The sequence below is a fragment of the Thermosynechococcus sp. HY213 genome, assembly GCF_031460975.1.
GTDB lineage: Bacteria > Cyanobacteriota > Cyanobacteriia > Thermosynechococcales > Thermosynechococcaceae > Thermosynechococcus.
This window is the reverse complement of sequence record NZ_JAVKVB010000011.1, coordinates 220,260-277,930: the sequence shown is the minus strand read 5'-3', so window position 1 is coordinate 277,930 and position 57,671 is coordinate 220,260. Positions and strand designations below refer to the sequence as shown.

Here is a 57,671-nt window from a genome sequence, read left to right as displayed (position 1 = left end):
AGTCGGTTACTGAAGGCTGAGGAGGCGGTGACGGTGTCGCGATCGCCTGCACCTGCGAGGTTGGCAGGGCTAAAGGTCAACTCACCATTGACCAAATCTACCAAAATCGTATCGCCGGGTGCAAAGACCTCTTCAAGGATCTTCACGGCGAGGGGGTTCTCCAATTCCCGTTGAATGGCGCGTTTCAGAGGACGTGCCCCATAGACTGGATCAAAGCCCACCGCCACCAAATGATCTAGCGCTGCCGGGGTGAGGCGCAGGCGAATTTTTTGATCCGCAAGGAGTTTCTCCACCCGTCGCAGTTGAATTTGAGCAATCTGTGCCAGTTCAGCCCGCCCTAGGCCATGGAAGAGGATCAAGTCATCAATGCGGTTGAGAAATTCGGGGCGAAAATACTTTTGCGCACTTTGGAGTACCCGTTGGCGCATTTCCTCATAGCGACTGTCATCCCCGGCCAAATCTAAAATATGCTCGCTGCCCAAGTTGCTGGTCATAATGATCACGGTATTGCGGAAGTCCACCGTTCGCCCTTGGGAATCAGTGACGCGGCCATCATCGAGCACCTGCAAGAGCACATTAAAGACTTCTGGATGGGCTTTTTCCACCTCGTCAAACAGAACCACGGCATAGGGACGACGGCGAATCGCTTCCGTCAGTTGACCGCCACTGTCAAAGCCGACATACCCCGGTGGTGCGCCAATCATGCGGGAGACAGCGTGTTTTTCCATGTACTCCGACATATCAATGCGCACAAGGGCATTTTCATCATCAAAGAGGGCTTCGGCAAGAGCACGGGCCAGTTCTGTTTTGCCCACCCCCGTGGGACCCATAAAGAGAAAGGAACCAATGGGACGGGCAGGGTCTTTCATGCCGGCTCGCGCTCGGCGAATCGCTGCGGCCACGGCGGCCACGGCATCGGTTTGACCAATCACCCGCTGATGGAGGACTTGTTCCAGTTGCAGGAGTTTTTGCCGTTCTGAGGCCATTAATTTTTGCAGCGGAATTCCCGTCCACTTGGCAACAATTTCAGCAATGTCGGCTTCGGTGACTTGATCGCGCAAAAAGGTGCCACCTTCGGCCTGAAGTTCCAAAAGTTGTGCTTCGGTGCTTTCCAATTCCCGTTGCAGCGTCTCGAGGCGACCATATTTAAGTTGAGCAGCTTTGTTGAGGTTGTAGTCCCGCTCCGCTTGCTCGATTTGCAGCTTTACCTGATCTTCCTCTTCTTTGAGGCTGTTGATGCGCTCTAGGAGGTCTTTTTCGGCTTGCCAGCGGGCTTGCATGGCCTGTTGTCGCGGTTGCAGTTGGGCAATTTCCTCTTCGATGCGCTGCAGGCGATCGCGGGTGGCTTGCAGTGGCACTTGGCTCAGGGGCAGACTTTCTTCCTGCTTGAGGGAGAGTTTTTCCATCTCCAGTTGCCGCAGGCGCCGCTCAAGGGCTTCGAGTTCAGCGGGCTTGGTGGTGATTTCCATTTTCAGTTTGGCCGCCGCTTCATCCACGAGATCAATGGCCTTGTCGGGCAAAAAGCGATCGCTAATATAGCGATCCGAAAGCATCGCCGCTGCCACCAATGCCGAGTCAGTAATTTTGACGTTGTGGTGAATTTCGTAGCGATCCTTGAGACCCCGCAAAATTGAGATCGTATCCTCAACACTGGGCTGGCCAATATACACCTGCTGGAAGCGACGCTCGAGGGCAGCATCCTTCTCAATATGCTTGCGGTACTCGTCTAGGGTGGTGGCACCAATACAGCGCAGTTCGCCCCGCGCCAACATCGGCTTCAGGAGGTTGCTGGCATCCATCGAGGCGTTTTGATTGGCACCCGCACCAACCACGGTGTGCAATTCATCAATAAAGAGAACAATTTGACCGTCGGAATGGGTCACTTCATGGAGAACCGCCTTGAGGCGATCTTCAAAGTCACCGCGAAACTTGGCACCCGCCACCAGACTCCCCAGATCAAGGGAAATCAACCGCCGATTTTTTAGCGATTCTGGTACATCCCCATTGATAATCCGCTGGGCAAGACCTTCGGCAATCGCCGTTTTCCCAACTCCAGGTTCGCCGATGAGCACGGGATTATTCTTAGTGCGGCGCGAGAGCACTTGAATGACGCGGCGGATTTCCTCATCGCGGCCAATGACCGGATCTAGTTTACCTTGGCGGGCTGCTTCGGTGAGATCGCGACCGTACTTTTCAAGGGCAGCGTATTTATTTTCGGGGTTTTGGTCTAAGACTTTTTGGGCGCCGCGAATGGCTTTGACGGTGGCCGCCAACTGCTCGCGATCGCAATTCAAAGCGCGGAACAGACGTTGACCAATACGGCGATCGCCCACAAATGCGAGGACAAGATGCTCAATCGAAATAAACTGATCCTCTTGCTCTTGGCGCAGACGATTGGCTTCATCAAGGAGAGCATCCAAGCTGCGGCCACAGTAGAGTTCGCTTCCCGTTGGCACGCGGGGTTGCTGTTTGGCAAAGTCCATCAGTCGCTTGAGAACCCATTCAGTGTCAATATCAGCCCGTTCAAAGATCAGTTGCCCCAGTCCTTCTTCGCGCAGGAGGGCAATCATCAAGTGCTCTGTTTCCAGATATTGGCTGCGATATTCCCGTGCCACATCTTGGGACTTAACAATGGCTTCCCATGCTTTATCAGTAAACTTTGTTGGATCCGTTGGTTGCATAGTGATAATTGAGGGCAAAACCCCACCGACCGTGAATGCATTATGCCATCATCTTCAGTGTAATCAACAGGCCAGCGCCACACCCGCAGGACGATTTATAGAGGTGGCAGATAGAGAAACCGCCGCAGGAGATTAGCGAGTTTTTTCTTGCTGTCATAGCCGCTACTGTAGTACTGCCGCAGGGGAACTGTCTCGCCAGAAGTGAGGTGCACCACGACGCGATAGAAGCGATCGCCATCAGAATCCACGGAGCTTTCAATCGCAATGTCCCTGATCGCGCGCAAGTGCAATTCCTTCTGAGTGCGGCGGAAAAAATTTGCATGGAGAATCGTCAAGGTGCCACTGCCCCGATCCAAATCCAGTGTTAAGACGGATGCGAAAGAAATGAAACTCATCCCTACCAGAAAGAACACCCCCGCAATGATCCCAATGAGCCAGCGATCGTCCACACGCGCTGAAAGTTCGGTTTGATTGGGATTGGCTAAGAACTGATTAATTTGCTGCACCATGGCGGCGCGATCGCCCGGCTCCGAGGAGGCAACGCCTAATATGGTTGAGTTGCCCGCTATTTCAAGAACAACGCGGTACATGCGATCGCCTTCGCTGTCAATGTAGTCCTCCAACTTTGCCTGTCGTAGTAGAGGAAGCGGAATTTTCACCCGCTCTTGGCTCACGAAGGAGGTTGTGGTGGCAATACATTCATAGGGTAGGGTTTGGCGTTGGCAGTGAATTTCTGCAACAGGAAAGAAGCTGAGCATCAACATAGGTACAAGAGCAAACACCCCACCCATAAACCAACTCAGCAAAGGGCGTTCCCGCAAGCGCAAGCGATAGTCCGTTTGCTCCAAGATTTTCATCGCTGATTGTTATCCTTGAGCACGCAAAAATCCTGCGACACTGGCTGCCAACTGCTGAAAATTGGGTTCGATGCGTTGGCCGAGATACTCCTCCACAGCGCGAGCAATCATGCCAGCTAGGAAGGAGGGTACCCCCGGAATGCGTTTTGGATCAATGCGTAGATGACCTCGGCTAGTGATAATTGTTGAGTCACCCACAGCAATGAATTGATTTTCCCCTTGGCAGTCAATGGCCTCGGTAAAGGCATGGGGTGCAATGCGCCAGCGGGTGAGATAGTGGCGATCGTCCCAATGGGTGTAGTCCGTCCACGAGAGCATTGCCTCACTCAGCAGTGCCCGAGCCGCTGCCGGAATTTCGCCACCCCCATGCCAGACCAGAACCATCTCTAAGATCTCAGGCTGTTCCCTGCGCTCTTGCACCTCAATTTTACGCACATTGGGCATCCAGTTGACTAACTCAGGCAGGCGATCGCGATAGGTACGATAGACGTGCTCGCGGGGAAAGGGCAGCTCTACTTGGGAGGCAATTTCCATCACCCTATCCCCACTGTGGATACTGCCGCGCAATCACAACCACATAGTCCCCCCCTTGCAGCTCATAGTCCATTGGTGGGTTAATCTCCGTCTGGCGACGCCCCTCAATGCGACGTTCCACAGCGACTAAGAGGGCATCGTACTGCTCCTTGAGGTGTCGTTGCGCATACCAAAAGGTTTTGCCTGCCAGCGTTGACGGCAAAGGCAGCCGATAAAATTGATTGCCCACCTGTACCGTTAGGAGTTCGGCAAAGACATCCATCGCCCCTTGATTGCGCACCGCATTGCCAATGAGATGACCCGCCATTTCATCAGCCACCACCACATCTTCCACCCCTGCCGCCTGAAGTTGCACATTATTATTGCGATCCAAAAGCTGGGCACAGGTGTAAATCGTTGGATTGAGTTTTTCCATGGTCAGTGCAGCGAGAACCGTTCGGGCATCGCGGTCTTGATCACTGCGGGGCTGGCTGGTATCCGCCAAGAGAATGGCACGGGAGGCGTGGTAAATCTGCACCTTCTCTAAAACGTCAATGCGGGTATAGTCTCCCGAATAAAAGTAGAGGCGATTTTGATCTACTCTCCGCAACTCACTCAAGGGCAACTGTTCCAGTTCAGCAACAATGACAATCGGTGCATGGCGGGTTTGGGGATCGGTTTGCAACTCCTGCAACACTAGGGGGGCACTGCGATTCCAGCCACAGAGAATAATGTGGTTGCGCAACTCATCCAAGTCAAAGTTCTTAATGCTCATGACTGATTGCAACCGCTGCACCATGAAGGCAGACACCACCCCTGTAAACACTGCAAACAAGGTCAGCCCCGACAAAACCACCACTAGGGTAATGATCCGCCCGGCATGGGTTTTGGGATAGGCACCAATGGGTTCGGCGGACACTAAGGAAAAGAAGCTGTACCACAGGGCATCCCCAAGGGTCTCGATGTCTGGGTTTGAGGTTCCTTCGATAATATAAAAAGCCAGTCCCCCAAAGAGCATGATCAACACAATGATTAACAGTGCTGAAATTTGGGCACCGTAGAGACCAGAAATCTGGGGAGAAATGTAGTGTAGGTTGCGATTGATCAAAATCGAGGCACGGGGTAGGCGCAAAAGGGGCAGCAGACGAAACAGGGGCCACTGGGGCGGCATCGGTAAAATCGCGACTAGATCAAGCCAGTAGTGGCGGAAAAATCGTTGCTTTTTGCGGGCGATCGCAAAGCGTAGGAATAACTCAACAACAAAGCACAGCCGTAGGGGCAAATCCGCCAGCATCAGAAAAAAATTAGGGTGGCCGGGCTGTACCCAGAAAAGATCGACCACCACTAAAAGTACCCATATGAGGATCAAAACCAACAGGCTGATTTCTACCTGTGGTGCGTGCAGAAATAGATCAAGCTGTTGTCTTAGCCGGCTTTGTCCCATGAGTGCCGCTAGAAGAGAACATCAAATTGCCGCAATTTGCCGCGATCGCCGGCTAACCATCAGATTTAGGTGGGAATCAATTCTCCCGGACGCAGTTTTGCCCACCGTCCCTGTTCTTCGACGAAACTGGCACAACCAACCACATCCCACTCCAATAGAATCTCTTCCCCTTGGGTACGGATGTTGATATTGATCGTCGGCTCAATTGGGTCAAAGTCTGGCGTGAGGGTCAGATGGGGCTGTTGGTGCTGCTCCTCAACGGCATAGTATGTGGTACAGCGATCCACAAGGGCGCAGTTAACACAGATACACATGGAACTCTCCCAATGCCACATGCTCCTACTCTAGCGCATCCCTTAGGGGCGCCAAGGGAACTGCTGAAAGTTGGGGGGACGTTTTTCCAAAAAGGCGTTTTTGCCCTCGGCACTCTCTTCAGTGAGGTAGTACAGCAAGGTTGCATTGCCGGCTAATTCCTGTAGGCCGGCTTGACCATCACAATCGGCATTAAAGGCCGCCTTCAAGCAGCGAATGGCCAAGGGACTTTTGGTGAGAATCTCTTGCGCCCAGCGGATCCCCTCAGCCTCCAGTTCCTCAACGGGGACAACAGCATTGACTAGACCCATCGCTAAGGCTTCCTGAGCTGTATATTGTCGACAGAGAAACCAAATTTCACGCGCTTTTTTCTGGCCGACAATGCGGGCAAGATAACTGGCACCAAACCCCGCATCAAAACTACCCACCCGTGGCCCCGTTTGACCAAAAATGGCATTCTCAGCAGCAATGGTGAGGTCACAGACCAAGTGCAGCACATGGCCACCGCCAATGGCATAGCCGGCCACAAGGGCAATCACCACCTTTGGCAGGGAGCGAATTTGCCGTTGCAGATCCAGCACATTCAGCCGTGCTACCCCCTGATCATCCAGATAGCCTGCCTCACCCCGAATACGTTGGTCACCACCCGCACAAAAGGCATACTTACCATCGGTGTGGGGGCCTGCCCCGGTGAGCAAGACAACGCCAATCGTGGGATCGTTGCGGGCATCCTCAAAGGCCTGACTCATTTCCACAATAGTTTGGGGACGAAAGGCATTGCGCTTGTGGGGACGGTTAATCGTAATTTTGGCAATGCCCGTCGTTTTGTGGTAGAGGATGTCAGTGTAGTGGTGAACCTGCTGCCAGTGGACGCTGTCCATAGAGTGTGATGGGTAAGATGGATTCTCATTGTAACCTGAGGGGTTCTCGGGTTTAGAGGGGAGCAAAATCGCAAAAAAAATTAACATCCACCACCTAGGGGAGGCTAGGAGAGCTATGTTAGGCTGTTGCTGACAATAGTTTGTGCTTCTTTGCTATGAGCGACCTCCTCAACACCTGCCCCAATTTGCAAGCGGATTGTGATCGCCTCCTTGACCTATTGAATGCGGAACCCAAGCTGCGCTCCTTTGATATTACGCCAGTTCAAACTTCCCTGCGCAAGGCGGTTTCGCCGACATTTGAGATTGTTTTTGCAGGGCCTTTTAGTGCTGGCAAATCAATGCTGATCAATGCACTATTGGAGCGCGAACTCCTCTACAGTGCCCAAGGTCACGCAACGGGAACCATTTGCCGTGTCGCCTATGCTGAACCCGATCGCGAGCGAGCTGTTTTGACGTTTTACACCGAGGGGGAAATTCAAAAACAAGTCACGGATATTGGCGATCGCCTGTGGTTAGGAGGCAACATTGATATTAATAATCCCAGCTCGATTCAAGAGGCAATTCAGTTTGCCAACCAAATTATTGAACAGGAGGGGGGTGAGGGGCGCTCCCAACGGGCACGGGAAGCCAATGGTCTAAAATTGCTGCTCCAAGGTCGCCAACAAAATGCTGCCCACATTCATCCCACGGTCAATAATTCCTTTTCCATGGATGGCTTGGGCTTTGGCACGATCGCTGAAGCATCGGCATATGCCCGTCAAGGCTCCAATAGTGCCGTTCTCAAAAAAATTGAGTACTACTGCCACCATCCCCTGCTTGCGGGGGGGGAATGTTCTGATTGATACCCCCGGTATTGATGCACCGATCAAGGAGCATGCCGAGCTAGCCTATCGCTGTATCAATGATCCAGAAGCCTCAGCCGTGATTGTTGTTTATCAAATTGCTGCCTCTGGCGAAATTATTCAGGAGGAAATTGAGCTACTGGAAAATATCAAGAATAATCCGGGGCTGCGCGATCGCGTGTTTCATGTCATTAACCGCATTGATCAAACGTGGTTTGATGCCGATTTGCGCGAGAAGGTCAACAATACGATCGCCAAGTCCTTTTACTCACCCCCGGATCGCGTTTATCGCACCAGTGGCCTCTTGGGCTTCTATGGTAGTCAGTTGCTCAAATGTAGCGATCGCGATCGCTATGGGCTAGACTCTCTCTTTGCCAATGAAATCAGCAAGCTCAAACAACGCACCGATGCCCCGAAATTTATCTCCGAGTTTCTGCGCTACTGTATTTTCTCCTACAAACTGCCCAGCAAGTTTCGCATTCAACTGGACACAGACAAAACACCCCTTGAGAGCTATGAACTCATTTTGCAACGCTATGGCCACGAACTAATCCAACACATGATTAAAGATAGCGAAGTGGAAATTTTCCGCAGTGACATCAGCCGCTATCTACGGGAGGAAAAATACCCGCAACTGTTGGAGCAATTGGTTAGCGATCTGCAAAATGTCTGCATTAACCTCAGCAATTTATATCAGCCAGAACTCCATGAATTAAAACAGCAACCCAATGACATTGAAGCCCTCAAGCAGACGAAGCTTTTGGATCTTAGCCAAGAACTGAAAATCGCCGGGGATGAGTTTTATCGGCATATTGATCAGTTTCTCAATCGTATCAAGGGCGGCCAGTCTCCAGAGGCAGAGCAGGACTATAAACGGCTGAAAAACAACCTTGTCACTTCCCTCGAGCAACTCCTGCGCCAGTTCTCCGTGGCTACTATTTATCAACAGGCCCTTGATAGTCATCCCACCAACTCCGTTGTTCCCGTCATGGGGATTTTGGCGGAGGCCTTCTATTACTTGGCCAATGGCCTCAAGAAAACCCTCGTCGAGTCTTCCCAAGAGGTGATCAAAAATCTCTTTAAGCAGTTGAGGCGGGAGATTTACCAGCAGCCCTACTATCGCGAACTCTTTCGCCTACTGGGGAATGACAGCGGCATTGATCAAATGTTGGCCAAGCTGGAGGAGGAGGTACTGACTAGTATTACGACGGTGGCACGCATTGAGTGCGATCGCTATGTGCGGGAGCGCGAGGATTTCTATCATGATACCCAAGGGGTGATGAAACTGCGGGAGGTGCTGCGCAAAGCCTGCAATACCTTTGATGCTTCGAGTATGTTTGAGGCGGAAACCGAACTGCGGGAACTCCTGAAAATGGACTTTGTTCACAAGATCAAGAAAACCATTGAAGTGACCTATCGAGCCGCGATCGCCACCGCGATTACAGAGCCTCTCCTCACTGCCGCCAAGCAACATAGCCAAGAGATTCTCCAGCAACAGCAACAGGCACGGGAGCACCTCGGCAAAACCCTAGAGAAAGAAGCGGCTGAAAGCATTGAGCACAATGCCGCCAAACTGAAGGAACTAGAGGGCAAGATTGCCATGTACAACGAGGCGGTGACGGGCATTAACCGCTGCCTCGAACAACAGGGGCGCGATCGCCAGAAACTTCCCCTGATTCTTTGAGTATTGATGCAGGATTCGTCTTAACCTGCGTTGCCTACCCCCGCAGTGATTGTGTTATCTTGACTCATCAAGAAGAAGAGCTGGCGGGCCGTGCCCAGAGTAATTTTTCCCTACTGGAGTAGTAGAATGGCAATTTCGAGTTTGAGATCAGCTTCAGTGATGTGCGCTGTTTGTAAAAACTCATCGGGAATTACTCAACTCATAATCCAAAATCCCCTTTAATATCAATTTGTGTCAACCCATCGCCGTCTGATGCCGTGATGCCCGCAGTACTGGCGGATGGGGGTGCCAACCCGTTGGCTGGTCATAGCAGGTATCATAAAACTTTAGGCGAATGGGCGTAGCAGCAAATGAGTAGGGATTTTCTCGCAGGACTGAATCCATCACAACGGCAGGCGGTGGAGCACTATTGTGGCCCGATGTTGGTGGTGGCAGGCGCCGGTTCCGGGAAAACTCGCACGCTCACCTATCGCATTGCCCATTTGATTCGCCAGCATCAGGTGGCACCAGAAAATATCTTGGCGGTGACGTTTACAAATAAGGCCGCCCGCGAAATGAAGGAGCGGATTGAAGCTCTCTTTGGTCAAGAGGTGGCTCAGCAACTCTACGGGCGGGACTGGCTGGATCTCTCTCCCCTCGAACAACAGCGGGTGCGATCGCGAGTCTATCAAACGTACACGAAGCCCCTTTGGATTGGCACGTTCCACAGCCTGTGTGCCCGACTCCTGCGCTTGGAAATAGAGGCCTATCAACATCCCCAAGGGTATCGCTGGACGCGGCATTTCACCATTTTTGATGAGTCAGATGTGCAAAGCCTGATTAAGGAAATTGCCACTGCGGAACTCAATCTCGATGAGCGCCAGCATGATCCGCGTGGTATCCGCTACAAAATTAGCCATGCCAAAAACCGAGGGCTAAGCCCCGATCAATTGGAGCAGGAACAGCGATCGCCCGCTGGCCGGGTGGCCGCAGAGGTTTATCGTCGCTATGAGGCAACCCTTGCCCAGAATAACGCCCTTGACTTTGATGATTTGATTTTGCGAACGGTGCAGCTGCTACAACAGCACCCTGAGCGCCTTGAGTATTGGCATCAGCAATTCCAACATATTCTGGTGGATGAGTACCAAGACACCAACCGCACCCAATACGATCTCATTCGGCTACTGGCCACCAATGGTACGCCACCGCAACAGTTTCAGAATTGGGGCGATCGCTCGATTTTTGTCGTCGGCGATGTCGATCAGTCCATTTATTCCTTTCGCTGCGCTGATTTCACTATCCTGATGAATTTCCAGCAGGATTTTGGCGATCGCCTGCCCGATGACGATAGCCGCACAATGATCAAGCTAGAGGAAAACTATCGCTCTGTTGCCAACATTTTGCAGGCCGCCAATCATCTCATTGAGCACAACAACGAACGCATTGCTAAAGTGCTGCGTCCCACCAAAGGAGAAGGCGCTCCCATTTACTGCGAGTGTTGCCACACTGAAACCGATGAAGCCTCTTTTGTTGTCCAAACCATCAAAGCCTTGGGCAGTCAATCCCTCGAACCCCAATGGGGACGGTTTGCCATTCTCTACCGCACCAACGCCCAATCGCGCCCCTTTGAGGAGGCCTTAGTTCGCGCCAACATTCCCTACACCGTGGTTGGTGGTCTCAAATTCTATGAGCGCAAGGAAGTCAAGGATGTTCTCGCTTATTTGCGGCTGCTGCAAAACCCCCAAGACACCGTGAGTCTGCGGCGAATTATTAACGTGCCACGACGCGGCATTGGCAAAACCAGTTTGGATCGCCTCAGTGACGCCGCGCAAACCCTTGGCATTTCCCTATGGGATTTAATTGCCGATACCGAATCCATGACGCCCTTGGCCGGGCGAGCCAGTCGTGCCGTGCAGCAGTTTGTGACCCTCATGACCCGCCTGCGATCGCTAGTGGACGACATTGAATTGCCTGAACTGGTGAAAACCGTGATTGAAGAGACAGGCTACCGCCGCGAACTCGAAAACGAAGGCACTGACGAAAGCCTAGAGCGACTGCAAAACCTAATGGAATTGGTTAACGCTGCCCAGCAATTTAGCGAAGAAAACGAGGGGGCAAGCCTCAGCGATTTTCTCAACAGTTCTGCCCTTGCCTCGGATTTGGATACCTTGCAGGAGGGAGAGGGCGTCGTTTCCCTGATGACCTTGCATGCCGCTAAGGGGCTAGAATTTCCCGTTGTCTTTTTGGTGGGCATGGAGCAGGGACTCTTTCCCAACTTCCGCAGTCTCAACGACCCCATGGCTCTCGAAGAAGAACGCCGCCTTTGCTATGTCGGCATCACCCGTGCCCAAGAACAACTCTTTCTCACCTTTGCCCAAAGCCGTCGCCGCTACGGTGGCAGTGAAGATACGATTCCTTCGCAATTTTTGACAGAGCTACCCCCAGAACTGCTGACAGGGAATGTTCAACGACGACCCAAAATGGCTGCTGTCACGAAGCTATCCCCCGCACGGTTGAGCAAGGCTGCTGCCTCTGGTTGGCGGGTGGGCGATCGCATTCTCCATCCTGTCTATGGCGAAGGGGAAATTACCCATGTCTTTGATACTGGCCCGAAGCTCTCCTTGGCGATTCGTTTCCCACGTCGCGGGCAAAAGGTGGTGGATCCCCGCCTGACACCCCTTGAGCGGCTATAAATCGAGCGAACCGATCCGAGCTGAACAATATGAAGTCTTATTGCAGGATGCGGCTGTTTGGGTGCCACTCACGCTTTTTGAGCGTCATGATAAGCATGAACCTATAGGAACTTCCCGTGAGCAAGAGCATTATTGCAGCAACGCTGCTTGCCCTCAGCGCTGGGGCGCACACCTACGCGATCGCCCCCCAAATGCCCACAATGGTCGCTCAGCCAGCCCAACCCGCAGGCACCACCTTCTATGCTGATATGGGCGAGGGTCTATTTCGCATCAGTGGTCGCCCGAATCAAAAAGTAACGTTTATGAGCATTGCCATTGATCCACAAAAGGTGGCGGATATCAATATGCAACTGGCGGATGGCAACTATATTGGCTTTTCTGGCAACGTCATTCAGCAGGATGCCTACAATCTGCGGATTCGCTTGACTAGTTCTGGTATGGCCGATGCCAATGGCACCCTCAATCTCCGTTATGGCGGTCAGCAGTCCATTCTCAACTTGGCAGGCAATGGTCAATTGGATGGTCAGCCCTTTGTGCTCACCTTCCGAGGCAAGATGAAATAATGAGTTGACAGAACTCCACCAAACCCAAGATAATAGAAGATCGCTGACCAAATCTATCACGAGCGGAACTGGCGGAATTGGTAGACGCGCTAGATTCAGGTTCTAGTGTCCGCAAGGACTTCGGGGTTCAAGTCCCCGGTTCCGCATCCTAGGAAGCCTGCAAAGTAGGGTACGATAGAAGCATTGGCTTCTGTGCGCTGTCATTATGGCTTTTTCGTCCATTGCCGTTCGCGAACTCCCCATTTTTCCCTTGCCGGATGTTGTGCTCTTTCCGGGGCGACCACTGCCACTCCACATTTTTGAATTTCGCTACCGCATCATGATGAATACGATTCTTGAGAGCGATCGCCGCTTTGGCATCGTGATGTGGGATCCACAAACGGGACGGCCAGCCACGGTGGGCTGTTGTGCGGAAGTGCGTCGCTACGAACGGCTTCCCGATGACCGCATGCTCATTGATTCCTTGGGTCAGCAGCGGTTTCGCATCTTGGACTACGTGCGCGAAAAACCCTACCGCGTTGGACTGGTGGAGTGGATTGAGGATGAACCCACCAGCATTGATCTGCGCCCCTTGGCCAAGGAAGTGCGGCAACTTCTTGAGGATGTGGTGCGCCTCTCAGCAAAACTGACGGAACAACCCATGGAGCTGCCCCCCGATGTGCCCACGGCTGCCCTTGAACTGTCCTATTGGATTGCCAGTAATTTTCGCGGTGTGGCTCAGGAGCAGCAACGTCTTCTAGAGCTACAATCCACCTACGATCGCCTACTGCGGGAAGCAGAAATTTTAACCACCACCCGCAATCACTTAGCCGCACGGACTGTTCTTAAGGAGACCTTCAAATAGGCAGTGCCCTGCACCATTGAATATGCTAGGCTAGAAATCCTGATTATTTTGCACCATCTGCCTTGCTAGGGAGGAAACCAATGAGCCGTGTTTGTCAACTAACTGGAAAAAAAGCCAATAACGCCTATGCCATTTCCCACTCCCACCGGCGGACGAAAAAACTGCAAGAAGTGAATTTGCAATGGAAACGGGTATGGTGGCCAGAAGGCAGCCGTTGGGTGCGGCTGCGCCTCTCTACCAAAGCCATTAAAACCCTTGAGCGCAAAGGCCTGAGTGCATTTGCCAAAGAAGCGGGGTTGAATCTCAACAAGCTCTAAGGCATTGCCCAGACTCAAAGATCCACGCGGCCATAGCGAGCGAGGATGTCCCGCTGGCCAGTCTGTTGCTGCGTTTGCCAAGCCCACAACTGATCCCCAAGGGAAAAGTGCCACCACTCGTTAGGATGGCGCTGAAAACCGGCATAGCGCATTGCTTGGTAGAGAATTTTGCGGCGTTGGCTAAAGCAGGCGGCATTAGCCTGCTCAGGATGGCGATCGTAAAAATCGGGAAAGGAACGTTCAGAAACTTCATCAATGACACCCCCCATCTCCAAAGGATGGCCTGCGGGGTCAGCGAGGGTGAGATCAACAGCAGCACCGGTACTGTGGGGGGGTGGTTGCTGAGGGTCTGAACTGGGCACCGCCCAAAATTGATCAACCTGTTGCCAAATCTCGCGGGCGATCGCTGGCTCAAGTTGCTGCGCGTCATACCCCCGTTCTTGACAGAGGGTAGCAAAGGTATGCGCCACCATGAACTGCTGTACCGCAATTGGCCGGTAGGCATCAAAAATTGCGAGTTGCCAGCCGTAAGGTTCTAGGAACGCTTGGGCGCGCTCAAGGGCAGCAATGACCCCCACCCGCAACCAAAAGGGAGAGGCTTTGCCATAGGGGGCACCTCGGCTTTGATAGGGATGGGGTTGCAGCCGCAGAAAGGTAGGTGGAATAGGCGCTAGGGGTTCCCCACACTCTGCAATAGGAATCTTGGTATAGGGCTTATCCCCCATTGGGACTAGGACTTGGCTTCGCGATCAAGGGCGAGTTCAACTTGCTTAAACTCTTGTTCGAGGCGGGCTTTCAGCTTCTCCGGGAGGGGACGATTGGGATAGGAACTGTAGTGACCCGCGAGGGAGTTAAGGGCAGTTTGCATCGTCATAAAGGAAGAGAGCGATCGCAGGGAGTCATCGCGACGATAGAGGGCAAAGAAGTCATTGAGTTTTTTGCGAGCCTCTGCTTGGGCGGCCTTTTTGTTGGGGTCATTATCTGGTAGGGCGATCGCTTCGCGCAGGCTACTGATCAGCGCAAGGGTATCTTCACGGAAATTTCCCGTTAGCCCCGTGGGCACATTAGCACAACTGGTCAGGAGCAGTGACACACTCAGGAAAAGTGCGCAAACCATCGCCCAAAAACGTTTCATAGCAAACCCCAAAACAAAATCGGTCTTAACGTACCCATGAGGCTCATCTTAGCAAGGATCTGCCCCTAGAGTCTCAAGTTTGGCGATCGCCCTTTTCGAAGATAGGGGGTTCGTCATCTTTCAGATTGAACTGTTTTGAACAGGTTGTATCCCTAGTGAAAAGAGTTGCATTTGGGGGATGATGATCTCAGCCATGATGAATGCTAGCTGATCACAGGGGTGTAGGAACGCGGTTGGCAATGACCATCTACTTTTATCGCGTCAAGGATGCCTACGGCAGTTTTTCCAATTTCTCTCCCCACGGGTTTACCCTCGAGGGCTATTACTGGCCAACAGCGGAGCACTACTACCAAGCCCATAAATTCTTTGGCACTGCCCATGAAGCCTTTGGTCATACTATTCGCACTGCCCCAACTCCTGAAGCCGCTGCCCAACTCGGTCGCAGTGGTCGTTACCCCGTTCATCCTCAGTGGGATCAACTGAAACAGGCAGTGATGTGGCGTGCCCTTGTTGCCAAATTTACCACCCATCCCGACCTACAGGAACTGCTCTTAGCAACTGGGGATGAAGAATTGGTCGAAGATTCCCCCGTAGATCGCTATTGGGGCTGTGGTAGCGATCGCCAAGGCTGTAACTATTTGGGACGGCTGCTGATGCACCTGCGGCAGTGTCTGCGCCAAGGGGCAGATCTTCACACCTTCACTCCTCTGCAGGATTGCTCATTTGGCTAGATGCCATGACTTTTGCCCACCACCCAATGGCGACGGAAAAAACGGGCAAGGCTAGATTCTTGCAGTTGCAGACAGATGGGGCGACCATGGGGGCAGGTGTGGGGTTGACGGCAGCGGTACCACTGATCCACAAGGGTTTGCATTTCCGCAAGGGTGAGGGGCGTGCCGTTACGAATGGCGCTGCGACAGGCAACGGCCACCTTAGCAGCGGTTAAATCTGCCACTTGGCTGAGTTCAATCAAGGCAGCTACTACATCGGGGCGATCGCGCAAGAGAGCAGGCACACGGCGCACTGCCCAAACCTGTACCCCAAAGGGGGCGATCGCTAACCCCCAGTCTTGAAGGCGTTGCACTTGCGTTTCCGTGAGGGAGTCCACCAACACCGGCTGCTCTAGCTCCACCACCTGCCAATCTGTTTCAATTTGCTCGTACAGCACGCGTTCATGGGCAATGTGCTGCTCAATCAACCAGATGCCTTCGGCGTGCTCAACAATAATGTACATGTTGTGCAATTGGCCAACCACTTTCAGGCTTGGCAAGGAAACTTGAGCTGAATTGGGCGATAACAGCGTCCGATAGCGGTTTGGTGGTTCAGCCGCCTTGAGCACCTGATAGCTGCTGGCATCACTCAGGGGGATTGAGGGGCAGGCAAGGAGTTGGCCAATGCGTTCTACCAAGAGGGCTTGCCATTGCTCTGGTTCCCGTAGATAGATCGTGCGCTTTTGGGGTTCTGCTGACCAATCAATCGCCGCTGGGGGTAAATGGAGATGGGCAATACACAGGGGAAAGCGCTGCCGAGGTAGGCCGCAACCAAAGGCCTCAAGAATCACCTGCTGCCACGAGGGATCACTGTGCAGTTCCACCCAACGGCCATTGACAGCCACCCCTAAGCCATCAGGGCGGGGACGATGGTGGCGATCCGGCGGCGCCAAGACCAGTTCAATTTGGGCATCGCTCATTTGGCGCAGATCTTGGGGATGGAGTTGTGGGATGAGTTGCAGCAGGCGATCGCCCAAAGACGCCACTGCCGGCCAGTGGTGCCAGCGCTTGCCATCCTTAAGGAGATGCCAAGCCACTTGGGGAAAACACAGGGCGATTTCCTGAAGCCGCCGCTGTACCTGTTTCGGATTTGCTCCCTGCTGACGTTGCGGCCAGTCCTGAAAAAGTTGCTCGACAATCACGCGAGTCCCCACGGCCATTCCCAGAGGACGCTGGCTGCGCACTTGACCCTGGGCATCATAACTCACTTGCCAACCGGTCTCCGCCTCGCGATGGCGACTGCAAATCGTTAACTGTGCCATTTGCGCCAAACTGCGGAGGGCTTGACCGCGAAATCCCAAGGTTGTGATGTCCGCCAATTCCCCGCTGGGGGGCAACTTGCTGCTGGTGTAGGGGAGAGCCACTTGGGTGAGATCTGCCCAGCGAATCCCTTCGCCATTGTCTGTGACCTCAAGATGCCATGCTGAAGGGCGCCAGTGGAGGTGAATGCGACTCGCCCCGGCATCAAGCGCATTTTCCACAAGCTCCTGTACCACTGTGGCGAGGGAGTCGAGGGTTTCAGCGGCAGCGATCGCCCGCTGCATTTGGAGCGGCAAGGGGACAACCGTGAGGCCATCACTCATGGCAGCCATTCTTGAGCAACGTCAAAAATTTGGTGAGCCAGAATTAACTTTGGTACCTTGGCAAGATCGCGCGATCGCCCCTGCCGATCCAGAACCACCGCTGCGTTTTCGCTACTGCCAAAGCCACCATCGGCTTGATCCACCGCATTGGCAACTATCAAATCCAAGCCCTTGCGTTCTAGCTTTTCGCGGGCGGGCGTTACAATATCCCCCGTTTGGGCAGCAAAACCAATCAGACGTTGGTGGGGTTGGCGCATCTGAGCCACCGCTTGCAAAATATCGGGCACCGGACTCAGGGGTAAGGCGGTAGGCAACTCCGATTTCGGGAGCTTTCCCGACCACTGTTGGGCCGGGCGGACATCGCCAACGGCGGCAGCCATCACCAGCCAATCGGCCTCTGGCCACACCTCAAGGACAGCTTTGCACATTGCTTCGCTACTGATTGCTTGAATAGCGCGTACCTGGGCTGGGATCGGCTCGGCGATCGCCCCATGAATCAACGTCACCTTGGCGCCGCGATGCAGGGCTGCCCTTGCCAGAGCGATCCCCATTTTCCCCGTTGCCGGATTACCAATGAAGCGCACTGTATCCCAATACTCGCGGGTGCCACCGGCAGTAATCAGCAGATGTTTCCCCGCCAAGTCTCGTTTGCCGTGGGTATAGGCCAAGGAGTCCAAATAGGCAATGATTTCCTGCGTCTCCGCCATCCGCCCCACACCGACGCTGTCACAGGCCAAGCGGCCATAGGCCGGGGGTAAGCAATGATAACGGGGCTGTTGTTGCAGTTGTTGCCAATGGCTCTGTACCGTCGGTTGCTCCCACATGGTCGTGTTCATGGCCGGTGCCACCAAGATGGGTATTTGGGAGGCCAGCACCGTACTGGTCAGTAGGTTATCCGCCAAACCCAGCACCAGCTTTGCCAACGTATTGGCCGTGAGGGGAGCAATCAACATCAGCGTTGCCTTTTCTGCCAGTTCAATGTGTAGCGGTCGCGGCGCTTGGGGATGCCAAAAATCCGCATCTGTGAGTACCGATTGCCGGCACAGGGTCGAAAGGGTCAACGGCGTAATGAACTGCGAGGCGGTCTCTGAAAGGATGGCAGACACTTGCCACCCCGCCTTTACTTGCGTGGAGATCACATCACAGATTTTATAGGCAGCAATGCCACCCCCCACCCCCACTAATAAATGGGGAACTGCCCTAGGACTCGTCAAAGGCTTCTAAATCCAGAAGATACAAATAAGGCTCTACCAGCTCTGGCCGCTGAAAGGCAATGGAGCGCAGCAGATGCCAGTCTTCAAGGGCAGCAAAGGGTGTATCGTAATCATCCTCCTCAAGCCGTCGTGCCAAGGCAGCCACCTCCTGGGGGGTGAGGTGATTGATATACTCCTGAGTGTAGTGGTGAGTTGTTTGCATACCCCCTCCTGCAGGACGCCTAAAGAGTTGTCCTACAACACTAGTTTACATACCCCTTGGCCTCAACCCCAAGATTGAGGAGCTAGACTAAAAAAGCTACTGCCCTGCGGGGTACGATGTCCCTAGCCAGTTTTACCCCTGCCTATGACCAATCCCCAATTCTTACGAGTGGTTGCTCTGTTGAGTCTAGGGGTAGCAACAGCTGTTTTTATAGAGTGGGTTCTCGCTGCCATCACTTCCCACTCGCCTCTCTTGGTCGGTATTGATGTTTTTGCTGCCATCGCCCTTGGGTTAACCGCATTGGCCATCACCCTCATGGGATCCAGGAGCAGAGATCGAGAATTAGCATGCCTCCCCCAGCTCTGTGGCCTAGTGCTTGTTCTCATGGGGATGGCAATTGCCGTAGCAGTTTTCAATGCTCAGGAAATCACTGCTCCGTGGCAAGCTCTATCTTTGCCGGCCTACACCAGTTTGCTACGGCCTGTGGCCTTTATAGGGCTAGGGGTGGCCCTGTGGGGGGTCATGGGGGAGTCAAGTTGGCAAGTGATTTTCGGCCAAGGTGGGGCAATCACAAGTGCCTGTCTGCTGTTCCTTGAGGTATTGGCCGGTCTGTACCAATTGCCGCTGTCTCTTAGTACCTCTGCCCTTGGTCAAATCCTCGCCTGCGTTCTTCTTGGGCTGCTGAACCTCTGCCTTATCGAATGGCATCCCTCCCGAGGGGTGATGCGTTACTTCAGTTCACAAAAGATAGGTGGCCTACTTTTGCGGCGATTGTTGCCTTGGATCATCCTTGGTCCCCTCCTCATTGGTTGGGTAATTCAATGGGTGCACCACGATCGCCTATGGCTTTCGGAGCGCTTAGCCCAAGAGGTGCAGATCATCAGTATCATCGCTTTTTTGGTCACTCTTTTAGTTATTGAGGCTCAGCATCTGAACCAAGTAGAGCAGGAGCGGCAGTCATTTTGGCGCGCCTACACTGAAATGGACGAGGTGTTCCGCAACAGCCTGCTTTTGTCACCGCTGCCGATGGCGTTGGTGGCGGCGGATGGTCAACTGTGGTTGATGAATCGGGCATGGCAAGAGCAAACCGGCAGCAGCCCAGAGGAAACCCTCACATGGGAGGGGTGGTTGGCAATTGCCTTTCCTGAAGCAGCGCAACGCCAGTGGGCGGCCACAGAATTCCAACGCTGCCTTATAACGCAGGCACGGGTTGAGCATGGGGATGTGTGCATCCGCACTCGCGCCAAACAAGAGCGTATTTGGCAGATGGTTTCCCTGCCGCTGCAACTGCCCAACAGCAACCAACAGTTCATTTTACTGACGGCAGTGGATGTCACGCGACAACGGCAGCTAACCCAGCAACTTGCAGCCCAGCAAACGGAACTTGAGGCGCAGGTGATTGCCCGCACCCTCGATTTGCACAAAGTCAATGGGGAACTCCACGCCGCCCAAGAAAAGCTCAATCAACTGTTGGATCGCGCTGATGCCTTTGTCAGTGAAATACGGCTCTTTCCTGATGGCTCTTGGCGCTATGAGTATCTCTCCCAAGGGCACCTGCGCATTCTCGGCTACAGCCCCTTTGACTTTCAAGAAGACCCGAATCTTTGGCGATCGCGGGTTCCCTCCGAGGACTGGGAAGCCTATCATCGTCCGTTTCGCGAGAAATTACTCCAAGAAGGCTGTGCCCACACCGAATATCGCTTTCAACATCGCGACGGCCATGAGGTGTGGATTTCCCTCAATGCCACCGCTGAACCTCAAGGGGATGGCAGTTACCTGATCACCACGGTGGGGGTGGATGTCACCCAACGCAAAAAAGCCATGCTAGCCCTAGTGGAAAGTGAAACCCGTTTTCGCCAGATGGCCGATGCCTCACCTTTGATGATCTGGCTGGCAGATAGCAAAGGCACCATTGAGTTTGCCAACCAAACCATTTGCCGCGTCTTGGGCGCCTCCTTAGACCAAATCCTTGGCTGGAACTGGTTAGACCTTGTCCATCCTGAGGATCGGGAGCGCACCGAGCAGGCCATCCGTCTTGCCGTTGAGCAGCAGCAAAGCTATGAAATTGAGCACCGCCTGCGCAATGGCCAAGGTGTCTATCGCTGGGTACTCAAGCAAGCGGCACCCCGCTATGCCGAAGACGGCACTTGCATTGGCTACCTTGGTTCCTGCTTGGACATCACCAACATCAAGCTAGCGGAGGAGAAATTGCGGCAACTGGCTTGCCAGGATAGTTTAACGAATCTCCCCAATCGCACCTTCCTCACAGAAAAAATTGATCAACTGCTGGCTGCCTACCACCGCGGTGACATTCCGCCCTTTGCCGTTTTGTTTTTGGATTTGGATCGGTTTAAGGTCATCAATGATAGCTTGGGTCATGATGCCGGCGACGAGTTACTTCTAGAAATTGCCCATCGCCTTCGGTCGAGTATGCGCCAGCAGGACACCGTTGGCCGATTGGGAGGAGACGAGTTTATTGCCATCCTCGAACACATTGAGGGTCTCCAGCAGATTTATGAGTATGGCGATCGCCTGCGCCATTGCATTAGTGAACCCTATGTGCTCAAGGGCACTGAAGTAAGTGTCAGCGTCAGCATTGGCATCGCCATTGTTAATTCTCGTTACCGCACTGCCGGTGAACTGCTGCGGGATGCTGATATTGCCATGTATGCTGCCAAGGGGCAAGGGTGCAACGGTATGCAACTCTTTGAATCGGAGCACCACCAAGCGGTTTACACCCGCTTACAACGGGAACAGGAATTTCGCCGTGCCCTAGAGCAGGAGCAACTAGCGCTCTTCTACCAGCCCATTGTCAGCCTCAGTCAGGACAGCCTTGTTGGTTTTGAAGTATTAGTTCGTTGGCAGCATCCCGAAAACGGTTGGATCAGTCCGGCAGAATTTTTGCCCTTGGCTCTGGGGTTGGGTCTAGCCACAAAACTGGATCAATGGGTTCTGCAAAAGGCAATTTTCAACCTCTACCAATGGCAACAGACACTGGGTTCTCGGGCTGCCGACTTCACCCTCAGTGTCAATATTTCCAGTGCTTTCTTTAATTCTGGCCAAATGGTTCCTTTGCTCAAGCATCTGTTGCCGCTCTATGGGATTCGCGGCCAGCAAGTGATTCTGGAGATTACCGAGGAAGTGATCATGCCCGATTCAAGGTTTGCCCAAGAGCAATTGGAGGCGCTCCAAGCCCTTGATATTCGTTGTGGCATTGATGACTTTGGCACTGGCTATTCCTCCCTCAGCCGCCTTAGCCAACTGCCGTTGTATACCCTAAAGATTGACCAGTCCTTTGTCCGGGACATCGAAACCAATTTCCAAAATTTAGAAATTGTTCGTGCCATTATTAGCCTCGCCCGAGCCCTGCAACTAGAAGTGGTTGCCGAAGGCATTGAACATCTCTCCCAAAAGCAGTGCTTGCAGGCGTTGGGCTGTCAGCGGGGTCAGGGGTTTCTCTTTGGTAAACCCCTCTCTGAGGAGCAAGCGCACCAGTTACTACAAGCGAGGGTCACGCCTTGTCAAACGGAAAGCAAATAATTGTTGCATCAAGACCGCTATCTAGGGGTTAGCAAAGCCCCTTGGCTATCTTAGATAAAGACCGCTGAGTGGAGAAGCCTGATGACCCAGCCGTTGATTGCTAGCCTCATGCTGAGTCTTTCCCTTGGGGGAGCGATCGCCCCCTTTGCCATTGCCCAAGCAACTAATCCTGAGCCTGTCAACATTGTCGAGCTCGTTCGCGCCCGCAACTATGCCCGCCAAGCCGCAGAACGTGTCAATGGCGGATTAAGTCGCTATCGAGCCGATCAGTCCCTGCATGGGCCTGTCCGTGAAGCCCCCTATGTGCGCAATGCCGACGGCTCCTACACGTTTCGGATTTTGGGCCATCGAGTCAGCAATGGCGTGCCCGCATCCCTGCCCAGTATCGAAACTGTCGTTACTGTGGCTGCCGATGGTCGCACCACCATTGACTACAACGGCCCAATTCGCAACTAACTGACCAAGCCATCGCCTTTGGCTAAAAACTCCTTAAGGAACCAGCGATGTTTTTGGTGGGTTTGCACCAAACGGGTGTAGAGGTCAGCCGTACCAATGTCGCCCGCCTCAGTGGCCACTTCTGCATCTTGGTGCATCTCGGTAATGATCAGCTCATGGTTAGCGATCGCCTCCTCAATCATTTGCTTGACCGTGAGTTGGCCGCTTGAGGGGGTTACCGTTGCCACTTTGAGATAGTCTGCGGGGTCTGCCACTGGCTGGCCATCAAGCATCAAGCTACGCTCAGCCAGTTCATCAATCATGGCAAAGACTTCTGTTCCCTGTTCTTCAAACAGCAGGTGCAACTCCCGAAACAAGGGGCCATAGGTTAGCCAGTGGTACTTTTTATAGTTCAGATACAGGACAACCGCATTGGCCTGTTCCCGTTTCAGGGTGGCTAGCACTTGCTCTTTTAGCGTGATTGTTGCAGTCATAGTGGTCTCCTTTGACAGTTATCGAACTGTCCTGTCTATTTATCATACTCATAACGAGTACGTTTTAGCAACCTAGAGGGTGCTACTGCCATTCTATTGACATCTAAGATGGAGGTAGTCCCTTGCTGCTCATCAACGCTAGGATAGGCAGCATAAAAATAAGTTTGATGATTTTAGTGTTTTTTAGCTGCTGCTATGGACGCCTCAGCCAATCGCCCCGATACCTACGTTCCACACCTACAAGCACCCAGCCGTTCTGGTGAACAGCAGTGGGGGTTCATGCGTCCCAGTGAGCTGATTCTAGCGGCACCAACACCCCGACTATTATTGCACTCCGTTTACATGCAACGTTCAATTGTGTTGGATCAGTTACCCGTTTGGCAAATTGGTCGAAGTAAAGATTGTGATATTGTCCTACCCGATCGCTGGTGTTCGCGGCATCACATTCGCATTGAGCGGCAGGCGGATCATCGCTATCGGCTGACCGACCTCAGAAGCATGAACGGGACATTTGTCGGCAATAACCGTATCCACGCTCCCTATATCCTCAAACACGGCGATCGCATTTCCATTGGTGAGTCAGAACTAGAGTACATTGACCTGCGGGATGCGCCGAGTCCCCACCCCTACACCAATCATTCCCATGGGAGTAATGGCCAAGTCACGGTCTTGATGACCCACTCTTCGCGTACCCAAGGGGAAATGTGGCGGGAATTATTGAACTCCCAAGGGATTTCGACGATTTGGGCAACATCCCACTTTGAGTTAGAAAAAATTATTGCCCATGTGGAGTCCCTCAACTGCAAAGTCAGCCTCTTGCTCCTCGATTTGGGAATGCCAAAAACCAATCCCTACGATTTTTGTCGCCAGTATCGCCAGCGCTATCCAGAAATGAATGTCATTCTCCTCAGTGGCCTGCGCACCCGTGTCCATGAATCGGAGTGCAAGTGGGCGGTCAACCAAGGCGCGATGGCACTCTTTGCGGGCTTGCCGCGCGAAAATCTGTTTGGAGATCTCACGAGTATTACCGAGCGATTGCAAACGATCGCCCAAGCCATCGAATGGACCTACTTCAATCCTGAAGCCCTCACCAGTACCCTGCTGAAACTGCAGGATGCCGTGGATGCGGAGATGTCGTCGGGGATGGTCCTCTAGAACCGCTGCACGGATTGGTGAGCAGTGCTACAGTCAGTGAAAGTAGTGTTTTCAGCAGATAGCGAACATTGGTTGTTCTCACGTCACAAGTTAGTGCACTAGACAAATCCCTAGGGCGGCTGGAGTGGCCGCGTCTCTGTCAGCAGTTGGCAACGTTTGCTGCTACCAAACGGGGGATGCGCCAGCTGCAGGGGGGAGAGATTCTAGGGGGCACCCAAGCAGCCAGTCAAGTGCTGTTGGCTCAAACCACTGAGGTGATTACCCTGGAAACGGTGCACCAAGTGCACCTCGATTTTAGCCAAGTCACAGATATTGAACCGGCGCTGGCGCGGCTGGATCGCCAAGGCTGTTTGCAGGGAATGGAGCTACTGGCGATCGCCCACCTGTTGAGTGCGGCGCGGCAACAGCGGCGTCAAATTGAGGAACACACGCAACTCACGGCGCTTCAGCAACTGGTGGCCGGCATTCGCACCTATCCTGAGGTGGCTCAAGAAATCTACCGCTGTATTACTGATCAAGGGCAAGTGAGCGATCGCGCCAGTCCAGAATTGGCTGAGATTCGCCAGCAGCAACGGCAGTGCCGTGCCCAGATCCAGCAGCAACTGCAGCAGATTCTGCAGCAGCGAGCCAGTGCCATTCAAGAGGCGGTGGTCACCCAACGGCGCGATCGCTATGTGTTGGCAGTCAAAGCCACCCACAAAGACCAGATGCCGGGAATTGTCCACGATCTCTCCGCCAGTGGTGCCACGCTCTACATTGAGCCGCAAGAAACCATTGACCTGCAAAACCGCCTGCAACAACTTACCCATCAAGAGGCTGAGGCCGAACGCACCATTTGCCAAGCCCTCTCGGATCAGTTGGCCACGATTAGTGATGATTTGTGGTATCTGCTCGATGTGCTGACCACCCTCGATATGGCGGTCGCCCGTGCCCACTATAGTCTCTGGTTGCAGGGCAACCCACCCCAGTTTGTCAGTGACACGCGGCTGCACCTGAAGGCGTTGCGGCATCCCCTCTTGGTGTGGCAAGAGCACCATGAGCAAGGACAGACCGTGGTGCCCATTGACATTGAATTGCCCCCCCCCACCAAGGTAGTGACAATCACTGGCCCCAACACCGGCGGCAAAACAGCAACCTTGAAGGCCTTGGGCTTGGCAGCACTGATGGCAAAAGCAGGGTTGTATGTGCCAGCGGCAGCGCCCATAGAGTTGCCCTGGTTTACAGGGATTTGGGCAGACATTGGGGATGAGCAGTCCCTGACCCAAAACCTGTCCACCTTTTCCAGTCATATCTGCAATATCCGCGATATTCTCACCGAGCTCGAGATGACAGGGGGCAATACGTTGGTGCTCCTCGATGAAGTGGGGGCCGGCACGGATCCCAGTGAGGGTACAGCCCTAGCGATCGCCCTGTTGCGCTATCTGGCAGACCACGCCAGTCTCACCTTTGCCACCACCCACTATGGCGAACTCAAAGCCCTCAAGTATCAGGACAGCCGCTTTGAAAATGCCGCCGTTGAGTTTGATGAGACCACCCTTGCCCCGACCTATCGGCTGCTGTGGGGCATTCCGGGACAGTCTAATGCCCTAGCGATCGCCCAGCGGTTGGGGCTACATCCCAGTATTGTTGAAGGTGCCAAGGCCTTTTTAAGCGGTGACAGCAACAGTGTCAACGAGATGATTAGCGGGCTAGTGGCACAACGCCAAGTGCAGGAGTCGAAAACCACCGCTGCGGCAACCCTGCTTCGCGATACTGAAGCCCTCTACCAAGAAATTGCCACCAAAGCGCAGGAACTGCGACAACGCCAGCAGCAACTTCGTCAACAATTGGAAGAAGAGGTACGCACGGCTCTTCGTAGAGCACAGCAGGAAATTGCCAAAGTCATTGCTCAACTGCAACGCGCCAACAGTCCCGAACAGGTACAAGCTGCCCAAACGGCGCTGCATCAGATTGAGAAAACCTATCTACCACCACCTCCGCCCGTTGGCTTTATTCCTCAACCGGGCGATCGCGTTCGCTTGCCCCAATGGCAACAGGTGGGCGAAGTCCTCAGTGTCAGCCAGCAGGGGGATATTGTCGTCCAAGTGGGTTCCGTGAAATTTACCGTTCCTCCCCATGCGGTGGAATCCCTCAAGGGCGAACCAGTACGCACACCATCTAAACCCAAGTCCGACCCAGCTCAAGCTCCCCCCCCACTCCCTTCTCGCACCCCAGCACCCGCCATTCGCACAGAGAGCCGTACCCTCGATCTGCGGGGCAAGCGCACCCATGAGGCGGAACCCCTCCTAGAGGAATTTCTCAACCGCCAGCAGGGAACGGTTTGGATTATCCACGGCCACGGCAGTGGTGCCCTCCGCCAGTTTGTGCATCAATTTTTAGATCAGCACCCCAGCGTTCAAAGCTATCACCTTGCGCCTCCTGAAGAAGGTGGCCGGGGAGTAACCATTGTGCAGTTATAGGAACAAGACCCATGCAGCAGCGGATTAAGGACATTCTTCATCAAGGTCAAGTGGGCGATCGCGTCACCGTCAAGGGCTGGGTGCGCACCAAACGCGAACTCAAGGAATGTACGTTTGTCAACGTCAACGATGGCTCAACCCTAGCCGGATTGCAGGTGGTCATTCCCAACACCCTGGCAGCAGCAACGCCAGCCATTAAAGACCTGACCACAGGGGCTGCCGCAGAATTCAGTGGCGAACTGGTGCGTTCTCCCGGCAAAAACCAAACCATTGAACTCCATGCCCAACAGATTCACCTTTGGGGCGGTGCCGATCCAGAAACTTATCCCCTGCAAAAGAAACGCCACAGCTTTGAATTTCTACGCACCATTGGTCATCTCCGACCGCGAACCAATACCCTAGGCGCGGTGATGCGCGTGCGCAATGCCTGTGCCACTGCCATTCACCAGTTCTTTCAGGAGCGGGGATTCCTGTGGGTACACACCCCGATCATTACCGCCAGTGACTGCGAAGGGGCTGGGGAACTCTTTACCGTCACCACCCTGGATTTAGCGCAGCCACCCAAAACCCCAGAGGGGAATATTGACTTCAGTCAAGACTTTTTTGGTCGTCGTGCCTACCTCACCGTCAGTGGCCAACTGGAGGCAGAAATTATGGCCACAGCCTTTACCAATGTCTATACCTTTGGTCCCACCTTCCGCGCTGAAAACTCCAATACCTCGCGTCACCTTGCCGAGTTTTGGATGGTGGAGCCAGAGATGGCCTTCTGTGACCTGATGGGAGATATGGAACTGGCGGAGGCCTTTTTGCAGTTTGTCTTTCGCCATGTCCTTGACCACTGCAGTGAGGATATGGCCTTCTTTCAGGAGCGCATTGACAATAGCGTCATGGCCACCGCCGAACAGATGGCAACTCAACCCTTTGCCCGCCTTAGTTACACAGAAGCCATTCAAGTCCTAGAAAAAAGTGGCCGCGCCTTTGAATTTCCCGTGGCTTGGGGGCTAGACCTGCAATCGGAGCATGAGCGCTACCTTGCTGAGGAATACTGCCAGCGCCCCGTGATTGTTTATGATTATCCCGCTGCCATCAAAGCCTTCTATATGCGCCTCAATGACGATGGCAAAACTGTAGCAGCAATGGATGTCCTCGCCCCCAAAATTGGCGAGATCATTGGTGGCTCCCAGCGGGAAGAGCGCTTTGACGTGCTGCAGGAGCGAATTGTGAGCCAAGGCCTAGACCCTGCCCCCTACTGGTGGTACTTGGATTTACGCCGTTATGGCAGTGTCCCCCATGCTGGCTTTGGGCTGGGCTTTGAACGGTTGGTGCAGTTTATGACGGGCATGGACAATATCCGCGATGTCATTCCCTTTCCGCGTACACCGGGGAATGCGGAGTTCTAGCTCAGGGGGCTTGCTGTGCCTCAAAATAGCGGCCAATCGTTTCCACGTCCTTGTCGCCGCGTCCTGAACAGTTAATGACAATGCGCGGCTGACCGGTCAATTGCGGGCATAGCGTTTCCAGATAGGCCAAGGCATGGGCGGTTTCGAGGGCAGGGAGAATTCCCTCCAACTGAGCTAGACGCACACAGGCAGCCACGGCCTCAGCATCAGTGACACTGTAGTATTCTGCCCGACCAATGTCCTTGAGGTAGCTATGCTCTGGCCCCACGCCCGGATAGTCTAAACCGGCACTGATGGAGTGGGCCTCAACCACCTGACCATCGGCATCCTGCAAGAGATAGCTCATGGCACCGTGGAGTACCCCCACTTCCCCTTTGGTGAGGGTGGCAGCATGGTGACCCGTGTCCACCCCTTGACCCGCAGCTTCAACACCAATTAAGCGCACCTGCGGTTCCTCAACAAACTCATGGAAGAGTCCCATGGCATTGGAGCCACCGCCAACACAGGCGAGCAAAATATCGGGCAGCCCGCCCCATTTCTCAAGGCACTGCCGCCGCGTTTCTGCCCCAATGACGGCATGGAATTCCCGCACCAGCATCGGGTAGGGATGGGGCCCCGCCACTGAACCCAAGATGTAATGGGTGGTTTCAACATTCGTCACCCAATCGCGAATCGCTTCGGAGGTGGCATCTTTTAGGGTGCCTGTACCGGCACTGACGGGCGCCACTTCTGCTCCCAATAGACGCATCCGCAGCACGTTTAACCGCTGCCGCTCCATGTCTTGAACGCCCATGTAAATCACACATTGGAGGCCAAAGCGGGCACAGACGGTTGCCGTGGCTACCCCATGCTGACCAGCACCCGTTTCCGCAATAATGCGCTGTTTGCCCATGCGCTTGGCAAGGAGCACTTGACCGAGGGCATTGTTGATTTTGTGGGCACCCGTATGGTTGAGGTCTTCCCGTTTTAGATAGATCTGGGGTTGGGCTTGATCATGGGCATAGTGGGCACTGAGGCGTTCGGCAAAGTAGAGGGGACTAGGACGACCCACATAGTCTTGCAGAAGTTGCTGCAATTCGGCTTGAAAATCAGGGTCTTGGCGATAGTGGGCAAAGGCCGCCTCCAATTCACTGAGGGCGGGCATCAAGGTTTCGGGAACGTACTTGCCACCAAAGCGACCAAAGCGACCGCGGGAATCGGGGCGAGCAGCAGCACTGAGGGCAGCAGAGGGGGCAACAGTCACGGGCAAAGTCCTTTTTTCATCAAGGGTTCCTTATGTGATTGTGCCACGCTACGGGCGGGAACGGCGGGCAGTGCCTAGGGGATTGAGCCACTCCAACAGACACTCCTCCAGAATCTGCATTTCGGGAAAGAGACTTTGCTTGATCCACTGGCCGACGGCATCTAGGGGAGAAAATTCTGCGCCGACTTGCCACTTGAGTCCTTGGCTGAGGGGGGTGAGGTGATTCCCCGGTAGCTTCAAGGCAGTGACCATATCGCCAAATTTGGCTCTGAGGAGACTGCGCAGGCGGGCTGTTTGGTCAATATCGTCCTCTTGGAAACGGATCAAGAGATTACGGCGCACAGGATAGCGCTCTTGAATCAGTTTTTCGGTTTCTGTCGGGCTGGGACTGAATTCGACACCCACGGGGGCAAGGTTTTCTATCCAAGGAATGGATTGACTGGCGGGGTAGTTGTTGAAGGCCATGAAGAGATTGCCGGCGCGATCGCCATCGTAGAGGCTATTGATCAGCAGGTGGAGCTTGCAGCCCATACTGTGTCCCAAACCATAGATGGGCAATGCCACTGGGTAGCCTCGGCGATAGATCAACCAATCAAGGGCATAGTCGAGTTTATTTAGCACATCGAGGGCGATCGCCCCATGGTCAAAGGTGTTCACAAAGGGCGTGGCAATAATGCCATAGCCGGCTTCGGCAAGATGCTCCAACAGACGGCGGTAGGTTACTTGGGGTGCGGTGGCCACAAAGGCGCCGCCGAGAAAGTGAATCCACCCCAAGGGGCGCGGGGGAATATACAACCAATTGCCGCGAACTTCTTGCCACTGCAAAATCAATGACTCCAAAAGATACCTCACTGCTAGTAATCTAGCGAATACAAGAGATGCGGTGGGAGAGCCCAAGGAATGATTCAGACGATCGTTGGCAGTGGTGCAGCAGTCCTCGGAGCCATTGCGGCTTTGATCTTCTTGGCCTTGGAATGGCGGTATCGGCGGCGGCCAGCCCATCCCCTTGAAGTGATCCGTGCCACTTGGAATCTGGAAATCTATGAGCCAACCCACTACCGTTTTGTCGGGCTATTGGGACTGAGCAACCCCCACCGTGGCCTTGAGGTGATGGTGCCAGACTTACGGGCAGAGGTGGTGCTATTGTCCGATGGCCGTGTCGATATGATTCAGACGGATGTGCAGGTCATCCCCCGCCACCCGGAGCCAGAATTTCTCCCCCGTGCCGATGGCTATTGGTTTGCCTATATCGTCAAGTCCACCAAGCAAACGAATGTCGAGATTTGTGTGGATTTGCAGGGAATTGGCGTGAGCGAGGTCAAGGCTGCTTGGGTCAAGATTCACTACATTGCCTATGGCCCCCACGGTCGCTTTGCCAAAACCCACCATGAATTTATCCCCCTCAAGTTTCCGGCCACGGGAGATACAGGTGTGTGGCGACAGGCGGAGAGATGTCAGGTACTCCCCATTCGCACCCATTTACTGACGCCGTTGGATATTCCCCTAGAGGTGCTCAATCGCTATGTGATGCCCCATGCCCAACCTGGAGACATTGTTGCCATTGGGGAAACACCCCTTGCCATTATCCAAGGTCGCCTCAAGGATCCGGCACAAATGCAACCGGGGTGGGTAGCAACGCGGGTGTGTCAGTTTTTCTTGCCCACCTCAAGTTTGGCCACCGCCTGTGGCATGCAAGCGCTAGTGGAGGAAGTGGGAGCGCTACGGGTACTCTTGGCCTTTTTGGGGGGGGCGATCGCCAAAGTCTTTGGCCACAAGGGCGGATTTTATCAATTGGCTGGCGAACAAGCCCGCCTCATTGACGATGTGACAGGTACTCTGCCCCCCTACGATCAATTTATTGTTATGGGACCTGTTAACCCCCAAGCCGTCGTGGAGGATCTAGCAGCAAAAACGGGTTTGGGCATCGCCATTGTGGATGTTAACGACCTAGGGGCAGTCAAGGTGCTTGCCGCTAGCCAAGGAGTCTCCCCTCACTTCCTCACGACTGCTCTGAAGAAAAACCCCGCCGGTAATGCCGATGAGCAAACACCCATTGTCTTAATCCGGCCTTGCGGTGTTTCTCCGAGCTCGACTGAGGGTTTCCTAGACAAGATGCATTAGCTCTTATGGCCAACATTGCGAAGAAAAATATAATTCTGTTTCTTTAAAACATTGCGGTATATTGGCAAAATAATATTCTTTGCAATATTTCTTATCCCTGACCAGCCAGTTGTATATTGATATTGCTTAAGTATTGGAATATAAACTTCTTCCATTTGTGCTACTTCTGCCATCTTAATAAGAGATGATCTCCGAAAGAAGTTGATATGTTCTAACGGGGCTACAGGGTTGAGGGAATTAGGAGAACCCTTTGGTGATGTCCAGTCCATGATCTTCAATCGGCGATCTATGTCGTTGGCAGTGGGCACACTTATCTTGACCATGCCATTTGGTTTTAAAGCCATCCTCAAATACTTTAAGGTATTCAGAGGCTCTGATATGTGTTCAAATACCTGCTCAGTATTAATGAAGTCAAACTGATACTGATGAATTTCATCCCAGCTAATTACCTTTATGCCATTTGACTGAGCATGTGCTATGCACTCTTTTGATAACTCTACTCCGTACACCTCACATCCAAAAGCTTTAGCCATCAGCGCCCAGTTACCCCAGCCCATACCGAAATCAAGAAAGTTCAATCGAAAAGGCTTTTCATTAAAATACGAAATAATCTGCATGATTTCTTTTACATAGCGAGAATAGTAATCAAGACTAGTGCTCTCTTGATGCTCTTTAAAGGATTCCTTTGAATTTATCCAGTGGTCATACAGCCTTTCCATTAGAGTTCTGTTGGGGATATCTCTTTGAAAAATCATTCCGCAGATGTCACATTCGCATAGAATATAAACTGCTCCTTCTAAATAATCAAACTCAACTCTTCCTGAATAAAAATCGTTGAGGTAATCCTTAATCGGTGGTCTATCATATTCAGCCTCATAAATTATTTGGAATGCCGCAGAACCACATGCTGGACACTCTTTGCGTGTTTCAAACCAACAATTTGTCATTTTCCTGTTTCCATTTCCACTAGTTCGACTGGGAAAGAATCCCAGCACCTTCTAAGAATAGTCTAATTCCGTGTTGTTTCCATTAATTCGGCTGGGAAAGAATCCCAGCACACCTTGGTCAAACTGTGATTTCTAAGCGTGACGAGTTTCCATTAATTCGGCTGGGAAAGAATCCCAGCACGCAAGAAAAAGAGTTAGAGGAGCGTGCTCCGAAAAAGTTTCCATTAATTCGGCTGGGAAAGAATCCCAGCACTTCTTCAGCTACATGGAAAACAAAGGGTTCGACTAGTTTCCATTAATTCGGCTGGGAAAGAATCCCAGCACGCTTAATTTTCTTCGATGAGCTCAACGCGGCTCCGTTTCCATTAATTCGGCTGGGAAAGAATCCCAGCACCAGGGTTGCTTGGGGAAGAAGTGGCGACCCAATTTTGGTTTCCATTAATTCGGCTGGGAAAGAATCCCAGCACTTAGCGATGGGAAGCCGTTCATTCTAGACCTGAAAGTTTCCATTAATTCGGCTGGGAAAGAATCCCAGCACGTGGAAAACATTATGAACTTTATCAAGCGCCTTTCGTTTCCATTAATTCGGCTGGGAAAGAATCCCAGCACGGAAACCATTTATGCTCAAACTAAAAAGCTTCAAGTTTCCATTAATTCGGCTGGGAAAGAATCCCAGCACGTCCAAGAAATTGAGACGCAAAAAGAAGACAAGTTTCCATTAATTCGGCTGGGAAAGAATCCCAGCACTACTGGAAATGTACGAAAGACTGAAGAAGAAGAAGTTTCCATTAATTCGGCTGGGAAAGAATCCCAGCACTAGAGTGGCTAAACAAACGTGCCGCTGAAGAGCGGGTTTCCATTAATTCGGCTGGGAAAGAATCCCAGCACACAAGACAAAAAATTATTGAAGGCAGCAGGCCTGTGTTTCCATTAATTCGGCTGGGAAAGAATCCCAGCACGGAAACCATTTATGCTCAAACTAAAAAGCTTCAAGTTTCCATTAATTCGGCTGGGAAAGAATCCCAGCACGTCCAAGAAATTGAGACGCAAAAAGAAGACAAGTTTCCATTAATTCGGCTGGGAAAGAATCCCAGCACTACTGGAAATGTACGAAAGACTGAAGAAGAAGAAGTTTCCATTAATTCGGCTGGGAAAGAATCCCAGCACTAGAGTGGCTAAACAAACGTGCCGCTGAAGAGCGGGTTTCCATTAATTCGGCTGGGAAAGAATCCCAGCACACCCTTCTTGCTGCGTTAGAGGGCGTTCCTGAGCGGTTTCCATTAATTCGGCTGGGAAAGAATCCCAGCACAGGCTCCCCTCCCCTATGCATCAATCACAATCCAAGTTTCCATTAATTCGGCTGGGAAAGAATCCCAGCACGTAACGCGCAAGACGTAAACGCGCAAGCTAGTAAGTTTCCATTAATTCGGCTGGGAAAGAATCCCAGCACACCGCTAAAGTGACCGCAATTGCAGAAGCGTTTCCATTAATTCGGCTGGGAAAGAATCCCAGCACTAGGGAGAATTGCTGTTATGTCTGTTAAACAGTCTAAAGTTTCCATTAATTCGGCTGGGAAAGAATCCCAGCACAGCAGTAGCGGTAAAAGTGCTAAAGCTATTCGGTTAGGAGTTTCCATTAATTCGGCTGGGAAAGAATCCCAGCACCTTCATCAGGCAGCAGTAGTGGTAGTGGCAATGGGTTTCCATTAATTCGGCTGGGAAAGAATCCCAGCACTTCGTTATTTTTTAGGAGGCTGATTATGGCTATTAAGTTTCCATTAATTCGGCTGGGAAAGAATCCCAGCACAGCCAATACCATTAAAATCTGCGTAGCTGGCTGGGTTTCCATTAATTCGGCTGGGAAAGAATCCCAGCACATACGCAGCCAACTAATGCGCAGCCAACTAATGCGGTTTCCATTAATTCGGCTGGGAAAGAATCCCAGCACGCCCCACAAATGTAATATTGTCACTTGTAGAAGGCTGTTTCCATTAATTCGGCTGGGAAAGAATCCCAGCACTGGTAGTGGCAAAACTTCTAAAAGTGTACGACTAGGTTTCCATTAATTCGGCTGGGAAAGAATCCCAGCACGGCACCCTCCTAGAAGGTGCTCTACGACTACTATAGCACAGGTCATTTTCAAGCACCTAGACGAGATCATTTTTTTGTTTTTGTAAAATTTTTAGATCCGTAGGGTCACAGGACGTGAAAGTCACTCTGGAACTGAATTTCGGGAAAATTCAAGCACCTCCAAATCTGTTAGAAATTGCTCAAAGCGTTGTGGAGACTGGGTTTGAGAAAATTGCCGAGCTGAGAGGATATTTTTGTCCAGAGGTGCTTGATCAAGTCCTCAAGGATCTCAATTCACAACAGCAATCTTTTGCCTTCAGGAGCAAAATTAGGGACACAGCGCGAAACCTCTATACTGAGGATGTTGAACCTCTGGCGATGTCCTTTGCACCATGAGCTTGCTCCACGTTGCTGATGTCTATGCTGGTTATATTCCCGATGTGGATATTCTACGGGGCGTTAATTTTCGTCTCGAAGCCGGCGAGCTAGTGGCGGTCATTGGCCCCAATGGAGCGGGAAAATCAACCTTGGCAAAAACGATCGCTGGGTTACTGACGCCCCGCCTCGGCACAATTACCCTCGCTGGCGAAGATATTACCTACTTGCGTCCCAACCAAATTGTCAAAAAGGGAATTGGCTACGTGCCGCAAATTGCCAATGTCTTTCGTACCCTGACGGTTGAAGAAAATCTGGAGATGGGTGCCTTTACGAAAAGCGGCAACCTCAAGGCCCTCAAAGAGCGGGTCTATGACACCTTTCCTCGCTTGGCTGAGCGCCGACAGCAACGGGCAGGCACACTTTCCGGGGGAGAACGGCAAATGCTGGCCATGGGACGCGCCATGATGCTAGACCCGCAAATTATGGTCTTGGATGAACCCTCCGCGGCTCTCTCCCCAGCTCTTGTCAATGATGTCTTTGCCAAAATCAAGGAAATTAATGCCCAAGGCACCGCTATTATTCTGGTGGAGCAAAATGCCCGCAAAGCCCTTGCCATGAGCGATCGCGGGTATGTCTTAGAAATGGGCAAAGATCGCTATGAGGGATTGGGCAGCGAACTACTCAATGACCCTAAAGTGGGGGAACTCTACCTCGGAATTGTGCGGGCAGAGCCTTAGGGCACAGGGCTAAAAATTGCTGTTTCGAGAGCAATTAGGCTTTTTTCCAAATCATCATTGACAATTTGAACATCAAATTCTGGAGCCGCAGCAATTTCGGTTTCCGCTTGAGCTAAACGGCGGGCAATGGCCTCCTCACTATCTTGGCCACGGCTACGCAGACGGTGTTCAAGTTCCGCTAAAGATGGCGGCAGAATAAAAATGTGACGCGCTTGAGGATAGGACTGGCGAACTTGGCGTGCCCCTTGCAGTTCAATTTCAAGGATGACGGTTTTTCCTTGGGCAATGAGTTGCAGCAACGGATTGCGTGGGGTGCCGTAGTAGTGGCCAGCAAACTCTGCCCATTCCAAGAGTTGCCCAGCAGCAATCATTCCCTTAAATTCTTCTACAGAGACAAAATAGTAATCCACCCCTTCAACCTCCGTGGGGCGTGGCGGACGGGTCGTTGCCGAAACCGAAAGTGCCAGTTCGGGATGTCGCTGTCGCAGTTGCCGTAGAAGCGTCCCTTTGCCGACCCCACTAGGGCCAGTAATCACAATGAGTTGTCCGGGCTGGGGCGTTGCACTGGTCATAACTGCACGGGGGGGAAACTTTTTGATCCTACTCTGTTTGCTCAGAGTTTTATCATTAAGGCAGCGTGGTTGAGGAATGGCCGTGAAGATTCATTTGCCCAGTGAGAGTGAAAATGCTCGCATTGAAATGCTGCCGCTGATTGATGTGGTCTTTTGTATCCTCACGTTCTTTATTTTGGCGGCGGTGAGTCTGACGCGGCAGCAGGCGATTACCTTGAATTTGCCCCAAGCCAGCACCAGTCAAGCGCAGTCGCAAAAGATGCTGGTGGTGAGCATTGATCCGGCAGGGCAACTTTTTGTGGATAAAGACCCCGTCAACCGCAGTGAACTCTATGAACGCTTGGCCACCTACTTGAAAACGAATCCCCAAGGAATGGTGATTTTGCGGGCATCACAGGTGGTAAGCTACAACGAAGTCATCCAAGTCTTGGATCTCCTGCGATCGCTCGGGGGCAATCGTGTGGCCTTGGCCACGCAACCCGTCGAACAACCGGTGCTGAGGACGGAGACCCGCCCTAACCCTCTCCCCTCGCCACCAGCCAACGATCAACCCACGCCTTCGAATCCATAGGCAGTTACGGTGGAACCCATTTCCAGTATTCCTGTTGCCCCGGACGGCTTTCGCTCTGGCTTTGTCGCCTTAGTGGGTCGCCCCAATGTAGGCAAGTCCACCCTCTTTAACCATCTGCTGGGGCAAAAGGTCGCCATTACCTCTCCCGTAGCGCAAACCACCCGCAACCGCTTACGGGGCATCCTGACAACGGCAACGGCGCAATTGATCTTTGTGGATACCCCCGGCATCCATAAGCCTCACCATCGCCTTGGGGAAGTGCTGGTGCATAATGCCAAGGGCGTTCTCAATCGGGTGGATGCCATTGTCTTTGTGGTGGATGCGGCAAGTGCCCCCGGTGGGGGCGATCGCTACGTAGCAGAATTACTGGCTAAAGTAAAATCCCCTGTGCTTTTGGCCATCAATAAAATTGACCTCTTGCCGGCAGGGGAGCGTCCACAGCGGCAACAGGACTATCAAACCCTTGGCCCTTGGCCAGCCTATCCCTGCTCGGCGCTCACGGGAGAGGGAGTTGGTGTATTGCAATCGGCGATTGAAGCGCAGTTGCCCCTTGGCCCCTATTACTATCCGCCAGAGATGGTCACCGATCAGCCGGAGCGCTTCATCATGGCGGAATTGATCCGTGAGCAAATTTTGCATCACACCCGCGAGGAAGTCCCCCATTCGGTGGCCGTGACGATTGAACAGGTGCAGCAAGATCGCAACCTGACTCGTGTCCACGCCGTGATTTATGTGGAGCGTCCAACCCAAAAGGCGATTATTATCGGCCAAGGGGGTCAGTTGCTCAAACAAATGGGCACCGCTGCCCGCCAAGAAATTCAAACCCTCATTGGTGGCAAGATTTACTTAGAACTGTTTGTCAAGGTACGCCCCCGCTGGCGACAGGATCGGTTGCGCTTGGCGGAGTTGGGCTATCGCATTGAGAAGGATTAAGCCGATGGAGACAGCATTGCGAGTGGGTGTGGCAGGGCCTGTGGGGTCAGGTAAAACCACCCTTGTGGATGCCCTTTGTAAAGCTTTGGGCGATCGCGATCGCCTAGCGGTTGTGACTAATGATATTTACACCCAAGAGGATGCCCAGTTTTTGGTGCGTTCCCAAGCCCTTCCCCCCGAGCGAATTCTCAATGTTGAAACGGGGGATGTCCCCACACCGCTTGGCTGCGACCTTTAGCCCAGAGCTGGTGGATTTAACGATTTACGCGATTGATGTGGCTGCTGGCGATAAAATTCCCCGTAAAGGCGGGTCGGGGATTACCAAGTCGGATTTATTGGTGATTAATAAAATTGATCTTGCCCGCTATGTAGGGGCTGATTTAGAGGTAATGAAACGGGACACCCTGAAAATGCGGGGCGATCGCCCCTATGTGATGACGAACTTGAAAACTGGCCTTGGGCTAGATCAGGGGATTGCCTTTCTCGCATCCCATTTAGCAGCCTAAACAGCATGGTACGGAAGTTGACCCAACGCACAAAAAATCACTGATCACCATCACTGGCAAGGCAACAATTTGCCCCTTAGAATCGTCCTATCGGTGTCGTCAGGTAGGAAGTATGATGAGCTACGCATGGGTGAGGGGTGCGACGCTCGGAGCAACGGGGTTAGTGGCCATGGCTACTCGATTGAGGATCCGCCCCCTTGCCGTTCCCCTAAGTTTGGCAGTGGTCATGATTGGGGCGATCGCCCATGCCTCTTGGGCAAGTTATCGTCCACCCGCTAATATTGGCCGCCCCGGTAACCGTGAGGGAGCTGCAACGCGGATTGCCCGTCCCATGCTACTGCGGGAAAGTACTGGTGGCATCGAAAGCTGTCTAACTGAGCCAAAACAAACTGTGGTTGCCCTCGTGCCCAAGGATAACAATGGCCTTAGCAGCACCCCCACCCCTACCCTCTATAGCTTCATTCCCGCCAACAAGGGGGCCACCCTAACCCTGACGCTGCGGGATCCCCAAGGCACAGAAGTCTATCGCCAAGAGCGTCTTGCCCCCACAGAAGCGGGTATTATTGGCTGGCCTGTGGAGAATGTTGCCCTCAAAAATGGTGTGGATTACCAGTGGCAACTCACCCTCACCTGTACCAATGGCACCACAGCCGTCAAAACCGTCAGTTGGTTTCGACCGATGCCCTTATCGCCAAGCCAACAGCAGCGAATCGTGCAAGCTAAAGATGTGGCGGATGCCTTTGCCATGGCGGGCTACTGGTACGACACCCTCAATCAACTGGCCAAACAACGCCTAGCGCAGCCGGGGAATGCCCAACTTCAGCAAAAATGGCAAGCCCTGTTGCAGTCTGCCGCTGTCCAGTTGGCCAATGTGGCGAATCAACCCCTCATCCCCTTACCACCCCAGCCCTAGCCCTCTAGGGAAAGGTCTGCCAGCCACTGGTAAAGGTCAGGAATATTGGCGTTGGGTTGCAGCAGATCTTCTTTGATGTGCATCAGTACCTTGGCCAAGGGTTCGGCGCGATCGCGATACTCAGCAACACTGGCCAGCAGATCCGTAAATACCTGTTCTTCAATCTGGGCGCGGGGGGGTGGTTCAGCCGTCGCATCACGGTAGGTTTGATAGGCCACAGGGGTTGCGGCAAACCCCAATCGAAAAATGAACGCATTGGCTGCCTCCTGCAATTCCCCTTGGAGCGATCGCACAGACAAATCGCCCCGCTCAAACCCCACTTCGCCTTTTAGGGTGACTTCGACAATCGCCTCTGCCATGTCTGAGCGATGCCGCTGCACCAGTTGCTGCAGTTGGCTTTCCACATGGCTCACGGTGTCACTGGGGGTGAGGGTGAGGGTGTAGCGATGGATAGGACGCTGCCAATAGTCGCGCTTGAGTTCCGCTTGGGGTGGTCCCTGATCGAGGGTAACCAACAGCACCCCCCGCGGATTTTGCTGCTGATTTTCCTGAATCGAATTGGCCTCGACGGAGCCGGGATTAAAGATCCAATCCTCAACGGCGTAGTGGCGATGAATATGCCCTAGGGCAAGATAATCCACACCCGCTTGGCGCAGGGGTAGGAGGTCGTTGTAGCGCAATGCCCCTTGGTAACGGGAGACTTGCCCCTCAAGGCCGTGGTGAAAGAGCAAAATCGTCGCACCAGCAGCGGGCGGTAGTGCCTGAATTTGACTGGCCAGCTGTTGGATGGCACGGGGGGCACTGGCACCATACCACTGGGAACCAATGACGCGCACGCCACAGGGGAGATCCATATAGCCACCCCGCGCTGCCTCGGCGTCCCACGGCTGTAATTGGCCACTTTCGTCAGGTTCCAGTAGATAGAGATAGTCTTTTTCACAGAGGTAGCGGAGCCAATTGGACTTGACACCGTAGGGGCAGTTATCGTGGTTGCCCTCGATCGCCAGCACGGGAATCCCCGCCGATCGCACCTTGTCGAGGACGTATTCCGCTTGATTGAGAATGCCGGGGGTAATCATCCGCTCCTCAAAGAGATCGCCAGCAATCAGGACAAAATCCACCTGTGCCTCGATGGCGTAGGTTTGCAGGGCACTGTCAAAGGCGGTGAAAAAATCAAACGTGCGATTGGGATTCTCTTGGCGGTACTTGTTAAAGCCAAGGTGAACATCGGCAACATGGAGAAAACGCACCATTTCGCACTGTCTCCTAGGGGCGATCGCTAGGGATTTGGGCAAGGCGTGCTGCCCAATTGGGATAGGCCTCGGCGGTTTGATCTGTGGCCACCACTTCTACGGTGCGATAGCAGGCCACGGGCAAATTCAGTAAGCTGACCAGAAACGCCGCTAAATCTTCGCGACTCAGAGAACCCGTCAGGCGATCGCCCTGATCAAGGCGCAGCTCTTTGCCAGCGGGCTGATCCGTCAGACCGCAGGGACGGACAATGGTGTAGGGGAGGCCACTTTGGCGCAGCATATTTTCTGCCGCCAGTTTCCAAGTGAGGATGCCCCCCAATTGGTCGTTGTATTGAACCGCTAGGGGCTGCTCCTTCAGGTCAAGATCCGCTTGTTGCGGACGGGTCACCCCCGCAGAACTCACCTGAATCATGCGGGGCAAGGGCAACCCCCCATAGGCTTGAATCGACTCAATCTCAAGGCTGAGGGTGCCGGGGCGGAAGTGGGGGTTGAGGGCACCGTCATACTCAAATTTGCTGAGCATCAGTTGCAGCGAGTAAATTTGCCCCACATTCAGAGGCGGCGCATTGGTGGCGGTGCGGGCCCGAAACACCGGAATAAAGTGGCTAAAGGGCAATTCAACCGTGATCCACTGATCGGCCACCGTATCAAAGGACATGGCATAGCCGACGCCATCCCAAGCGGGGTCACTGCGTAGGAAAAATTTATAGCGCTGCCCATCGCCGCGAACCCGGAGTTGAATGCCCGTGTAGCCTTGGAGATTGAGGGCTGGGGTGAGGTTGCGGGTGCGAATCGAGACAAACCCCCCAGAATTTTCCGTAGAAACCAGCCCCGTGAAGAGGGCACTGTGATCCTTGAGGTAAAACTGGCTGGCACTGACGCCGCCCATGACCACATCATCGAGGGCACCCCAAACTTCCTTCAGGGGGGGCGTGGGATAGCGATAGTCAAAGAGGGGATAGGTGTTGGGTTGACTTTGAAAATAGGGTTGGGCACGTTCCAACAAATGCCGCATGCCCTCAAATTCAACCGCCTCTGGACTCGCACCGACAATTTCAAGGCCGGGGGGTGACGCGTTGGGATTGGGCTGTACCTTTGCCCCAACACAGTTGATCACCGCCCGACTGCCCTGCAAGAGATCGGCAGGCAAGGGTTGAGTCACGTCGGCAACAACAATGTCTAAAAAAGGGTCTGAGGGAAGTACACTCTCCGCCTTGGCGCGATCGCGCACCCCTGCCCGCACCGCATAGCCCTGACTCAAGAGGGTTTTCACCACCGCTTGACCGGTTCGACCCGTTGCCCCCATCACCACAACAAGACCACTGCCCCGATAGGCGGGCGGCTTAAAGAGATCCGGTAAAAGGGGTGACAGCACAGGGCGCAGAGGTTCTAGGGTTCCCACAAAGGGAAGGGCTTGAAAAAAGCGCAGTGTATCGAGAAAGCGACCAAGTTCCCAGTTATTTGCCATAGAGGGGCACCACGCTTGACCAATGGGGAAGTTTCTCCCCTGCCCTTAGTGTATCGTGCCACTGTTGGGCTGCCCATGTGAGCAAAGCGCGGCCATAGTCGGTGGGGTTAGGGGGACTCAGGTGTTTGTAGGGGTGAGGCCAAGTGGCTAAAAGCGTTTCTGCTTCGTGGTCTGCCAGCAGGCGATCGCCCCAAAGAGAGTTGAGACTCCCCCCCTGATAACGGTAAATGCCAAGGTATTGATGCCCCTGTTGGGCACGACGCGACACCACCCCATCCTGTTCTATGAGTTCATCACGATAGTGCCACGCCATTGTGCCAAGGCTAGACAGACCCAAAAGGGGAACTTCCAGTTGCTGGGCTAGGATGCGGGCAGTCACGACCCCCAAGCGCGTTCCCGTAAAGCTGCCCGGGCCACAGCCAATAGCGATCGCCCCTAGTTCACCCCAAGTGTAGCGACCCATCAGTTCCCCAAGGCAAGGGTGAAGTTGGCTGGCCAGTTCTCGACCCAAGGGCCATGTTTTCATCTCCAGCAGTTGATCTGCCCCCAAGTCATAGAGGCCTGCCACTAGGGTGGCATCGCTGGTATCAAAACCAAGACAAAGCAGCTTAGCTCACTCCGACGGCGATCGCCACCAAGCCAGCCACTAAGAGCAATCCGCCCGCAACCAACAGGGCTGCCCGTACTTTTTGCTGCGGTGTCCAAGGCTGTGCTTGATAGACCTTAGGCTCAATGGCAAAGTTGTTGAGGCGACCGCCCTCATCGGTGGTATAGCGCATCGAAACAAACCTCAATTCAGCGTTACAGTGCAGCTATTCTAACAAGCGAACTTTACGAGTCTTGAGAATCCTTAACAATTTCTTGCAATTGACCGTGGCGATAGACCCGCAACCAGCGACCGCGCCAGTAGATGCGATTGCCAAAACAGCCCCCCAGCCAAATCAGGAAGCTCATCACATCCCGCAGGGGCAATAGCCAGAGCCACAACAGTAGCCGAGGGGTACCCATCAAGACCATGCTCATGATCGCCTGCAACCAGCGAAGACCCTGAACCCCCAGAAAGACGCTGAGAGTCCATGGGGTTGGAAATAGTCCCCACAGCAGGGCACTATAGACGGTGCCAAACATAAACACCATGCCAAAATACTGATTGCCGCGATTGGCACGAATGCTGCGACACCAGCGCAGTTCCCGTTGCACCGCCTTCAAAAAGGACTCATCAGCGCAGTCATTGTCAAGAATATAGGACGATAACTCCACGCGATACCCAGCACGCCACGCTGCATACCCCAGTTGGTAGTCCTCACCAATGCGATTGAGTGCAATCTCAAAACCACCAATTTTTTCTAGGACTTCCCGCCGCAGCAGCACGGTTGGCCCAATGGCAAAGCGCAGCCCGCGATCAAGGAAGCGGGCAACAAGCACACTGGGGATAAAGTCAAGGCATCGCCCCATGGCCAGAAACGCAGCTCCTAAGCGGCGCGGATGGTGATCAATGTAACCACAGGTAACGACCCCCACTTGGGGATCCGCCAAGGGTTGCACCAAAGTGGCTAAGTAATGGGGTCTAACGCGCACATCACTATCGGTTTCAACAATTACCCCATAGCGCGCATGGGTAAACAATTGGGCGACATTGCTGGCCTTACGGTTCAGTCCGCAAATCCGCTGACAAAGATACCAGCGAGCCCGGTGGGGATAGGTCTGGCAAATGGCCTTTAACACCGGTATGGCTGGATCACTGGGGTCTTGAACCCCAAAGAGGACTTCGTAGACGGGGTAATCTTGCTCGCACAGTGAAGACCAGTTTTGCCAAGCCCTTGCTTCTAAGCCGCAGACAGGAACCAAGATCGAGACCGCCGGCAAGGACTCTAGGCGAGTCGTCCGCTGGGGGGTGAAAAATTGATAGGTGAGGGCAGCGGCAACAATGTAGAACAGGCTTCCCGTGAGGCTCAGCAGGCTCAGGAGAATGAGGGCAACCATCATGGTGCTGTCGCAATCGTCCCCGTCAAGGGGGAACTGGCACTGGCATAGGCTTTGACGGGAATCCGACCCGCTAAGTAGGCAAGACGACCCGCCGTGGTTGCCAGCGCCATGGCTTTGGCCATTGCCGGCGCATTGCCCGCTTGGGCGATCGCGGTATTAATCAAGAGTGCATCTGCCCCTAACTCCATCGCGGCGGCCGCCTCACTGGGCGTGCCAATGCCCGCATCAACCACAACGGGAACACTGGCTTGATCAATAATGATTTGAATATTGGCGGCATTACGCAGACCTTGCCCCGACCCAATGGGGGAGGCCAACGGCATCACAGTAACACAGCCCACTTCCTCAAGGCGTTTGGCCAGCAGGGGATCTGCATTGATGTAGGGAAGAACCGCAAATCCTTCTTTGACCAGTTGTTCTGCAGCAGCAAGCGTGCCAAAGGGATCGGGCAGCAAGTATTTCGGGTCGGGAATCACCTCTAGCTTGACAAAGTTGTTGTCCTCTTGACCCAAGAGCTTGGCCATTTCGCGGCCTAAACGGGCAACGCGAATCGCCTCTTCAGCGGTTTGACAGCCAGCGGTGTTGGGCAGCAGCCAGATTTTACGCCAGTCAAGGGCATCCACAAGTCCTTCGTGACCGGGGGCATTGGTTTGAACGCGACGTACGGCTACTGTAACAATTTCGCAGCCACTCGCGGCAACACTGGCCTGGAGATCCGCAATGGAACGATACTTGCCCGTACCGGTCATCAGGCGTGAACGAAACTGCCGCCCAGCGATTGTTAGCGGGGCATCTTCAATTAGCAGCTCAGGAGGAGGCGCAGTCACCATGATGCACTTGTGAAGTGAACAGCACTAGAGTTTGCCTTTCTACCATATCAGGGTTACGCTCTCTGCTGCTGCGACCTTGGAAAACTTGTGGCATCATAGAGGCACCATAACCTTGGGAGTGCAACAGTTGGTGCATGGCACATATTGGCAACAATGCCGCCATTCAGGCTGCCGATCGCCTGCTACGTCAATATGGGTTTGATTTGGATGGCTCCTCAGTTGAGGTCATCCTAGATCGCTGGTTGCGCCATTTTCCTCCCCGCTGGATTCGTCTTGCCCTCATTGAAGCCCTCTATCTGGGGCGCTATAAAGCCATTTCCGTAGAGCAAATTTTAGAGCTATGGCAACGGCGTGAGCAACCGATTTATCACTTCAACAGTGAGTTTGAAGCCATTATCTGCCAGTCATTGCCCATTAGTGTGCCGGAACCTACTCCCTCTGGCCTTTCAGAGACACCTACCAATACAAAAATTAGTGAATTTCACCCTGATCTAGCGTCTGACCCATTTGTTACCAAGTTAACTAGTATTGTGCAGCAGTGGCAGTCCCAAGACTTCCTCGTGGAGCAGGGCGATCGCTCCTCCTAGGCCATTGCAGGTTATACTCTTTTGGGTAAGATTTGGCACCTCCACCTATGGCTGTTTTTGAAGGCACCTATCACGTTCTGGGAACGCCTCGCTTTGGGATTGTGATTTCCCGCTTCAATGACTTGGTTACCACCAAGCTGCTAGAGGGCTGCCAAGATTGTCTGCGCCGCCATGGTGTTGATCCCAATCCCCATGGTTCTCAGGTGGACTACGCCTGGGTACCCGGTAGCTTTGAAATTCCCCTAGTGGCAGCTCAACTGGCGGCCAGTCGTCGCTATGCTGCCATTATTTGTCTCGGGGCAGTCATCCGTGGCCAAACCCCCCACTTTGACTATGTGGCTGCTGAAGTCACCAAAGGCATTGCCACGGCCTCTATGCAAACGGGTGTGCCCATTATCTACGGCATTCTCACTACCGACACGATGCAACAGGCCCTTGAGCGCGCTGGCATTAAAAGCAATAAAGGTTGGGAATATGCCCTCAATGCCCTCGAAATGGCAAACCTGATGCAAACCCTGCCCAGCAGCATCAATCCACCCACAGCCAAACTCAGCCCCAGTACCCCCGTTCTCGCTGATGGGTAATCCAAATGGTGAAGCAGAAATTGCTTCCTAGGGCTACCAAGGGCTGCCAATCATCGTAAATCCTGCCCAAAAATAGGGATGGGAAAGTTGACGCCCACCCCCAGTTTGAACTTCTTGGGGCAAAGGAATTGAAAGCCCTCCCCGCACCCCAGCACTGCGCAGGTGATTCTCTTCAATCACAACCTGCTGATGGATCAGGGCAAGCTGCGCCTGTCGCAAGGCCTCTGCTTTAATCGGAGCAGTTCTCAACTGTCCATAAAATGCCGTCATCAAAGCCAGTGTCCCTTCATCACTGACATACCAAAGGCTAGCAACCGAACTCTTTACACCCGCTTGGAGTGACAGTCCAGCAAACCCAAGTTCTGCATTGGTATCTCCTACCGCTGTACGACAGGCACTCAGCGTCATTAGCTCTGTGGGTGGCCGGAATAACCGCAACTGCCGCACTTGAGCCATTGAAAGCTGGCTATCCCAAAACTGAATATAGGAATTTTGTGGCTTACCCGCATTAAATTCACCATGGGTCGCTAAGTGTAGGATAGGGTAGAGACTGCGCCGCCGCTGGGTTTGCAAGTTTGAGACCGTAAAAGCTTCATTGAGGAATACTTGCCCTCGTCCTACCAGTTGCGTAATGGTTTGCAGCTCGATGGGAACCGCTGGCAAAGGACTTTGCTTTGTGAACTGAGAGGCACCCATTGCCAGTACAGAAGCATTTTGCAACGGCTGGTAGCGGGTATCCACCAAGTTGATACTGGGAATGAGACCCAGATTATAGCGTTCCACTAGAAACTGACCATTACGACGACCGATTGGACTATCGCTGACCGTCGAGGAAATAAGATTTGACCCCGTGTGCAGAGCAGCGATCGGCACACTCCGCAACCCCTGATCAAGGGCAAAAACCAGTGTATTAATGCCTCGATTTTGCAATTCAGCATCAATGCCGCCCATGATCCATTGGTAGAGCTGCTGCGCAAAGGGTAGATAGGATTCACTATTGGTTTTCGTTGGGTCTCGCACCTCACGATTAAAAGCAGCAATGACGCGGCGCACTGCTTCTTGGGGCACTCGAAGGGGTTGGTAAATGGGTTCCCCTTCCGGTGTGATGATAAATATATCTAGTTGTTCAGGTCGCCAAAAGACATAGCTCAGGGCAGGTTTTTGACCTGTTTCTTCAGCCATACGCCCCAATAATTCCTTGATTTGCTCAATGTCAAGGAACTGTAGTCCCTCTTGACTAGGAGTGCTGAAAAATTCATCAAAGTACTCACTAAACTCAAAGGAATAAAGCTGCTGAAGCAGTTTGATCGCACTGTTGTAGTCTCCCTGATCAAAAGCCGTACTGATTTGCTGACGAATGATCTCAACTCCGGGGAAGTAAATGACTTGAGCGGTATTCTGGGGCAGTTGAGTGCCTTGTATCTCCTCTCCCAATAAAATCCGACCCAGATTCTCTTGAGTTTGGGGTTCTGGAGGTGTTGGCGGTGTGGACGGCTCCGTGGGTGGAGTTGGGGGTGTTGGCGGTGTGGATGGCTCCGTGGGTGGAGTTGGCGGTGCTTGAGAAACCCGATAGAGAAACCCAGAACCAGAAAATAGGGCAAGCTCAGGATAGGTGGTGTTGAATTGCTCTGAACCTGTGAGGCCGCCGTTGATATTGAGATTCGGGTCAGTCGAATAAACTAGCCAGCGACCATTGGGGGTACTAAAGACACTAGAGCCATAGTTGTTAATAAAGTTATTTTCGGCAGCAAGGACAATCGCATCCCCAGTCCCAACGGCAGAAATTGGCGCATTGAGAACAATATCGCCTGTTAGTGTTTGTAGGAAAATGTTGCGCCCTGTAATGCCTGTTGGGTTAACACTGCCAACGGTAAGGGTACTGTTATTGACAAATTGCAAATCACTCGCACTGTTCAACTCAGCAGCTAGGATCCCCACTTGGTTATTGGGGTTGGTTAGGATTGCACTGCCATTTTGTAAAGTTAAACCCAAGTTGCCTGCTCGAATCGGTGCACTTTGCGTTAGGTTCCCACTGTTTAAGCTGAGGATTAGGGTATTGCCGTTGGTATTGATGCCAGTGGTGAGGCCATTGACACCATTGTTGAAACTAACGATACCTAGGGCACCTTGATTACTCAAGTTCACATTTCCACTGACATTGCCTGAGAGTGTTTGAAACCTATTGTTGACATTGTTGAGGATGAAAGTCCCCTGTCCAAGAAGTTGCAGCGTTCCCGCAGAAATGACATGGCTGCCCTGAGTAACGCCGCCACCGCTATTGAGTGTGAGATTGCGACCATTGAGATTCGTCGTGCCAGAGCCATTGAACTGAATACCTAGGGAACTTACGCCGGGGGTTTGCAGCGCAAGATTGTAGTTGAGGCTGAAGGGACGAACATCAATGAGACCAGTACCATTAGGGTGACCAATGGTCACCAAAGAAAATCCACCCGTGATTTGGTTGAGGAGAAACTGATCAATGATCAAGTCACCCGTTGCACCATCGCCAATGCCGACGGGAGTATGCGCATCAATCGGTTGAAAGACAAGGCGGCCTGCCCCGGCACTATGGATATCTAGCAGAGAGGGAAAATCACCCGAGACTTCAATCCCCCCCTGAGCTGCTAATGTGAGCATGCCATCTTGAACAGCTAATGTCAGGGCGTCAGAGACTTCCATGACCAGACCAGGATTGCCGTCAGTGGCGCGACCTTCGATGAGAATCTTCCCATTTCCAGCCGTTCTGACCTCAGCAGAGTACTCTGTGTCAGTTGCTGCCCTAAAGCCAAGACCAGCACCGAATTCACCCCCTGTACCTCTCAGGATAATGTCACCACTTTGACTGGTAATACTTGTGAAGCGACTCAGAATACCTCCTTGGTTGAAGGCAAAGCCCGTACCACCAGTACCCGTCAGGGTAATATTTCCAGTCGTGGTTCGAATTCCTGACTCTTCAAGATGGATGCCAACGTTGGAAACTCCTTCGGAGACGTTGCCCCCAGTACCCGTTAAGGTCAGATTGCCAGCTTCGGCGCTGATGGAGGAGTTTTGAATCGAGATACCATCCACAGGGCTATAAACACTAGAACTACCTGTCCCTAGAATGGTGATCTCTCCAGACCCTGAGGTGAGGATTGAACTCCCACCGATCAGCACCCCTTCTTGGCCATCAGTTGTTGCACCGCTGCCATGAATCCTAATATGGCCGCCATCTGCATTGAGGGTAGAGTTTATGATACGAACCCCAGCAGTGCCGTGACCGATCGCTGGACTGGTGAAGGGATTAGAGCCACCCCCCAAAATAATATTGCCACCATTGGTAATGAGTGTAACTGAGTCTAATCTAATTGCTCCTGCACCACTGTTATCGGCATCAGCATGGAGAATGATATTCAGTCGGCCTGCTTCTGAGCGAATGTCATCGGCAACAAGAATGTTATTTGCAGCTTGCAAGGTTAGGGAGGCATCGCCGCCGCCTATTTTGGTAATCGAGGCAAGTACAGAAATATCCCCTGCTTGGGTTCCAGTATCACCAGTTGTGATGATGACGCTAGTGCCGAGATTCAGAGCAGCTTCAATGGCAGTATTCACAACAAAAGCATCATCAGTGGTGGGGGTAAAGACATCAGGATTGCTCCCAGAGAAACTCCCGCCACTCGTAGGGGAGTTATCAATGGTGACATTTCGTGGATCAAGGAGCCATGTACCGGGCTGACCCTTGACTGCACTGGCATCTACTGTTCCCCGAACGCTGAGTAATTCTCGCCCAGAGGTTTCCACAAAGCCGCCATTACCGCTAAGTTGCCCGCCGCGTGCGCTGATCGTGCCGGCAAATTGCGTGCTGTTGTCTGCCCATGCAATGACAGTGCCACCATTGCCTTGATTGAAGGCATCCGCTGCAATCACACTGCCGCTGTTGATAAAGAGATTCTGGGCATTGAAACTGCTATGCAAGCGGTTAGTGCCAGTGGTGCCCCCTAGGTAATCGCCCCCCAAGAGAATCGTGCCACCCCCGAGTTGACCAGAGGCGGTTAAGTTGGCATTGATGAGGGCGATATTTTGACCAGTGATCGTGATTTGGCCACCCATACCGATGGGATTGGCGACGGAAAGGCTGCCACTGATGACGGCGGTGTTCGTTGTGGTGGGAATTTTGTTGGGGTCATGGACAAGGCGAATTGTGCCGTCGGGATTTTGAATGACGCTGTTGACAGGTTGTAAACCATTGCCAGTGAGTAAGCTGGGTAAGTCCACGGCAGCGATCGCTCCCCCAGTCGGTAGTCGCTCTTGAGGAATCTCAAGGCTGAGCAGCATTCCCTCTTGGGAGACGCGCACCATTCCTGTTTCAGGTACAGCCGCAATGTGGATATTTCCTGCAGGGGCTGCAAGTGTACCCGTATTGATCACTTGGTGTGCCATTAGGCTGAGGGTTTGACCACTACCCACCCTCAGCTCACCTTCATTGATGATGAGGCCTTTACTCAGAAATTCAAAACCTGTGGGCTGACCATTGAGGGATTGATAGAGATTCTGGCCATTGACATCAAAGATCCCTCCCTCAAACAGCACCCGTTGAGCGGTAGAAGCATGGAAGGCAGCGGGGAGATTCAAACGGGCATTGGGGCCAAAGACAATTCCCGCAGGGTTGAGCAGATAAAGGTTACTGTTGCCACCCGTAATTTGAATCAAGCCATTGATGTAACTGGCGTTGCCACCATTGACGCCCGCGAGAATGTTGCGAATTTGCGGATTAGAGAGAAAGTTGGCAACTTGGCCGTTACCGACATTGAAGTTGTGGAAGAGGTGAAAGAGATTCTGACCATTCCCCGATAGGCGGCCACCACCAATATCAATCTGTTGACCATTTTGGATGACGGTGGTTCCAGTGCCATTGGTGGCTGGGGTAATTTGGCTGTAAGCAGCGCTACTCAACAGTCCCCAAAAGACTAAGGTGATGGAAAATAGGTACTGTTGGAGAGTTTTCACGATCCCAGCCTCCAGATGATTTATCGAGTCCTGCCGCTGGCGACTCTTGTGGGGGAGTGCAGAGGCTGTGGTGGAAATTGGCTATAGCCATTATAGATATGGCAGTAAAATTTCCAAAATGCTACGCTTTCTTAATTTCTCAATCCCCGACGATCGTAAAATGAGCTTATCTTCCTAGGAGTAATAACGTTGGCACAGGGATTACGGGTTGGCATTTTAGGAGCGACAGGTGCCGTTGGCACGGAAATTTTGGCCATTTTGGCGGAACGCTCGTTTCCAGTGGCAGAGTTACGTCTGTTGGCTTCGCCCCGCTCCGCCGGTCAAACCCTCTCCTTTGGGGAAACAGTGCTGCCTGTGCAGGCGGTGAGTGAGGAGACCCTCAAGGGACTGGATTTGATTTTGGCTTCGGCGGGGGCAAGTGTGTCACGGCAGTGGCTGCCAATTGCGGTTCAGGAAGGAGCGATCGCCATTGATAATTCCAGTGCCTATCGCATGGATCCCAACGTCCCCTTAGTGGTGCCCGAAGTCAACCCTGAAGATCTAAAAACCCACCAAGGCATCATTGCCAATCCCAACTGCACAACGATTTTGATGACGGTTGCGCTATGGCCCTTGCATCAGGTGCGACCGATTCGGCGAATTGTAGCGGCCACCTATCAGTCTGCCAGTGGGGCGGGGGCAAAGGCCATGCAAGAACTCAAGGATCAAGCCCTCGATATTCTCAAGGGGCAACCACCACGCACAGAGGCCTTTCCCTATCCCTTGGCCTTTAACCTCTTTCCCCACAATTCTCCCCTCAATGAGCAGGGCTACTGCCAAGAGGAGATGAAGATGGTCAATGAGACCCGCAAAATTTTCCATGCTCCAGAGTTGCGGCTAACGGCCACCTGTGTGCGCGTCCCTGTGCTGCGTGCCCATTCGGAAGCGTTGAATGTTGAGTTCTTTGAGCCTTTTCCGCTGCAAGAGGCGCGCGATCGCCTGCAACAGGCCGCAGGCGTCCAGTTTGTTGAAGATTGGCAGCGCAATTATTTCCCCATGCCCCTAGAGGCCACAGGTAAAGACCCAGTGCTAGTGGGGCGGCTGCGCCAAGATATTTCTCAACCCAATGCCCTTGAACTGTGGCTGTGTGGCGATCAAATTCGCAAGGGGGCAGCCTTGAATGCGGTGCAAATTGCTGAATCTCTGATTGCCCAAGGACTCCTCTAAGCCCAAAGAGCTTACCACGGTTGACTGAGTACATTGAGAATGTCCTGCCGTGCCAATACCCGCGCACAGTTGCGCCACTGATCGGGATCGTCGCTGACATGGCGTTCATAGCGCAATTCAAAAGCATTGCGGGCTTCTTGGCGTAGGTGGAGGTACTTGTCCATGAGGTCTGCGAGTTCCTCGATGTTGTCAATCCATTCGTCCTCAAGGGTGTCGGGCAGACTACCAAAGAGCTAGAGTTGAATCTCTCCCACGACGACGTGTATCAGTAGCATCCCCAATGAGTAAGCCAGCGAGCAATTTTGGCGCTCCCATTTCTCTGGAGGGAGATCACTTTCGCGTCGAAATTCCCAGTCAACGCATGCTCCGCCAACAACCCCCCGTTCACCCCGTCCTGTAGAACCACAGTTTACCGAGTTGCCGCTTTTTAGCCTGCCCCCACGGGAATAGGGACAGGTTGGTATTCATCAAGTCACTGGAAACAGTGCACCCTCCAAATAGGCTTCAAAGTGCTCCTGAAAATACAGCCAAGAGGTCATATCAGCACCCTCGCGGTATTCAGTGGGGGCTTCACGGTATTGGGGCAGTCGCTCTAATTGGTCTTGTAGGAGGGAGGGCAAGTCTTCGACGGTCAGGGCTTTGCAGCCAGTCGCACTGTAGATGAGATAACCGGGGCGATCGCCCATCTTCATCCAAGGCAACCAAGGCCCAATCCGACTCCAACACAAATGGACATCGGCAATCGTCTCCGTATCTTGTTGTAAATCGGCGGTGGCCACCGTTAGCTTAAAGAGTTCTGCCGCTTGGTAGATCGGCTGGGGGCTGTAGGCCTGAAACCGTTCCTCACCCGCAAGGGGATTGTCATAGTAGGGAAATAGATCAAACTGAAACGTAGTGGTTCGCTCACTGACTTGGGCAGGCACCTCACGGCGAAATAGCCCCTGCACGGGATCATTAGCAACGGGAATCACGGGAACCACGTCCTCTGTCCAAGGATTGTGCCAGCGATCGCACAGGGATTGCTTTTCTGGATCCAGATAAAACGTCAATTCACGGGAGAGAAAATACCACCCGCCCTCGGGATGGGGCAAACAGCGAGCGGCACTCATGCCAACAATGTTGAAGAGGTGACGGCGACGCTCTTGGGGAACAAAACTATACACCGCTCCCTGCCACGCCATAAACGTGGTCTTGCCCGTCAAATCTGCCCGTACCCGCACCCAATCGCGAGCACTCAACCATTTTTGAACAAATTCAGCGGCGGGCATGGCTACTCCACAGGAATATGGGCAGCCTGCAATTGCACATCCTGATTCGGATAGCTGGCAAGGCGCAGGGTCAAGGTTTTTGCATTGTCAAGGAGGCTTTTGGGAATCAAAATTGTGCCTTTGACCAGATCACTACCGGGGGGTAATTCCGTGGGTAGGCCTTCGGTGAGGGCACTCAAAAGGGTACCTTTATCATTTTTGATTTCAAGAAAGGTGTAGATAAACTGCACCCCTTGGCTACTGTCGTTTTTCAAGCTGACGTGCAGGGCTAAATCTTGGCCAATGGTATCCACATGGCTAATTTCTAGGCGCACCCCCTTATCCTCAGCAACGATGGGCAGTGTCCGACTCGTCGCCGGTTCCGCTGCTGGGGGGTCATTGGCAGTGGTGGGGGCAGGCACAATCTCGCGATCGCTGGCACCTTCAGTCATTTCGGCAATGCGGGCTTTGGTTTGGGCAATGATCTGTGCCTCGTCAAGAATGGGCGATCGCTCCCCTTGGGTTTGATCATTGGCATTCACGGCACTGCCCAGAATCGGATTCACGACGGGTTGGGACACACCGCGCAATGACTCTCGCCCCAAATGGTAGCCAATAAAAGCCGTGACTAGGGTAATGGCAGCTGTGGTACTGATCAGCACAAGGGAGGTGAGAACTCCGGGTTGAAGGGCACGTAGCATCGTTCTACTCCACTGAGGATGGTTTCATTGACGAAGAGACAGGGGGCAAGGGGGGTGGATTATTGGGCAACGCGACCGTCTCCTCCACATCCTCGGCATTGAGGCGCGATCGCACACTCACCAAGAACGTTTTAATCACTACCGCGATCGGAACCGCAATGAGAACCCCGACTAACCCCGAAGCCCTAGCCCCAGTCAGGATCGCCAAGAAAACCCAGACTGGATTTAAGCCCGTAAAGCTACCGATGATCCGAGGGGCAACCACATTCTCCAAAAACTGCTGATAGAGAAACGCAAATCCCGCCACCTTGAGGGACAACCACACATCCTGAAGGGCGACGAGCAAACTAATTGAAATAATCCCCACCGTACCGCCAAAGGGCACCAAGGCCATCACGCCAATAATGACACCAAAGAGCAGTCCATAGGGCACCTTGAGGAAAATGAAAATCGTCGTCAAGCCAATCCCCATGCACAGCCCCAGCACCAACTGACCAATGAAATAACTCTCAAAACTGCGGCGTATCGTTTCTGAAACCGTGGGGCGGAGCGTATCTGGCAACCAACTGAGGAGGCCATCCCACAATTCATCCCCATGCTGCAGCAAATAAAACGTGAGCACAACGGTCAAAATCAGATTAATGAGCACATCCACCGCACTGCTGAGGGTGCCCAAGATTAAATTCAAAGCCTCACGGGCCAAGCTTTGGAGTTGATCCTTGAGTTTTTCCAAGAGTTGGTTGGCAAGGGCATCCACATCCACCGTTACCGGCAGGTTGAGGGAGTCCACCCACTGGCCAAATTCCAAGAGTCGCCGTTGGCTGGAGTTAAACCATTCGGGCAAGCGGGCAATGAGCTGTTGTGCCTGATTAAAGACATTGGGTACCACCACCAAGCCAATAATGGCAATCAGTACCAAGGCCAGCAGAAAGACGAAAATGGCTGAGGGGCCTCGCGGATTTCCCTGCTCCTCCATCCAGCGCACCGGATAGTTCAGCAAAAAGGCAAACAGGGAAGCCAGCACCAGAACCGCCACCAGCGGCCCAAAAAACTTGAGAATGGTCGCAAAGGCCCAGAAATTCAGCGTCAGGATAGGCCCTGCCAAGCCAATAATCAGAAACCGACTGGCAATGGAGAGGCGATTCCACCAGTGACCCGAGGCCGCAGATTGGCTCATAGCTCTAAGCACAGTTGACGAAAGTGATCACCACGTTCTTCAAAATTCTGGTACTGGTCAAAGCTGGCACAGGCAGGGGAAAAGAGAACGGTTTTGATCGGGTACTGGGTCACCAGTTCAGCAGCCGCCGCCACCGCCCGATCCAGTGTCTCCATGATCTCATAATTTGTAAAGCCCGTGGCTTCTAAGCGCTGCGCAAACTGCGGTGCCGCTTCACCAATCAAGAGCACCCAAGCGGCTTTCTCCTGAATCAGCTTGAGCCAAGCGCGATCGTCCCCCTTTTTGGCCTGTCCACCGGCAATGAGAATCACTGGCCCTGTCACAGAACGCAGCCCAATTTCGGCGGCGTCATAATTGGTGGCCTTACTGTCGTTGATCCACTCCACCTGTCGCCATTGGCGAATCCGCTCTAGACGATGGGGCACACCGGCAAACCCTGCCACCGCTTTGGCAATTGTTTCGGCAGGAATACCGGCTAAATGAGCCGTTGCCACGGCTAGAAGAAAGTTTTGCTGATTGTGTTGACCCGGCATTTGCAGGACATGGGTGGGCAGCAGGGGTTGATCTTGAAACCACACTTGATCCTTAGCAATATAGATGCCCTGTTCAATCCCCTTGGGTAGGGCTGCCGCCCCTTGGGTACTGATCCACCAAGCTTGCGGCCAACGATTCACCATGTGCTGACGCAGGTAGGGATCATCCCCATTGAGGATCGCCTGTTTCGCACCATTCATGAGGTGAGCTTTGGTTTCGACATAAACGTCGAGGGTGCCGTGGCGTTCCAAGTGATCTGGTGTGAGGGTTGTCCAAAGGGCAAATTGGGGTTGCAGGGGGGGGCTAGACTCTAATTGATAGCTACTGATCTCAGCAATCACCCAATCAAGGGCGCTAGCGGTCAAAGCCACTTCGCAAATACTATTGCCGATATTGCCACAGGCGGGAGCATTGTACCCCGCTGCTTGAAAAATGGCGGCAGTGAGTGCGGTGGTGGTTGTTTTGCCATTGGTGCCCGTAATACATACCCACGGCAGATGGGCGAGGGTCTGCCAAGCAATTTCCACTTCCCCCCGAACGGGGATGCCCGCTTGGCGAGCGGCAATCAGAGCAGGAGACTGCCAAGGGACACCGGGACTAATGACAATTTCCGCTGGGACACGCAGACCCACACTGGCGAGGGTTTGTAAATCAAAGTCGTAGTTGAGTTGAACAGCAATGCCTTCGGCTTCTAGGAGTTGCTGCTGCGATTGTAGGGCAGGGGTTTGACGACTATCACTCACCTCCACTTGCCAGCCTTGACGTTTCAGTAAACGGGCAGCGGCGATGCCAGAGCGACCAAGACCAATCACATGAACAGTTGGCATAGTTAAGTGGGGTGAATCCAATCCAGCAGGTACAGACTCGGGGCAGCGGTCACTAAGGTGGTATCCTCAAGGCCAATGAGGCCGATCGCTCCCGCTAAATGTTGCGTCTTAGACTCTATTATTGTCACACCGGGTAGAGAACAATGCCTAGCTTACGCACAATTTGGCTCTGCGGTCTGCTGTTGACGACTAGTGTCGGGTTCTTGTCTTTTGAAGGCAAGCCCGCGATCGCCCGCCGTCGCGAAGCGCCCAAAGTGGTGCGCGTCACCGATGTCCAATTGCAGAGCGAGAATATTGCGGGTGTCTGGTACCACCGCCTCACGGGGCGCGTGCGCAATGAAACCGCGACACCAGCGCGCAATGTCCAGATCTACTACGAGATTTATGACCCGACGAGCAAGCGACTACTGGAAGCGGGATCCACCCAGTTGCGCAATCGCGTGATTAATAGCGAAGGAGAGGCGGAGTTTCTGGCAACTCCCAATGCGGGGGGGCGGGTGAAAATCACGCTCGTGGAATGGCTGAGTGGCGATCGCGAGTACCGTTCGTTTCAGCAAATGCAGGAATTTTCCCAATAGCGCCTACTGGGGCGTCTCACTGGAGGTGGGAGATTGAGCTGTTGTTTCCTGCACACCAAAGGCCAGTACCCAGCCTTCAAGATTGTTGGCGGTGCGAATCTTCAGCCATTCCCCATCCTCACTGCGCTCTAGGATCGTCACCACTTCATCAAAGGCCACACCCCCCAGAGCATTTGCCTCGCGACTGGGGCGATCGCGCAATCGTAAACCATCGCCATAGATCACCCGCCCTTCAGAGTTTGGCTGCGGTGAGGGGGTCGGGGTTGGTTCAGGAGGGGGTGAGGGGGAATTCGGTGACGACTCTGGTGGCGTAGGCGGTGGCGAATTTTGTGCTTCGACCTCGGGGCGGGGGGGTGGCCAGAGCAAGTTAAAGACAAGGGGTGTAATGATAGCAGCGGCCACAAGGGTAATCAGACCTAAACCCAAAAAGGTTCCTAGGAGCCATTGCAGCACACGCACCACTGGTTTCATGATCTAACGCCCTGTGGGGGGAGACAGGATTCGTGAGGCAAACCGTGCCCGCCCGGAGGCCGCCCATTCTTGTAATTGGTGCACTTGCTCACGGGCGGTGCGTGCCAAGGGGATAATCTCACTGGCCGCGTGCAGCAGATCTTCGGTGGTAAAGTCGCGGTCTTGGCTAAAGGCAAGGTGCATTGCCTCAATGATACACTGCTCAATTTCAGCCCCAGAAAAGTCAATGGTTTCGTAGGCCAACCGCTC

The 57,671-nt window shown here is 53.2% G+C and carries 53 protein-coding genes, 1 tRNA gene, 1 pseudogene and 1 CRISPR repeat array (2 of these 56 cut by a window edge); of the genes and pseudogenes, 24 read left to right on the top strand and 31 right to left on the bottom strand.

Annotated elements, in window-relative coordinates; all coding sequences use genetic code 11:
- From clpB to menB, 6 genes are all read right to left on the bottom strand, one after another.
- Positions 1-2,681 carry the 5' portion of an ATP-dependent chaperone ClpB gene (clpB, locus tag RHK62_RS06860; RefSeq protein WP_302678257.1) on the bottom strand. 31 nt of this gene lie to the left of the window's left edge, so the window shows 2,681 of its 2,712 coding nt (coding positions 1-2,681); its start codon is at positions 2,679-2,681; its stop codon lies beyond the left edge, outside the window.
- A gap of 95 nt (positions 2,682-2,776) precedes the next feature.
- A complete protein-coding gene (locus RHK62_RS06855) occupies positions 2,777-3,538 on the bottom strand; it encodes a hypothetical protein (RefSeq protein WP_310453471.1) in 762 nt (253 codons plus the stop codon).
- Between the two features lie 9 nt (positions 3,539-3,547).
- Positions 3,548-4,072 (bottom strand): SRPBCC family protein, encoded by a 525-nt coding sequence (locus tag RHK62_RS06850; RefSeq protein ID WP_302677624.1) that lies wholly within the window; start codon positions 4,070-4,072, stop codon positions 3,548-3,550.
- Between the two features lie 4 nt (positions 4,073-4,076).
- On the bottom strand, positions 4,077-5,495 hold the full coding sequence (locus RHK62_RS06845; protein ID WP_399375774.1) for a TrkA-related ion transporter: 1,419 nt from the start codon (positions 5,493-5,495) through the stop codon (positions 4,077-4,079).
- Between the two features lie 65 nt (positions 5,496-5,560).
- Positions 5,561-5,809, bottom strand: a complete 249-nt coding sequence (locus tag RHK62_RS06840; RefSeq protein WP_149819240.1) for a Ycf34 family protein — start codon at positions 5,807-5,809, stop codon at positions 5,561-5,563.
- A gap of 42 nt (positions 5,810-5,851) precedes the next feature.
- Positions 5,852-6,688, bottom strand: coding sequence for a 1,4-dihydroxy-2-naphthoyl-CoA synthase (gene menB / locus RHK62_RS06835; RefSeq protein ID WP_206200116.1), 837 nt, complete (start codon positions 6,686-6,688; stop codon positions 5,852-5,854).
- A gap of 155 nt (positions 6,689-6,843) precedes the next feature.
- Between menB and RHK62_RS06830 the strand changes: the two genes are divergently transcribed.
- From RHK62_RS06830 to rpmB, 7 genes are all read left to right on the top strand, one after another.
- Positions 6,844-7,530 (top strand): dynamin family protein, encoded by a 687-nt coding sequence (locus tag RHK62_RS06830; protein ID WP_310453470.1) that lies wholly within the window; start codon positions 6,844-6,846, stop codon positions 7,528-7,530.
- A complete protein-coding gene (locus RHK62_RS06825; RefSeq protein WP_310453469.1) occupies positions 7,478-9,214 on the top strand; it encodes a hypothetical protein in 1,737 nt (578 codons plus the stop codon). The genes RHK62_RS06830 and RHK62_RS06825 overlap by 53 nt, the downstream gene beginning before the upstream one ends.
- 350 nt (positions 9,215-9,564) lie before the next feature.
- Positions 9,565-11,886: a DNA helicase PcrA gene (pcrA, locus tag RHK62_RS06820; protein WP_310453468.1), complete on the top strand. Its 2,322-nt coding sequence runs from the start codon at positions 9,565-9,567 to the stop codon at positions 11,884-11,886.
- 116 nt (positions 11,887-12,002) lie between these two features.
- Positions 12,003-12,449 (top strand): hypothetical protein, encoded by a 447-nt coding sequence (locus tag RHK62_RS06815; RefSeq protein ID WP_206200112.1) that lies wholly within the window; start codon positions 12,003-12,005, stop codon positions 12,447-12,449.
- A gap of 62 nt (positions 12,450-12,511) precedes the next feature.
- Positions 12,512-12,595 (top strand) — tRNA-Leu (locus RHK62_RS06810).
- Between the two features lie 59 nt (positions 12,596-12,654).
- Positions 12,655-13,293, top strand: coding sequence for an LON peptidase substrate-binding domain-containing protein (locus RHK62_RS06805; RefSeq protein WP_149819234.1), 639 nt, complete (start codon positions 12,655-12,657; stop codon positions 13,291-13,293).
- An 80-nt stretch (positions 13,294-13,373) separates the two neighbouring features.
- Positions 13,374-13,610 (top strand): 50S ribosomal protein L28, encoded by a 237-nt coding sequence (gene rpmB / locus RHK62_RS06800; protein ID WP_310453467.1) that lies wholly within the window; start codon positions 13,374-13,376, stop codon positions 13,608-13,610.
- Positions 13,611-13,624: 14 nt separating this feature from the next.
- On the opposite strand, the gene RHK62_RS06795 is transcribed toward rpmB, so the two are convergent.
- Together RHK62_RS06795 and psb27 are read right to left on the bottom strand one after the other, a co-directional pair.
- A complete protein-coding gene (locus RHK62_RS06795; RefSeq protein WP_302677631.1) occupies positions 13,625-14,335 on the bottom strand; it encodes a M15 family metallopeptidase in 711 nt (236 codons plus the stop codon).
- 5 nt (positions 14,336-14,340) lie between these two features.
- Positions 14,341-14,745: a photosystem II protein Psb27 gene (gene psb27 / locus RHK62_RS06790; RefSeq protein ID WP_206200110.1), complete on the bottom strand. Its 405-nt coding sequence runs from the start codon at positions 14,743-14,745 to the stop codon at positions 14,341-14,343.
- A gap of 239 nt (positions 14,746-14,984) precedes the next feature.
- Between psb27 and RHK62_RS06785 the strand changes: the two genes are divergently transcribed.
- Positions 14,985-15,476 carry an NADAR family protein gene (locus RHK62_RS06785; RefSeq protein WP_310453466.1) on the top strand — a complete coding sequence of 164 codons (492 nt, stop codon included), beginning with the start codon at positions 14,985-14,987 and terminating at the stop codon, positions 15,474-15,476.
- On the opposite strand, the gene mutL is transcribed toward RHK62_RS06785, so the two are convergent.
- The 3 genes from mutL to RHK62_RS06770 are packed head-to-tail and all read right to left on the bottom strand — an operon-like array spanning position 15,473 to position 18,514.
- A complete protein-coding gene (gene mutL / locus RHK62_RS06780) occupies positions 15,473-17,098 on the bottom strand; it encodes a DNA mismatch repair endonuclease MutL (protein WP_310438034.1) in 1,626 nt (541 codons plus the stop codon). The two genes, RHK62_RS06785 and mutL, sit on opposite strands and share 4 nt — an antisense overlap.
- Positions 17,095-18,312: a bifunctional phosphopantothenoylcysteine decarboxylase/phosphopantothenate--cysteine ligase CoaBC gene (gene coaBC, locus RHK62_RS06775; protein ID WP_310453465.1), complete on the bottom strand. Its 1,218-nt coding sequence runs from the start codon at positions 18,310-18,312 to the stop codon at positions 17,095-17,097. The genes mutL and coaBC overlap by 4 nt, the downstream gene beginning before the upstream one ends.
- Entirely contained in the window at positions 18,299-18,514 is a 216-nt protein-coding gene (locus tag RHK62_RS06770; RefSeq protein WP_206200107.1) for a DUF2555 domain-containing protein, read from the bottom strand. Before RHK62_RS06770 ends, coaBC begins: the two co-directional genes overlap by 14 nt.
- 384 nt (positions 18,515-18,898) lie before the next feature.
- On the opposite strand from RHK62_RS06770, the gene RHK62_RS06765 reads away from it, so the two are divergent.
- Positions 18,899-22,054, top strand: a complete 3,156-nt coding sequence (locus RHK62_RS06765) for an EAL domain-containing protein (protein WP_310453464.1) — start codon at positions 18,899-18,901, stop codon at positions 22,052-22,054.
- 81 nt (positions 22,055-22,135) lie between these two features.
- Positions 22,136-22,510, top strand: a complete 375-nt coding sequence (locus tag RHK62_RS06760; protein WP_302677638.1) for a hypothetical protein — start codon at positions 22,136-22,138, stop codon at positions 22,508-22,510.
- Here RHK62_RS06760 and RHK62_RS06755 read toward each other — a convergent pair.
- On the bottom strand, positions 22,507-22,983 hold the full coding sequence (locus RHK62_RS06755; protein WP_206200104.1) for a Dps family protein: 477 nt from the start codon (positions 22,981-22,983) through the stop codon (positions 22,507-22,509). The genes RHK62_RS06760 and RHK62_RS06755 overlap by 4 nt on opposite strands.
- Positions 22,984-23,178: 195 nt before the next feature.
- On the opposite strand from RHK62_RS06755, the gene RHK62_RS06750 reads away from it, so the two are divergent.
- From RHK62_RS06750 to asnS, 3 genes are all read left to right on the top strand, one after another.
- Positions 23,179-24,138 (top strand): FHA domain-containing protein, encoded by a 960-nt coding sequence (locus RHK62_RS06750; RefSeq protein ID WP_310453463.1) that lies wholly within the window; start codon positions 23,179-23,181, stop codon positions 24,136-24,138.
- 68 nt (positions 24,139-24,206) lie between these two features.
- Positions 24,207-26,597 (top strand): endonuclease MutS2, encoded by a 2,391-nt coding sequence (locus RHK62_RS06745; RefSeq protein ID WP_310453462.1) that lies wholly within the window; start codon positions 24,207-24,209, stop codon positions 26,595-26,597.
- An 11-nt stretch (positions 26,598-26,608) separates the two neighbouring features.
- Positions 26,609-27,997, top strand: coding sequence for an asparagine--tRNA ligase (gene asnS / locus RHK62_RS06740; protein WP_310453461.1), 1,389 nt, complete (start codon positions 26,609-26,611; stop codon positions 27,995-27,997).
- Between the two features lies 1 nt (position 27,998).
- On the opposite strand, the gene trpB is transcribed toward asnS, so the two are convergent.
- Both trpB and RHK62_RS06730 read right to left on the bottom strand, forming a co-directional pair.
- Positions 27,999-29,240 (bottom strand): tryptophan synthase subunit beta, encoded by a 1,242-nt coding sequence (trpB, locus tag RHK62_RS06735; RefSeq protein WP_302678242.1) that lies wholly within the window; start codon positions 29,238-29,240, stop codon positions 27,999-28,001.
- Positions 29,241-29,288: 48 nt separating this feature from the next.
- On the bottom strand, positions 29,289-30,065 hold the full coding sequence (locus tag RHK62_RS06730) for a DUF1350 family protein (RefSeq protein WP_399378038.1): 777 nt from the start codon (positions 30,063-30,065) through the stop codon (positions 29,289-29,291).
- A gap of 75 nt (positions 30,066-30,140) precedes the next feature.
- Between RHK62_RS06730 and RHK62_RS06725 the strand changes: the two genes are divergently transcribed.
- Entirely contained in the window at positions 30,141-31,361 is a 1,221-nt protein-coding gene (locus tag RHK62_RS06725) for a F420-0:Gamma-glutamyl ligase (protein WP_310453459.1), read from the top strand.
- On the opposite strand, the gene RHK62_RS06720 is transcribed toward RHK62_RS06725, so the two are convergent.
- Positions 31,358-32,308 carry a class I SAM-dependent methyltransferase gene (locus tag RHK62_RS06720; RefSeq protein WP_310438040.1) on the bottom strand — a complete coding sequence of 317 codons (951 nt, stop codon included), beginning with the start codon at positions 32,306-32,308 and terminating at the stop codon, positions 31,358-31,360. The two genes, RHK62_RS06725 and RHK62_RS06720, sit on opposite strands and share 4 nt — an antisense overlap.
- A 12-nt stretch (positions 32,309-32,320) precedes the next feature.
- Positions 32,321-34,398: direct repeats of the CRISPR family, unit length 36 nt; unit sequence GTTTCCATTAATTCGGCTGGGAAAGAATCCCAGCAC.
- Positions 34,399-34,512: 114 nt separating this feature from the next.
- Here RHK62_RS06720 and RHK62_RS06715 point away from each other — a divergent pair.
- Together RHK62_RS06715 and RHK62_RS06710 are read left to right on the top strand one after the other, a co-directional pair.
- The gene (locus RHK62_RS06715; protein WP_206201541.1) at positions 34,513-34,773 is read left to right on the top strand and encodes a hypothetical protein; all 261 of its coding nucleotides are present in this window, start codon (positions 34,513-34,515) and stop codon (positions 34,771-34,773) included.
- Positions 34,770-35,492: an ABC transporter ATP-binding protein gene (locus RHK62_RS06710; RefSeq protein ID WP_206201540.1), complete on the top strand. Its 723-nt coding sequence runs from the start codon at positions 34,770-34,772 to the stop codon at positions 35,490-35,492. Before RHK62_RS06715 ends, RHK62_RS06710 begins: the two co-directional genes overlap by 4 nt.
- Here RHK62_RS06710 and gmk read toward each other — a convergent pair.
- Positions 35,489-36,064, bottom strand: a complete 576-nt coding sequence (gene gmk / locus RHK62_RS06705) for a guanylate kinase (protein ID WP_302679128.1) — start codon at positions 36,062-36,064, stop codon at positions 35,489-35,491. The genes RHK62_RS06710 and gmk overlap by 4 nt on opposite strands.
- Before the next feature lie 76 nt (positions 36,065-36,140).
- Between gmk and RHK62_RS06700 the strand changes: the two genes are divergently transcribed.
- The 4 genes and pseudogenes from RHK62_RS06700 to RHK62_RS06685 all read left to right on the top strand — a co-directional run bounded on the left by RHK62_RS06700 (position 36,141) and on the right by RHK62_RS06685 (position 38,987).
- Positions 36,141-36,635, top strand: a complete 495-nt coding sequence (locus RHK62_RS06700; RefSeq protein WP_286626496.1) for a biopolymer transporter ExbD — start codon at positions 36,141-36,143, stop codon at positions 36,633-36,635.
- 9 nt (positions 36,636-36,644) lie between these two features.
- Positions 36,645-37,568 carry a GTPase Era gene (gene era / locus RHK62_RS06695; protein WP_206201538.1) on the top strand — a complete coding sequence of 308 codons (924 nt, stop codon included), beginning with the start codon at positions 36,645-36,647 and terminating at the stop codon, positions 37,566-37,568.
- Positions 37,569-37,572: 4 nt separating this feature from the next.
- Positions 37,573-38,074, top strand: a pseudogene (locus RHK62_RS06690) (GTP-binding protein).
- A 115-nt stretch (positions 38,075-38,189) separates the two neighbouring features.
- Positions 38,190-38,987 carry a DUF928 domain-containing protein gene (locus RHK62_RS06685; protein WP_310453458.1) on the top strand — a complete coding sequence of 266 codons (798 nt, stop codon included), beginning with the start codon at positions 38,190-38,192 and terminating at the stop codon, positions 38,985-38,987.
- Here the strand turns inward: RHK62_RS06685 and RHK62_RS06680 are convergent.
- From RHK62_RS06680 to RHK62_RS06655, 6 genes are read right to left on the bottom strand one after another with little or no spacing between them, the layout of a single operon-like run.
- The gene (locus tag RHK62_RS06680) at positions 38,984-40,240 is read right to left on the bottom strand and encodes an exonuclease SbcCD subunit D (protein ID WP_399373374.1); all 1,257 of its coding nucleotides are present in this window, start codon (positions 40,238-40,240) and stop codon (positions 38,984-38,986) included. The two genes, RHK62_RS06685 and RHK62_RS06680, sit on opposite strands and share 4 nt — an antisense overlap.
- A 13-nt stretch (positions 40,241-40,253) precedes the next feature.
- Positions 40,254-41,708: a CIA30 family protein gene (locus RHK62_RS06675; protein ID WP_302679123.1), complete on the bottom strand. Its 1,455-nt coding sequence runs from the start codon at positions 41,706-41,708 to the stop codon at positions 40,254-40,256.
- Positions 41,698-42,276 (bottom strand): tRNA (adenosine(37)-N6)-threonylcarbamoyltransferase complex dimerization subunit type 1 TsaB, encoded by a 579-nt coding sequence (tsaB, locus tag RHK62_RS06670; RefSeq protein WP_302679122.1) that lies wholly within the window; start codon positions 42,274-42,276, stop codon positions 41,698-41,700. The genes RHK62_RS06675 and tsaB overlap by 11 nt, the downstream gene beginning before the upstream one ends.
- Positions 42,277-42,316: 40 nt before the next feature.
- Positions 42,317-42,487, bottom strand: a complete 171-nt coding sequence (gene psb34, locus RHK62_RS06665; protein WP_206201533.1) for a photosystem II assembly protein Psb34 — start codon at positions 42,485-42,487, stop codon at positions 42,317-42,319.
- Positions 42,488-42,539: 52 nt separating this feature from the next.
- Complete coding sequence (gene hpnI, locus RHK62_RS06660) at positions 42,540-43,694, bottom strand: bacteriohopanetetrol glucosamine biosynthesis glycosyltransferase HpnI (RefSeq protein WP_206201532.1); 1,155 nt, start codon at positions 43,692-43,694, stop codon at positions 42,540-42,542.
- Positions 43,691-44,524, bottom strand: a complete 834-nt coding sequence (locus RHK62_RS06655) for a thiazole synthase (protein WP_206201531.1) — start codon at positions 44,522-44,524, stop codon at positions 43,691-43,693. The genes hpnI and RHK62_RS06655 overlap by 4 nt, the downstream gene beginning before the upstream one ends.
- Before the next feature lie 134 nt (positions 44,525-44,658).
- Here RHK62_RS06655 and RHK62_RS06650 point away from each other — a divergent pair, with 134 nt between their 5' ends.
- Both RHK62_RS06650 and ribH read left to right on the top strand, forming a co-directional pair.
- Positions 44,659-45,111 carry a hypothetical protein gene (locus RHK62_RS06650; RefSeq protein WP_302679121.1) on the top strand — a complete coding sequence of 151 codons (453 nt, stop codon included), beginning with the start codon at positions 44,659-44,661 and terminating at the stop codon, positions 45,109-45,111.
- 47 nt (positions 45,112-45,158) lie between these two features.
- Positions 45,159-45,695: a 6,7-dimethyl-8-ribityllumazine synthase gene (gene ribH, locus RHK62_RS06645; protein ID WP_206201529.1), complete on the top strand. Its 537-nt coding sequence runs from the start codon at positions 45,159-45,161 to the stop codon at positions 45,693-45,695.
- Between the two features lie 33 nt (positions 45,696-45,728).
- Here ribH and RHK62_RS06640 read toward each other — a convergent pair whose 3' ends face one another.
- A complete protein-coding gene (locus tag RHK62_RS06640; RefSeq protein WP_310453457.1) occupies positions 45,729-50,681 on the bottom strand; it encodes a CHAT domain-containing protein in 4,953 nt (1,650 codons plus the stop codon).
- Between the two features lie 189 nt (positions 50,682-50,870).
- On the opposite strand from RHK62_RS06640, the gene RHK62_RS06635 reads away from it, so the two are divergent.
- Entirely contained in the window at positions 50,871-51,887 is a 1,017-nt protein-coding gene (locus RHK62_RS06635) for an aspartate-semialdehyde dehydrogenase (RefSeq protein WP_302679119.1), read from the top strand.
- A gap of 11 nt (positions 51,888-51,898) precedes the next feature.
- Here the strand turns inward: RHK62_RS06635 and RHK62_RS06630 are convergent, their stop codons facing one another.
- The 6 genes from RHK62_RS06630 to RHK62_RS06605 form a co-directional block, all read right to left on the bottom strand.
- Positions 51,899-52,051 carry a hypothetical protein gene (locus RHK62_RS06630; RefSeq protein ID WP_206201526.1) on the bottom strand — a complete coding sequence of 51 codons (153 nt, stop codon included), beginning with the start codon at positions 52,049-52,051 and terminating at the stop codon, positions 51,899-51,901.
- 303 nt (positions 52,052-52,354) lie between these two features.
- Positions 52,355-53,155 carry a DUF1838 domain-containing protein gene (locus RHK62_RS06625; RefSeq protein ID WP_206201525.1) on the bottom strand — a complete coding sequence of 267 codons (801 nt, stop codon included), beginning with the start codon at positions 53,153-53,155 and terminating at the stop codon, positions 52,355-52,357.
- A 2-nt stretch (positions 53,156-53,157) separates the two neighbouring features.
- Positions 53,158-53,835, bottom strand: a complete 678-nt coding sequence (locus RHK62_RS06620) for a hypothetical protein (protein ID WP_206201524.1) — start codon at positions 53,833-53,835, stop codon at positions 53,158-53,160.
- A gap of 4 nt (positions 53,836-53,839) precedes the next feature.
- Positions 53,840-55,012: an AI-2E family transporter gene (locus tag RHK62_RS06615; protein WP_225901677.1), complete on the bottom strand. Its 1,173-nt coding sequence runs from the start codon at positions 55,010-55,012 to the stop codon at positions 53,840-53,842.
- Complete coding sequence (murD, locus tag RHK62_RS06610) at positions 55,009-56,373, bottom strand: UDP-N-acetylmuramoyl-L-alanine--D-glutamate ligase (protein ID WP_310453456.1); 1,365 nt, start codon at positions 56,371-56,373, stop codon at positions 55,009-55,011. Before murD ends, RHK62_RS06615 begins: the two co-directional genes overlap by 4 nt.
- A gap of 2 nt (positions 56,374-56,375) precedes the next feature.
- Positions 56,376-56,501: a hypothetical protein gene (locus RHK62_RS06605; RefSeq protein WP_302676450.1), complete on the bottom strand. Its 126-nt coding sequence runs from the start codon at positions 56,499-56,501 to the stop codon at positions 56,376-56,378.
- A gap of 15 nt (positions 56,502-56,516) precedes the next feature.
- Here RHK62_RS06605 and RHK62_RS06600 point away from each other — a divergent pair, with 15 nt between their 5' ends.
- The gene (locus RHK62_RS06600) at positions 56,517-56,951 is read left to right on the top strand and encodes a hypothetical protein (RefSeq protein WP_310438370.1); all 435 of its coding nucleotides are present in this window, start codon (positions 56,517-56,519) and stop codon (positions 56,949-56,951) included.
- 3 nt (positions 56,952-56,954) lie between these two features.
- Here the strand turns inward: RHK62_RS06600 and RHK62_RS06595 are convergent, their stop codons facing one another.
- A complete protein-coding gene (locus RHK62_RS06595) occupies positions 56,955-57,422 on the bottom strand; it encodes an SH3 domain-containing protein (RefSeq protein ID WP_206201520.1) in 468 nt (155 codons plus the stop codon).
- A gap of 3 nt (positions 57,423-57,425) precedes the next feature.
- Positions 57,426-57,671, bottom strand: the 3' end of a protein-coding gene (locus RHK62_RS06590) for an AAA family ATPase (RefSeq protein ID WP_310453455.1). Its footprint extends 1,254 nt past the window's final position; 246 of the gene's 1,500 nt are visible here — the last part of the coding sequence; its start codon lies off the right edge, out of view — the gene reads right to left on this strand; the stop codon is at positions 57,426-57,428.

Bases quoted from the DNA above. Each gene is read 5' to 3' on its own strand.
- RHK62_RS06855 (WP_310453471.1), bottom strand. From the start codon at position 3,538: ATGAAAATCTTGGAGCAAACGGACTATCGCTTGCGCTTGCGGGAACGC.
- RHK62_RS06850 (WP_302677624.1), bottom strand. From the start codon at position 4,072: ATGGAAATTGCCTCCCAAGTAGAGCTGCCCTTTCCCCGCGAGCACGTC.
- RHK62_RS06845 (WP_399375774.1), bottom strand. From the start codon at position 5,495: ATGGGACAAAGCCGGCTAAGACAACAGCTTGATCTATTTCTGCACGCA.
- RHK62_RS06840 (WP_149819240.1), bottom strand. From the start codon at position 5,809: ATGTGTATCTGTGTTAACTGCGCCCTTGTGGATCGCTGTACCACATAC.
- menB (WP_206200116.1), bottom strand. From the start codon at position 6,688: ATGGACAGCGTCCACTGGCAGCAGGTTCACCACTACACTGACATCCTC.
- RHK62_RS06830 (WP_310453470.1), top strand. From the start codon at position 6,844: ATGAGCGACCTCCTCAACACCTGCCCCAATTTGCAAGCGGATTGTGAT.
- pcrA (WP_310453468.1), top strand. From the start codon at position 9,565: ATGAGTAGGGATTTTCTCGCAGGACTGAATCCATCACAACGGCAGGCG.
- RHK62_RS06805 (WP_149819234.1), top strand. From the start codon at position 12,655: ATGGCTTTTTCGTCCATTGCCGTTCGCGAACTCCCCATTTTTCCCTTG.
- rpmB (WP_310453467.1), top strand. From the start codon at position 13,374: ATGAGCCGTGTTTGTCAACTAACTGGAAAAAAAGCCAATAACGCCTAT.
- RHK62_RS06795 (WP_302677631.1), bottom strand. From the start codon at position 14,335: ATGGGGGATAAGCCCTATACCAAGATTCCTATTGCAGAGTGTGGGGAA.
- psb27 (WP_206200110.1), bottom strand. From the start codon at position 14,745: ATGAAACGTTTTTGGGCGATGGTTTGCGCACTTTTCCTGAGTGTGTCA.
- RHK62_RS06785 (WP_310453466.1), top strand. From the start codon at position 14,985: ATGACCATCTACTTTTATCGCGTCAAGGATGCCTACGGCAGTTTTTCC.
- mutL (WP_310438034.1), bottom strand. From the start codon at position 17,098: ATGAGTGATGGCCTCACGGTTGTCCCCTTGCCGCTCCAAATGCAGCGG.
- RHK62_RS06770 (WP_206200107.1), bottom strand. From the start codon at position 18,514: ATGCAAACAACTCACCACTACACTCAGGAGTATATCAATCACCTCACC.
- RHK62_RS06765 (WP_310453464.1), top strand. From the start codon at position 18,899: ATGGGGATGGCAATTGCCGTAGCAGTTTTCAATGCTCAGGAAATCACT.
- RHK62_RS06760 (WP_302677638.1), top strand. From the start codon at position 22,136: ATGACCCAGCCGTTGATTGCTAGCCTCATGCTGAGTCTTTCCCTTGGG.
- RHK62_RS06755 (WP_206200104.1), bottom strand. From the start codon at position 22,983: ATGACTGCAACAATCACGCTAAAAGAGCAAGTGCTAGCCACCCTGAAA.
- RHK62_RS06750 (WP_310453463.1), top strand. From the start codon at position 23,179: ATGGACGCCTCAGCCAATCGCCCCGATACCTACGTTCCACACCTACAA.
- asnS (WP_310453461.1), top strand. From the start codon at position 26,609: ATGCAGCAGCGGATTAAGGACATTCTTCATCAAGGTCAAGTGGGCGAT.
- RHK62_RS06725 (WP_310453459.1), top strand. From the start codon at position 30,141: ATGATTCAGACGATCGTTGGCAGTGGTGCAGCAGTCCTCGGAGCCATT.
- RHK62_RS06720 (WP_310438040.1), bottom strand. From the start codon at position 32,308: ATGACAAATTGTTGGTTTGAAACACGCAAAGAGTGTCCAGCATGTGGT.
- RHK62_RS06710 (WP_206201540.1), top strand. From the start codon at position 34,770: ATGAGCTTGCTCCACGTTGCTGATGTCTATGCTGGTTATATTCCCGAT.
- gmk (WP_302679128.1), bottom strand. From the start codon at position 36,064: ATGACCAGTGCAACGCCCCAGCCCGGACAACTCATTGTGATTACTGGC.
- RHK62_RS06700 (WP_286626496.1), top strand. From the start codon at position 36,141: ATGGCCGTGAAGATTCATTTGCCCAGTGAGAGTGAAAATGCTCGCATT.
- RHK62_RS06685 (WP_310453458.1), top strand. From the start codon at position 38,190: ATGAGCTACGCATGGGTGAGGGGTGCGACGCTCGGAGCAACGGGGTTA.
- RHK62_RS06680 (WP_399373374.1), bottom strand. From the start codon at position 40,240: ATGGTGCGTTTTCTCCATGTTGCCGATGTTCACCTTGGCTTTAACAAG.
- RHK62_RS06675 (WP_302679123.1), bottom strand. From the start codon at position 41,708: ATGGCAAATAACTGGGAACTTGGTCGCTTTCTCGATACACTGCGCTTT.
- psb34 (WP_206201533.1), bottom strand. From the start codon at position 42,487: ATGCGCTATACCACCGATGAGGGCGGTCGCCTCAACAACTTTGCCATT.
- hpnI (WP_206201532.1), bottom strand. From the start codon at position 43,694: ATGATGGTTGCCCTCATTCTCCTGAGCCTGCTGAGCCTCACGGGAAGC.
- RHK62_RS06655 (WP_206201531.1), bottom strand. From the start codon at position 44,524: ATGGTGACTGCGCCTCCTCCTGAGCTGCTAATTGAAGATGCCCCGCTA.
- RHK62_RS06650 (WP_302679121.1), top strand. From the start codon at position 44,659: ATGGCACATATTGGCAACAATGCCGCCATTCAGGCTGCCGATCGCCTG.
- ribH (WP_206201529.1), top strand. From the start codon at position 45,159: ATGGCTGTTTTTGAAGGCACCTATCACGTTCTGGGAACGCCTCGCTTT.
- RHK62_RS06630 (WP_206201526.1), bottom strand. From the start codon at position 52,051: ATGGACAAGTACCTCCACCTACGCCAAGAAGCCCGCAATGCTTTTGAA.
- RHK62_RS06625 (WP_206201525.1), bottom strand. From the start codon at position 53,155: ATGCCCGCCGCTGAATTTGTTCAAAAATGGTTGAGTGCTCGCGATTGG.
- RHK62_RS06620 (WP_206201524.1), bottom strand. From the start codon at position 53,835: ATGCTACGTGCCCTTCAACCCGGAGTTCTCACCTCCCTTGTGCTGATC.
- RHK62_RS06615 (WP_225901677.1), bottom strand. From the start codon at position 55,012: ATGAGCCAATCTGCGGCCTCGGGTCACTGGTGGAATCGCCTCTCCATT.
- murD (WP_310453456.1), bottom strand. From the start codon at position 56,373: ATGCCAACTGTTCATGTGATTGGTCTTGGTCGCTCTGGCATCGCCGCT.
- RHK62_RS06600 (WP_310438370.1), top strand. From the start codon at position 56,517: ATGCCTAGCTTACGCACAATTTGGCTCTGCGGTCTGCTGTTGACGACT.
- RHK62_RS06595 (WP_206201520.1), bottom strand. From the start codon at position 57,422: ATGAAACCAGTGGTGCGTGTGCTGCAATGGCTCCTAGGAACCTTTTTG.